The sequence below is a fragment of the Nonomuraea sp. JJY05 genome (assembly GCF_043496855.1).
GTDB lineage: Bacteria > Actinomycetota > Actinomycetes > Streptosporangiales > Streptosporangiaceae > Nonomuraea.
The window spans coordinates 265275-322945 of sequence record NZ_JBIEIS010000001.1; the positions used below are offsets into that span (position 1 = coordinate 265275).

Below are 57671 nucleotides of genomic sequence, written 5' to 3' on the forward strand. Positions count from 1 at the left end.
CGACAAGAACGTAGTTCCCCGTTTATGTCCAGGCGGCAGCGGTCTCCGGACCGCTCGTACTCGACCACCCGACAGCGCGGAACCGAACGGACACGACCACCCAACAGCGCAGCACCGGACACACACAACCACCCGCCAGCCCGGAGCCGGGGCGCACAACCACCCGCCAGCCCAGAGCCGGGGCGCACAACCACCCCACAACCCAGAGCCGAGGCGCGCACAACCACCCCACAACCCAGAGCCGAGGCGCGCACAACCACCCCACAACCCAGAGCCGGACAGACAGGACCTCAGCAAGCATGGATGGCGATGCCATGCTCGCTGAGGTTCGTACTACTCCAGGCCTTCAACACGGTCCGCGAGGCGTTCGTGACGCTGCCTGGCGGCTTGCGCGGTGCCGAGCCCGAGCCCGAACGCGATCTCCTGCCAGGTCATACCACGCCCCCGCGCCATCTGTAGCAAGCCGGCCTCCAGTGCGTCCAACTCCCCACGCACCAGCGGGAGAAGGCTCAACGCCGCGGTGATGTCGGCATGATCGACCTCCGGCTCGCCATCATCGAGCCGTGCGGCTCCGCTGAGCAGGAACGCCACAAGCCTGACGGCTTCATGCGGACCGATGGCCGACGCATGGGCCTGCCGGCCGCGCTGCTCATCGGTGGCCGCGTGCCGCTCGGCGATCCGGAACAGGGACGCGTGCACGCGCTGCACACGCGCCTGCTCCGGATGCGGAGGAGTGAAGGGATCGAGCTGGTGCTCAGCATCTGTCGGCATGGGCCCACGATGCCGTAGCACACGAATCGATGTCAACTCATCGTTTTAAACAGAACGTTTAAAACGCTTCCTATGTGGCACTCCATACATCGGCGGAGAAATCGACAATTACTCACGACACACGCCGCTGAGGCCACACCGAATACTCCAGGCTAGTCAACAAAGTCATGCAGACCCGCCCGGACGCCGTCTTCAACACCTGGAACGGCGACAGCAACGTGGCCTCTTCAAGCACCTCACGAGCGCCGACTCATCCACCAATGGCCCGCCGGCACGATGTACAAGCCTTGCCTCACGAGCACGCGCCTCAACCCACCAACCGCATCCAGCACAATCGACAAGCCACGCCTCACAAGCGCCCGCTCAACCACCAACCGCCCCCCAACACAATCGGTAAGCATCGCCGAGAGGAGATCAGATCACCCGCATCACTGACAGCTCCAATATCAACCACGCAACTCGGCGCCGGTGTGCGCAAACTCAACCTGCAGCGGAAACGAGCCCGCTCTCATACGCCGCAATAACAAGCTGCGCCCGGTCTCGGGCCTCCAGTTTGGCCAGCAGTCGGGTGATATGAGTCTTCACCGTAGCCAAGCTCACCTGAAGGTATTCCGCGATCTCCCCATTGGATAAGCCCCGCGCGATCAACATCAGGACCTCACGCTCCCGCTCCGTAACCCCGTCCAACCCCTTCACCCGTGGCAGGACAGGTGTACGCGTGAACTCCTCAATCAACCGGCGCGTGACCGTAGGCGCCAGCAGGGCCTCCCCGCTCGCGACCACGCGGATAGCGGCGAGGAGATCCGCAGGCGGCGTGTCCTTCAGCAGGAATCCACTAGCCCCGGCCCGCAGTGCATCATAAACGTAAGAATCGAGGTCGAACATCGTCACGACAAGCACTCGCGAAACATCCCGGAGGCGCCGAGCCGCCTCGATCCCATCCATTTCCGGCATTCGAACGTCCATAAGCACGACATCCGGCCGCTGCTCCAAAGCAACGGTAACGGCCTCCACCCCGGTGGCCGCCTCTCCGACAACGGCCAGATCCGGCTCGGAGTCCACCAGCACTCGAAAACTTCCTCTGAGCAATGCCTGATCATCGGCGATAACCACCCGGATCACGAGACCTCCTCATAAGGCAGTTCGGCGAAAACACGAAACCCTCGCCCAGAAAGGCGCCCGGCTTCAAACGTCCCGCCGTACATCATGACCCGCTCCCGCATCCCGATCAGACCATGCCCGGTGCCGGCAGCAGACGGCGTGCGACTGCCGGCCCCGTCGTCCACCACCTCGATCCGCACTTTCTTGCCATCGGCGACCACGGACACCCGGCAGCGAGCGCGCGCGGCATGTTTGATGACATTCGTCAGCGCTTCCTGCACGATGCGATAGACCGACAGTCCCACGCCCTCAGGCATCCGCCCTCGCCTCTCGGGCGCCCCTTCGCCGTTCCCGATCCGTACCTCGAGTCTGACCTCGACCCCCGCCAGCCGAGCCTGCGCCACCAGCCCTTCGATCCCCGACAGGCCAGGTGCGGGAACAAGGTCGGGCTTGGACGAAGATCGAAGCACGCCGAGTAAATAGCGCATCTCAACCAGCGCGCTCCGACTGGCCGTCTCGATCACGCGTAGCGCGTCATGCGCCTCGTCCGGCCTGGTCGCCATCACGTGATTGGCCACTCCGGCCTTGACCGCGATCAATCCCACGCTGTGCGTGACCACATCGTGCAACTCGCGAGCAATCCGTAAACGCTCCTCCGTCACCGCCTGCTCCGCCAACCGCTCAGCGTCACGGGCCGCGTAGAGTCTGCGCTCCCGCACAGCCCGGCCGACCGTCCAAGCGCCACCCAGCGCTGCGATCCCCATGAGTGGCTGGTCGAGATGCAACAGCCATCCCGGAGCGGTGTCACGCGGCGCACCTGCTACAGCCAGGCCGAGAACGGTGACCAGGCTCAACCCGCCGATGGCCGACGTCGGGACCACGGCCCCGAACCTGTCGGAGAGGGCGACTATATAAAGCACGTACGCGGGCGCGAGGTAGGCGAACCCCACCGCGTCGATCAGCGCGGCGAAGATGGCGATCACAAGCGTGACGCAGAAGACGGGCAGGGGCCACAGTCTTCGCAGAGCCAGCGGCAACCCCAGCCAGCAAGGGATGGCGATTCTCATCCAGGGCGGCAGCGCGATGGCGTTCACCGCCACTGTGAAAGAAACAAAGGCAAAGCACATCCCCGCCGCCAGATCGAGCATGATCAGCTGGACACGGCTCAATCGCCTGGCGAAGAAGGGATGGGTGTCGTCCACGCGTTGAACGGTAGCCGCTGCGCCGGCCTCCTCACGTCAACCCAGGGTCTGACCTTGAGATTCGAACCGTGGTCCGACGCGCGGGCGACCCGCCGTCCCGCATTCTTTACGGCGTGATCGAACTCCAGCACCTCACGAAGCACTACGGCGACACCCTCGCTGTGGACGACCTGTCGTTCAAGGTCGAGCCGGGTCACGTGACCGGCTTCCTCGGCCCGAACGGCGCGGGCAAGTCCACTACGATGCGTCTGATCCTCGGCCTCGACGCCCCGACCTCCGGCCAAGCGCTGGTCAACGGCCGCCGATACCCGTCCATCGCCAAGCCGATGCACGAGGTGGGTGCCCTCCTCGACGCGGGCGCCGTCCACGGCGGCCGCAGCGCCTACAACCACCTGCTGTCTCTGGCCCGCACCAATGACATAGGCCCCAGGCGGGTGGCCGAGGTGCTCGACCAGGTCGGCCTGACAGGCGTGGCCCGAAAACGGGTGGGCGGGTTCTCGCTCGGCATGAAACAGCGGCTCGGCATAGCCTCGGCGCTGCTCGGCGATCCGACCGTGTTGATGTTCGACGAGCCGGTGAACGGCCTGGACCCAGATGGCGTGCGCTGGATCCGCGACCTCATGCGTTCCCTGGCCGCCGAAGGTCGCACGATCCTGCTCTCCAGCCATCTGATGAGTGAGATGGCCCTCACTGCCGAGCGCATCATCATCGTGGGCCGCGGCAAGCTGATCGCCGAGGCCACCGTGGCGGAGCTGACAGCACGCTATCCCTCACTCGAAGACGCCTACATGGCCCTGACCGCCGGCAGCGTGCAGTACGGAGCGTCCCGATGAAAGCGGTCCTCTCTGCCGAATGGCTGAAGCTGCGGTCAGTGACCTCCACTTACCAGGCGCTGGGGACGGCGGCCCTCACGGTGCTCCTGGGCGTGGCGTGGACCCTCTACGCGAGCGGCCTGGCCGACGAACGGGGCGAGCTCCGGGCAGCGGCCCCTGAGCAGGGCTTTCTTCCGCTCGTCCAGATCAGCCTGGCGGTGCTGGGCGTGCTCACGATCACCTCCGAGTACGCCACGGGAACGATTCGCACCAGTCTGATCGCCGTCCCCAATCGCGGCACATTACTTCTGGCCAAGGCCGGCATCGTCGGCCTGGTCACGTTGACAGCTGCCAACGCCGTCCTTCTGGTCACCTATTCGGCGAGCCGCTTGATAGCGAGCGGTCACGAGCTGGGCTTCAACACCACCTCGATCATCGATGACCTGCCGATGCTGCTCGCCGCCGGCTTGTCGGTGACCGCGCTGGCATTGGTAGGCCTCGGCCTCGGCACCGCGATCCGTTCAACAGCGGGAGCAATCGTCTCGATCGTGGCACTGCTGTTCGTGCTACCAGGCGTCATCAACTACCTACCCCCACCCTGGAACACCCGCATGGCCACACTCCTCCTACCGAACCTCGTCCCTCAGATAGCCGGCCAGCGCCTCTCCTCTCGCTTGGGCGACGGGCTCCTGCCTCCCTGGGCCGCACTAGCCGTTCTCCTCGCCTACCCCCTTGTCGCCCTCGCCATCGGCTACCACCGACTCAACCGGAGAGACGTCTGACCCCTCCTCTCCCTCTCCAGGAGGGACACCCACAGACGCCACCGCACAAACGCGACAACCTCTCGTGGAGCGCCTTCAGCCTCGAAACGAACACCCCACGCAGCCGTCTTCATGAGAGCCGAAATGCCCGCAGAAGCATCCGGCGCCAGGAGTGACACGAGCATCCCACCCACGATCGAGCGGCCACAGACGCACTCTCCCTACAGAAGCGCCGGCAGGAACTCCCCACTGGAGTGGGGCAGCGAAGTCCCCCGCTGGAGCACGAACAGCGAAGTCGCTGTAGCCGCCGGAGCCCGGACAGCGAAGCTGCTCCTTACGAACGGACCCACCCCACATGAACACACTCATCCGAAGCATGGGTACCCGCATGGGCATCCTCAGCTTGAAGCGGACAGAAGCATGAACGTTCTTACCTCGGAATGGCTGAAGGTCCGTTCCCTCCGCTCAACGCACCTGATTCTCGGCCTCAGTCTCGGCACGGTCCTCTTGGGGTTCGGGCTTGCCGTGATGGCCGCCAATATGTACGACACCGCTCCCGCCGCCCGGCGACCCGCCGCCCGGATCGCGGACCTGGAGGAAGTGATCGTGATCGTGCCCCAACTGTGCATGGGCATCCTGGGGACGCTTGCCATCACCTCCGAATACGTGACCGGCTTGATCAGAACGAGCTTGACCATCGTCCCCCGCCGTTGGCCCGTCCTCGTCGCCAAATCCGCCATTGTCGGCGCGATAGGCCTGATCATCGGCTTGGTGACGGTCTTCGGCACCTACTTCGTCACCCGATGGGTGCTAGGCGACCGCTTCTCCGGCGCGTACGCCGACCCTTTCACGGACCGGCTGCCGCTCCTCATCGCCATCAGCCTCACGGTGCCGACGTTCGCGCTGCTCGGCTTGGGCTTGGGCGCGCTCTTCCGCTCAACGGCCGCCTCGATCGCCACCTTGGCCGGCCTCGTCTACGTGATCCCCATGATTATCGGCAACATCCCGGAGCCATGGAGTGAACGCCTCGGGTCGGTGATGATCGGCGCACTTCCCCGCGAGATCACTGGCGACCTCATCACCACGTCGGTATACGGCTCTCTCCTGCCTCCATCAGCGGCTGCTGCGGTGCTGGTCGCATACGCGGCGTTCCCGTTGGCAGTGGCCATGTGGCTGGTAGGCCGGAGGGACGTCTGAGATGTCCGACTCGGAGTCTTTGATACGACCCCTCCATCACCGCACCAGGCCGATGGCCACTTCCTGGGCTCACGTGCACCTGGCACGTCATCCGCCGCATCATCGGACTCCCACAGGGACGCCGCAACACCGTCGTAGTGGCACCCCCAGGACAAGCAAACGTGCCCGTTCACCAGACGCGGAGGCGCCAGCCAGCAGGATCCATGGGTTCACCGTTTCCGGCAAATCGAAAAGGACCAGTCGTTCAAACCGCGACAGCTCCTTCCATAGACCGCCCAAAGGAGCACGCAACGGGGTCGGATACCCTCCCACGACCGCTCCTTCCGTACACCACCCAAAGGAGCACGCAACGCGGTCGGATACCCACCCCACGGCTGCTCCCCCATGGGTACGGCAGACGAACGCGCCTGCCGTACCGTGGGGAAGCTCAGACCTCGAGGATTACAGGGATGATCATGGGGCGGCGGCGGTAGGTGTCGCTTACCCAGCGTCCCACCGTACGGCGGACCACCCGCCGGATCTCCTGCATGTCGACCACCCCGTCTGCGGCCTTCTCCTCGAGAGCTCGCTCGATCTGCGGGATGAACACCTCGAACTGGGCGGGGTCGATGCCGGAACCACGCGCGTGGATCTCGGGGCCGGCGGTGAGCTTGCCCGTGTTGGAGTCGACCACGACGACCACCGAGATGAACCCCTCATCGCCGAGGATCCTGCGGTCCTTCAGCGAGGTGTCGGTGATCTCGCCCACCGACGAGCCGTCGACGTAGACGTACCCGGCGTGAACCGCACCGACGATCTTCGCTCGGCCGTCGACCAGGTCCACCACGACGCCGTCCTCGGCGATCACGATGTGGTCCTCAGGCACGCCCGTGAGGGCGGCCAGCTTGGCGTGCGCACGCAGATGACGCCACTCACCGTGAACGGGCATGAAGTTCGACGGGCGAGTCAGGTTGAGCACGTACAGGAGCTCGCCGGCGGCCGCGTGGCCGGAGACGTGCACCTTGGCGTTGCCCTTGTGCACGACGCGGGCACCCCACCTGCTCAGTCCGTTGATCACCTTGTTGACGGCGGTCTCGTTCCCCGGAACCAGCGACGAGGCCAGGAGTACGGTGTCGCCCTCGGCGATGCGGATCGGGTGATCACGGTTGGCCATCCTGGACAGCGCGGCCATGGGCTCGCCTTGAGAGCCGGTGCAGATGAGCACCACGTCCTTCGGCGGCCACTCCTCGATGTCGCGCGAGTCGACGATCAGCTCCGGCGGCACCTTGAGATATCCAAGGTCGCGGGCCACGCCCATGTTGCGCACCATCGAACGGCCGACCAGGGCCACCTTGCGGCCGTGCTTGGCGGCGGCGTCCATCACCTGCTGAATGCGGTGCACGTGCGAGGCGAAGCTGGCCACGATGACCCGCTGTTCGGAGGTGCGGATCACCTCGTCGATGACCGGCCCGATCTCGCGCTCGCTGGTGACGAACCCCGGTACTTCGGCGTTGGTCGAGTCGGACATCAGCAGGTCGACGCCCTCGGTGCCAAGCCTGGCGAAGCCGCCCAGGTCGGTGAGACGACCGTCGCTCGGCAACTGGTCCATACGGAAGTCGCCGGTGTGCAGGACTATGCCCGCAGGCGTCCTGATGGCGACGGCCAGCGCGTCGGGGATCGAGTGGTTGACCGCGAGGAACTCGCAGTCGAACGGCCCGAAGACATGCCGTTCGCCCTCGACCACCTGGAGCTTGGTCGGCTGGATCCTGTGCTCAGTGAGCTTGGCCTCGATCAGGGCAAGCGTGAGCTTCGATCCGATGAGCGGGATATCGCGCCGCTCGCGCAGCAGGTACGGCACCGCCCCGATGTGGTCTTCGTGGGCGTGCGTGAGCACCACGGCTTCGACGTCGTCGAGCCGGTCTCTGATGTATTCGAAGTCGGGCAGGATGAGGTCGACACCCGGCTGATCGGGCTCGGGGAAAAGCACCCCGCAGTCGACGATCAGCAGGCGGCCCTCGTATTCGAAGACGGCCATGTTCCTGCCGATCTCCCCCAACCCGCCGAGTGCGACAATGCGCAAGCCGCCGTCAGGCAGCACCGGCGGGGGACCAAGCTCAGGATGCGGATGGCTCATGCCTGGCCCCCACGGTCAGATCGTGTTCTCAAAACTCCCAGTTCCTCCCCGTTCCTATGCGTCTGTCAACTTCACCCCGCCGGCTACCAGGCAAGCACGCAGCTCGGCGATTTGCGTCTCTGTCGCGTCCACGAGCGGCAGCCGTACCGGCCCAACCGGTACGCCCACCATGCTCAGTGCCGCCTTTGCCATGATCGCGCCACCCGCGCGCAGCATGATCCCGTCTACCACGGGGGTCACCTGACTGTGCACGGCCAGCGCCTGGGCGACCTCGCCGTTCTTGTGCAGGTGGATCATGCGCGCCAACTCGGCGCCCACCACATGCCCGACGACGCTGACGAACCCGGCCGCCCCCAGGGAGAGCCAGGCCAGGTTGAGCAGATCGTCACCGGAGTAGAAGGCGAGATCGGTCGCGCTCATCACCTGGCTGGCGGCAAACAGATCGCCCTTGGCGTCCTTGACGGCCACGATGCGTTCGTGCTGCGCCAGCCTAAGCAGAGTCTCGGTCTTGATCGGCACGCCACTGCGTCCCGGAATGTCGTACAGCATCACCGGAAGGTCAGTCGCGTCGGCGACGGCGGTGAAGTGCTGATACAGCCCCTCCTGAGGGGGCTTGTTGTAGTAAGGCGTCACCACCAGCAGACCGTGCGCGCCCGCACGTGCCGCCTGCTTCGCCAGCTCGACACTGTGACGGGTGTCGTTTGTGCCTGCCCCTGCTACCACAGTCGCGCGATCGCCAACCGCATCGAGAACGGCGCTGACGATGCGGTGCTTCTCCTCGTCCGAGGTGGTGGGCGACTCACCGGTCGTCCCATTGACGATCAAGCCGTCGTTGCGCTGCTCGTCCACCAGGTAGGTGGCAAGACGTCGCACGGCCACATAATCGACCTCGCCGTCAGGAGTGAACGGCGTGACCATGGCGGTCAGCATGCGGCCGAAGGGCGCGTCTGTGGTTCCAGTTGGCGATGCCATAGTGCGAACGCTACCTGGATTCACAAATCCATTGGACGCCGCCACCCCGCTTTGCCTGCCTGGAGCCGCTTTTTGCCCCCTTTCGCGGGCATCTCAGAGGCTTCCCTCACGACGACAACCATCTCACCTAGCGCCGGAACCCGCTCAACTGATCGCCAGATCACGACGACCGCACCTGCCAAGCCGCGCAGGGCACCATGCCTGTCCACCACGCCCGTATGGCGGCCTGGCGTGGTGCCAGACCTGGCCGTAGCATCCCAGGCACTCGTTAGGTCACAAAGAGCGCCACGTCTGACCGTCGCAGCCGAAATACGTTTGGACTACCAAATCCTCCCCGTCCCGCCGTCAGAGTTACGTTTCCGTCACTCTGATCAACTTCGTCATGGGGTTACCACCCTCACCATCGGGTGCCCTGACCCGCCGCCGCCTTCGTAACCCGGGCGTACACCGTCTGCCAGCCCGAGGGCGACGGGCGAGCGCAGCGCCGGCCTCGGCCGCAGCTGTCACGAAATGACAGCCGTCACCGAGTGACCAATCAGCATCCACGTTTTCCAGTGGTCACCCGTGATCAGCTGGTACCCCGACTACGGGCGGTCACCAGGCGACCAACCAGAACCCCGGCTACCACCGGTCACCATGACCAGCCAGTACCCCACCGCCGGCCATCCACAGGCCAGCCGGGGCCCCCTCTACCAGCGGTCCCCCTTGATCAGCCGGTAACCCGACTACGGGCGGTCACCCGGCGACCAACCAGAACCCGGCTACCACCGGTCACCATGACCAGCCAGTACCCCACCCACAGGCCGGCCGGGACCCCCTCTACCAGCGGTCCCCCTTGATCAGCCGGTACCCCGCCCACTGCGTCACGCCGTGAGCGCCATGGCCGCGCTCGTTACCCCTGCCACCACCGTCACCGCCGTCGGCGCGCATAGCGTGCGGTATCGGACTGCCGCGCCCGATAGCAGTACCGGCTGCCAGATCATGCCCTCCGCGCCCAAAGCGCCCGTCAGGCCGCACAGCCATCAGGCCGCACAGCCATCAGGCCGCACAGCGTGCCGCATTCTGCCGTCACACCGCCGCAGGCCGCGACGGGCCACCGCAGATGGTCGTTACGTCCGCAGCACCCGGTCCCGTCCCAGTGGCCGCCCGCTTCGGAGCCCTGGCGCGCATCCCGGCCGGCCCGGCCCTCGTCCGGAGGGGGACCGCAGGCCGGCAGTCGTGACGGGCTTCCCACCCTTACGGACGCCCAAAGGGACGTAGCAGCCGTTACGCTTCCCAACTTCCAAGGGCGAGCCGGCTGCGATGCCACGGTCGCGGCGGGAAGCTCCTACTGCGACAGTTCGATCTGGTATCTGATGAAACCTCGGTTCTCAGCGACCTTGTCGTACAAGCTGCGTGCTGTCGCGTTCGACTCATGCGTGTTCCAGTACACGCGGGAGCAGCCGCGTTCCCGGGCCCAATCGGTCACGGCTTCGATCAACGCGCGAGCCACGCCTTTGCCGCGGGCGTCTGAAGCGGTGAACAAGTCCTGCAGGTAGCAGACGTCTGTGTCGGGCGCCGAGGTGTTCGCGTGGGTGAAGAAGTGTGTGATGCCGACGAGCCTGCCGTCCAGCCGCGCGCCGAAGGCGTGCAGACGGGTGTCCGCCTGGAACTCCTGCCATGCGCGGTCGTACATCTTGTCCGGTTCGACCCGCCGATAGAAGTCGATGTACGCGCGGAACAAGTCCTCCCAGACACCCCGATCGGATGGAAGGAGCTTGCCTATGTCGATCATAAAGGTCCCTCTTGCTTGGACATCTCCCAGGAGCACAGGTCAGCTGTGGATCGGTGCGGCATGCGGGATCTGCCCGGGAGCGTGATTTGTCGGAGTCGGTGCCACCAACTTAGGGAAAAGTGGCCCAGTGAGGTACGGCCACTCGGCAGTGATATCAGAAGACCACTTGCGCTCGGCGGTTGGCCGCCACGTGCGCTGACGTGGACGGCGGTGCGCGGCGGCATATCGGACGATCGTGCGTCCCCTCGCACGCCGGGAGCAGCAACGTACCCGCCGCACACCTGGAACGGCAGCGTGCCCATCACACGCGGCGAAAGGCTGCAGCCCACTACACAACTCGAACAAGGCTGTAGCCCACTACACGACTCGAACGGGGAGGCGCCTACTGTGCGCCCCGGACGGCAACGCGTCTATGCACGCCCCGGACGGCAACGCGTCTATGCGCAACTTGGACGGCAACGTGTCTATGCACCTCCGACGGCAACGTGTCTAGGCACGCCCCGAACGGCAACCGAATCCAACCGCATTTCGAAGGCCAGGCCGCTATCAGCCCCCTCAAGGCAGCGTCGCAGGCCAGGCGCCGCAGCAGCCATTCCGCCTCAACCAGGCAACACAGCCATCGCGCCGGCAAAGCCCACCCCGACCACGAGCCTTGCATGGCGGCTCGCCGACCAGATTGCTCACCACCCACCAGCTATCCAGCAAAGCCGCCTCAACCAGACACCGTGACCACCACGGGCCTCGACAGCCCACTGATCAGGTCTCACCAACAGCCCGCCCAGCATCGCCCCAGCCACGCCTCACCAGCCACGCAGCCTCAACAGGCACCGTGACCACCAGCGGCCTCGACAGCCGACTGATCGCGTTTCACCCAAGCAGCCCGCCCAGCATCGCCCCAGCCACGCCTCACTAGCCACGCAGCCTCAACCAGACACGGTGCCCACCAGCGGCCTCGACAGCCGCTGATCGCGCGTCTCCACGGCAGCCGACCAGCCAGCATCGGCCCAGCCATCGCCTCACCAGCCAGGCCGCCCTCAACCAGACACCACAGCCGCCACAGCCCTCAAGCCCGATCCACGCGACTCAACCGGCTGCGCGTCCCGAGCGACAGCGCACCCGCCGCCCCTTCGAAGTCCCGGGCCATCGTGCGCCTCACGAGGTACCGTGCGAGGAAGCGTCTCACCGGTCAGGACCGTTCGAGGGGCAGGGCACTCACTGTGCTTCTGAGGTCTACGCCCATCGCAGCGCCTCGACTGGCGGGGCGTCGGCCGGATGGTGCGGATGCGTCCAAGGACCAGGTCGGCAGCCGCGTTCGGCGAGGTCACGCGCTGGTCAGAGCACCGCCGAAGCCCCAGGTGCGCAAATTGGAAGAGGTCGCCGATATGTGCTCGGGGGTACACACATCGACGACCTCTACCGGAGAATCGGACCGTCTTACACCGGCGTTACAGGGTTTCTCCGATAATTTTCTGCCATCGCAAAGTTGGGGCTCCAACGACCATCGATGACGGTCGGTTACCTGCCGAATACGGCAACATGGGGCAACGCCTCACACGAACCCCCAGGGATGGACTAGTGGCCACCTCAGATCCGGTCTACCTGCGTGTCGTCGAAGACATTCGGCGGCAGATCACCGACGGCACCCTTCCCCCCGGCGCGCCGATCCCGTCACGTGCGCAGCTGACCCGTAAATATCAGGTCGGAGAGACCGCCGCCCGGCACGCGCTGCGCGTGCTCGCAGCCGAAGGCCTCATCATCGGCCGCGTGGGCTCGGGCCATTACGTCAGGGAACGCCCCGACCTGACCCCGCTCTACCGATGGCGCTTTCTCGATCACCCCGCCCCGTTCGCGGCCGACCTGCAGTCACAGGGCAGACGGGTGACATGGGACTGGCACAGCGAACCCACCGAAGCAGGGCCCGACATCGCCAGACGCCTGCGCCTCAGCGAGTCGACCACGCTGACCAGAACCCACTACATCTTTCGCGGCGAGGGCAGACCGCTGCAACTGGCCACGTCGTACGAGCCGCTGGAGTTCACGCCCCACTCCGAGGAGGAGCGGCGGAGCCTGGTCGCGAGGATGTACGCGCACGGCATAAAGATCACCGAAGTCGTCGAGAGCGTGCACACGCGGGTTCCGCGCCCCGCGGAGAGCGACGCGCTCGATCTGGCGGCGGGCGTCCACGTGTTGCACGTCGAACGCACCCACTGGGCCGGTGACCGTCCCGTCGAGACAAGCGACATCGTCGTTCCAGGCGACCGGTTCAGAGTCACGTACAGCATGCCCGTCTGATCTCTCGGACGCGGACGTCTCCGGGCGAAGCCCCTTCTCGCCCGGAGCCCCTCAGCCGGATATGGCGGCGATCGCCTCTTTTCTACGGTGGGCCCGGTTTCAAGGGCGCGCCGCGACTCCCTACTCGCGGGATCGGCCTGACCAGCGCAGTGAGACTCTGCGCACCCCTCCAGCGGGTCAATCCAGTCCGCGGTCGGGCGTGTCTTCCCCTGATCTCAGAATCCTTGGCAGGGGCGATGACGACGAGCGGCCCCCGATCGAGCACTAGGCCGCATTATTAGAACATGTCGCCGAATATCAGGATTTGTACGGCGCATTGCTCGGCAAAAGGGCGGCCCATGGTTCTCGGCAAAGAGGCGGTCCTTGCTCTCGAACATGGTCGCCCAGCACCTGGCCCCGCTCCCCACGTCGAACGGCCTGGTGGCGACGCTGACGGGCGCGACGTTCGCACCGGATGCTGACGCCGACTCACACCACGCCACGGGGTCCTCACCCCGCGACGTTCGTACAGGATGCCGACGGGCGCGACGTTCCTACAGGACGCTGACCGGCGCGATGTTCGCACAGGACCGGCGCGACGTTCGTGCAGGATCACGTGGCGTGTGGAGGACGGGCGGCCGATGTCACCGTACGAGATGACCACGCAGACGGGGCGGCTCGCCTCCGCCTTGATCATCGAGGCACACCGCACGCCGGGCTGACGCACCTCCCCCATTCGGCGACGAACGCTGGGATTCCCGGCAAAAGTGCAGGTCAGAGATTGTCGGTGCGCGCTGATACAACGGTCGCGGAGGTTGCCGATGCGAGTCAAAGACCTGTCCAAGAGCGACCGGCCACGCGAACGGCTCATGTCCAGCGGCGCCGCCGCCCTGGCGGACCGCGAGCTGCTGGCCGTGCTGCTCGGCTCGGGATTTCGCGGGTCGAGTGCCCTGGACCTGGCGAGCCAGGTGATCAAGCACTGCGGAGATCTCGATGGCCTCCGCCGTTCGGACCCGCATCGGTTACTCGCCGTGCCCGGCGTGGGCCCCGCCAAGGCCGCGCGGATCGCCGCGGCCTTCCATCTCGTACGCCGTGCGGATGCGTGGCCGGAGCGCCAACGGATCACCAGCACCTCTGACCTCGCCAACCACTGCGCCCCGCTGCTCCGCGGCCGCAAGCAGGAGCGGCTCGTCCTGGTGGTGTGCGACACGCGTGGCAGGGTGCTGAAGCATTCGATCCTGACCGAAGGCGCCTCCGACCACACGGTGGTGCCGATCCGGGAGGTGATCACGGAGGTGCTCACCGCGAGCGGGGCCATGTTCGGCCTGGCCCACAACCACCCGGCCGGCTCCCTCGACCCGAGCGCGTCCGACCTCGAGGCCACGGCCCAGCTCGTCCAAGCCGCCGAGACGGTGGGGCTACGGCTCCTCGACCACCTGATCATCACGGACGCCGCCTGGCGGCGAATCCCTACATAAATCGATTCCTCTAGGGACCATGAACCCACCGAACACCAAAGGGAATCATCCTGTGTATAGCGCCGAACTGCGGTTTTCCAAGTGACGGCCATGAGAATCTAATACCGCGGGTAGGCCGTTACGGACGTCAGCCGGCCATTACTCGCCGTGGCATGGTCCCTTGCCTCCGGAGGGCTCGGGGCCATGCCTGTCACTCGCACCGATCCCAGGCGAAGCCCGGGCGCTCTTCGGCGGGCGTTCGGGCAGGCGCGTCGCCTGTGATCGCAAGGTGCGCCCCCGATGGTACCTGCGTGTGCCATCACCTAGGGTGTCCGGTTCGCGCGCTCGGCGGCCAATAGCGCGAACCGGACACCTGTCCATCCCCTTCGCTCCACGCCCCTGGCAAGGTGAGGTCCGGGCGGAGGTTGACGAGGATCGGGCCGGCCGCGATGGCCACCGCCTCCTTGGCGGCGATCAGCGGGTGGATGACATACCTCACGACGCCGCTGCTGGAGCCGCGCAGCCACATCTGCTCGAAGGCTCCCCGAGCAGGACCACAGAGTCACACCCATGAGAGCCCTGTCCGTAGGGCATCCCGTACGGCGGTGGATCTCTGGCGGATGGCCCGGTCGGTGGTTGTGAGCGTGGCCTTTGACGTCGATGACACGGTGTAAACGTGATCCTCCACCTCGCCCACCAACTCTCCTGTACGTCTACGCCATCACCACCCGGCGCCGTGCTCGTCATCTGCAAGCCCTCAAAGGGCTGCGATCAACGAGCCGTCCCGTCCAGCAAGCTCTTCCAAGTAGCCAGAACCGTTGCGTAACTGGTCCAGATACTTTCGTCGATCATCACCTTCTGACGACTGCGACGGGTCCTGCGGATGAAGTACTGGCCGCCGCTCTGGCACAGCTCGTAGAACGTCGGCCTACAAGCGCACGTGTAGTCCCGGACCCGCACACGTGCGGGGTGCGGCCACGCGGGATCCCATCTGATGACCGCGTGGCCGGGCTGTGGGTCCGCAACGTGAACCGCAATCTCACAGCAGGGCCAGTCGAGAGGCTTGGGCACGGTGGAACCATACGTCTGGTCGTCTCCTCTTGTCTAGCGGGGAGTGATGCTCTGTCTAAATAGACAGAACGATATGGGAGGGCTTGCACCTGTTGGTCTAAGTTGCAGGCGTGCTCGACTATGACGGGGACACCCACATCTACCTCCAGATCGCCGAGATCCTTCGGCACCGAGTCTCCGGTCTCGCGTCCGGACACCCGGTGCCGAGCGAGGCGGACATTCAGCAGGAGTTCGGCGTCGCCAGGACCACTGCCAGGCGGGCGGTGCACGTACTTCGCGAAGAAGGGCTCATCTACACCGTTCAGGGCGAAGGGACTTTTGTCGGCGGACCAGATGAAGCGCCTCGTAAGCAGCGGAAAGTCCCTCTCTACCAACAGATCGCGACGGATATCGCCGAGCAGATCAAGGAGGGACATTTCTTGCCGCGGCGCCCCATACCGGGCGAGTCAGCGCTGGTGGAGCAGTACGACGTGGCCCGGGAGACAGTGCGGCGCGCCATGGCGCTCCTGCGGGAGCAAGGGTGGATCTACACGGTCGCGCAGCGCGGCAGTTACGTGTCGCCGAAGGAGTCGTGGCCTCAGGCCTGACTGTGCTCGCCTGCTTGTATCCAGACGTCTACGCTGTGGGCATGCTCGACCGCGGCGGGCCGGTCCCGATCTACGTACAGATTGCCGACGCGATCCAGGAGCAGATCGTCTCCGGGAGGTTGCGGGCCGGCGAGGCCGTGCCGAGCGAGGCGGCGTTGGAGGCGAGGTTCGGCATCGCGCGATCGACCGCACGTAACGTGGTTCGGGAGCTGCGCGAGCGTCGCCTCGTCCACACCGTTCAAGGCGAAGGCACTTTTGTCGGACTTATCGGCATTCCTCGGATAAGGCCGAAGAGGGCCCTCTATCTGGACATCGCTCATGAGATCGCCGCGCAAATCAGGCGCGGCAAGCTCCGGCCGAACTGCTCGATATCGAGCGATACGACCTTGATGCTGCGGCATGGGGTTGCCAAGGTCACGGTCCGGAAGGCCATTGCTCATCTCAGGGAGCAGGGCTGGGTGTTCACCGTCCCTTACAGAGGGACTTATGTGAATGAGCCAGGAAAGTGGCCTACGCACGAGAGCTCTCGATAGCCCCCACCGTGCCGCATGTACCCAAATGACCCTTGCGCCCCAGTGCGGAGTCTCACTGGGCGAGGTAGGTCTCGTGGGTGAGTTGTGGGCGAAAGGAGGTGGGTCGCGATTGCGGCCGGGTCCAGCGAGCGATGCGGGGACGGGCTTATGCGACGGCGGACGACGAAAGGAGCTTCACCGCAGTTGCCCAGCTAGCCAGCGGGTTCCCTCTGCCAACGCATCGGGGGTGGCCGGGCGAGGCGCAAGGCGGTCCGGGTCGCCGGATGACAACGTGGCGCTGGGCGCCACTACGGACGGTACGCCGATGTGACTCCCGGATAGCCCTCGGTTCTCGCGTCATGCCGGGTCCATATGTTTGGAGCACGTATCCACCCTTCCACTAGACGTTTTCCTTGTGCAGGTCTGTACGGTTTCGTCTACGATCCGTACCGTGTTAGATCGCGAAGGGCCCGTGCCTATCTACAAGCAGGTCGCTGACCTCGTGCGCGATCAGATCGAGCGGGGTGAACTCAAAGCCGGCGACCCGGTGCCCAGCGAGGCGACGCTCGAGAAGGATTACGACATCGCACGCACCACGGCCCGGCGGGTGGCTCGCGAACTGCGGGAGCAGGGGCTGGCGCACACCATTCAGGGTGAGGGCACGTTCGTCGGCCGACCGGGGACGCCGCGGTCACCGAGAAAGGTGCCGTTGTATCAGCAGATCTCCACGGAGGTCTCCCTGCGTATCATCAGTGGCGAGATCTCGCCGAACCGTGCTATCCCCGGTGAGAAAGTGATGATGCGGCAATACGGCGTCGCCAAGGTGACGGTGCGGCAGGCGGTCGCGCATCTCAGGGAGCAGGGATGGGTGTTCACCGTCCCTTATAGGGGCACTTTTGTGAATGAGCCGGAAAAGTGGCCCAGGAATAGGGATTCTTAATCGCCCTTCTGTCTCGGGCTGCTTGTATATCATTGAGACGTGCTGGATCGCTCGGGTGACACGTACCTCTATCTTCAGATCAGCGAAGTCCTCAAGTCACGCATAACCAGCGAGCTTTCCCCGGGCGATCTCTTGATCAGCGAGGCGGGGATCCAGCGGGAGTTCCGGGTGGCCCGGACCACGGCGCGCCGGGCGATCCGGGTGCTGCGCAATCAGGGGCTGGTCCACACCCGCCAGGGCGAGGGCACGTTCGTCAGCTGCCCCGGCGAAGGCGTCGAGCAGGTTCCGCTCTACCGGCAGATCGCCGAGGAGATCGCGAACCGCATCAAGGCAGGCGAGCTGGCCGCGCACCGCCCGCTGCCGCGCGAGGTGGCGCTGGTGCGCCAGTACGGCGCCGCGCGCGAGACCGTACGGCGTGCCATGGCGCTGCTGCGGGAGCAGGGATGGGTGTTCACCATCCCGCACCGCGGCAGTTACGTATCGCCCGAGGAGCGCCGGCCCACTTCCTGATCCACGACGCGAAACCACAGGCACACCACCGTGCTCGAGTCGTCCACCTCGTACCCCTCGCCCTTCCAGTAGCGGCGGTGAGCCTCGCGCCAGTGCTCCACCGAGCGGAAGCCCTCGCCTTCAGCCTGGGCGAACTCCCAGGTGACTGCCGCGAACGGGCTCAGCTCCACCCGCGTTATCTCTATCTCGGCCACTCGCTCGCCCGAGTCGCCCACGAGCACCAGGCGCTCGCCGACGTGCTCCACCTCCTCGCCCTCGGCGTGGTAGTCGAGAGGCAGCAGGCCGGCCGTGGCCGTTTTCTCGCCCGCCAGGGTCAGGTCGGTCAGCCTGGTGCGGAGCGCGCCGGGCGTGCCCAACTCCAGCACTCTGAGTCCGTCGATGCGTGGCCACATGGAGCGCATCTTAGAAGACCGGGATGATGTCCTCCGGATCGATGAAGGCCACCTCCACGCCTTCCAGGTCCAGCTCGGGAATGGCGGGGAAGGCGATGCCCCAGCGTTCCACGATCGCGCGGATCCTGGCCATGGCCACGCGCCAGTTCTCCGCCTGTTCCTCGTACGACAGCACGCCCAGGCCCGCCTGCCTGGCGTGGTCCATGAGAACGCGGTGGTTGGGCAGGAAGTACGGCGGCAGCTCCCAGAAACCTCCGGGCGGCTCCCAGAGAATCATGCTGAGGAACACGAAGCCCGCTCTGAGCTGGCGGGTGATGAGGGTGCGGGTCTCGTCGGTGAGCCCCGGCCATTCGTTCTCCAGAATGGTCATGCAGATTTGGAGATGGCGGGACTCGTCCCTGCCTATTCGCTGGAACATCTCGCTGAAGACCGGATGCCGCGTGCCCGACGACATTCCCCTGAACAGCGTCGAGGCGGCCATTTCCCCCATCATGAAACTGGTGAACAGAACCGGGAGCGAATATTTGCCGACGGCGGAGGTGTAGCCGTTCCAGTAACGACCGCCGTTGTGGTAGAGCCAGCCGATGTTGTTGTGGGCGGCCCTTTCGAGGTCGTCCGACGGGGTCCAGTCGAGCGGGCCGCCGGGCCACAGTCTGGCGATGGTGCGCTGACAGCATTCCTCGTGGTTCATCTCGTCACGGGTGATCGAGAAGAAGCACTTCCTGACCGGGTCCTCTTCGTGCTTTTCGAAGGCCTGGATCGTGGCGCGGGCGAACACCGCCGGCCCCGACGCGTCGAAGTTCGCCAGGACCGCGAACCAGTACATGATTCCCAGCCGCTGCTCCCGGGTGAAGTCGTCCGGGTCCAGGCCGTCCCAGGGCAGGTCGGCCGGATTCCAGACCACCCGCTTGGACTTCTCGTAGATCGCGGCGAGTTTCTCGGTCTCCACCCGCCATTCCATGGGATAGATGTTGGGCTGCGGGATCTCCGGCGCGGGCCAGAAGCCGCCCTCTGGGATCGTGAGGTCCGCCATTGTTGTGACACCTCCTCTCCCATCCTGCGGGGCGGCGTCACGCCTTTCAAGTACGGGCACGCTGAGTGATGGCCACGCACACGAGCACGGCCAGCGCGGCGGCCACCGTGGCCGGGCCGAACCGCTCCCCCATCAGGAACCAGGCCCAGACCAGGGTGAGGAGAGGCTGGGTGAGCTGGGTCTGCCCGGCCCTGGCGATGCCGCCCCTCGCCAGGCCCGCGTACCAGGGGATGAAGCCGAGGAACATCGAGATCAGCGACACGTACGCGAAGCCCGCTATCGCGTTGGGGGTCGGGGTGACGGGGGTGAGGAGGGCCAGCGCGACGGTCGCTGGGACGGTGAGAGGCAGGGAGAGGACGAGGGTATGGGAGATGACCTGCCAGCCTGGGGTCCGCCTCGACAGCCGGCCGCCCTCCGTGTAGCCGATCGCGGCCGACAGCAGCGCGCCCACCAGGAGCAGGTCTGGCCAGGTGGGCGTGCCCTGGTTCTGGGTAAGAGTGAAGGCCGTGATGGCCAGGGCGCCCGCCGCGCAGGCGGCCCAGAAGAGCGGGCGGGGGCGTTCGCCCGCCCTGAGGACGGCGCAGGCGGCGGTGGCGGCCGGGAGGAGGGCTATCACGACGGCGGCGTGCGACGTGCTGGCTCCGAGGGCGAGGGCCAGGCCGCTGAAAACGGGGAAGCCGAAGACCACGCCCAGCGAGATGAGGGCGTACGACGGCCAATCACGCTTATGCGGAATTATGGGGATTTTTGAAAATTTCAGGCAGGCCAGCGCGATAAATCCGGCTATGCCTGCTCGGCCGATCGCCACCAGCCACGGATGGAAGCCCTCCATGGCGTACACGGTGGCGGGGAAGGAGCCGGAGAAGGCCAGAACGCCCAGGAAGGCCAGAGAGGTGCCCTGCGCGGCGCGGTCCAGAACCGGAGGGAGTGCTACTCCACCAGGAGCAGTAGCGCTATTCTGTCTCTTCATGGACAACGATAGCAGTATCGCCCAGATCGCCGCGATACTGCGCGAAGAGGCCGGCCGGGTGGGACCCGGGGCGCGACTCCCGTCCAGCCGGGAGATCATGCGGCGGCACAACGTCTCCCCCGTCACCGTGTCCAGGGCCATCGGACAGCTGGCCGCCGAGGGCAGGGTGGTCGCGCGGCCCGGCAGCGGGGTGTTCGTGACCCCGCAGGTGACCGCCGCGCAGGAGGCCGTCGATCTCTCGTGGCAGACCGTGGCGCTCGGAGACCGGGTGGTCGACGAGGAGCCCGTGGCGACGCTGCTGGGGGCCGCGGCCGAAGGCGTGGTGCCCCTCACCGGCGGGTATCTGCCGGCGGGCCTGCGACCGGACAAGCAGCTGGCGGCCGCGGCGGCGCGAGCGGTGCGCAGGCCGGACGCGTGGGCCATGCCGCCCCTGGCGGGACTTCAGGAGCTGCGCGGGTGGTTCGCGAGGCAGACCGGGGGCGACCTGACCGCGGCCGACGCGCTGATCGTGAGCGGGGGGCAGGCGGCGCTCACCCATGCGTTTCGGGCGCTGGCGGCTCCGGGCACGCCGGTGCTGGTCGAGACGCCCAGCTACCCGGGCGCGCTCGCGGCGGCCAGGGCGGCCGGGCTGCGGCCCACGGCCGTGCCCGTCGACCGGGACGGTGTACGTCCTGAGCTGCTGGCCGAGGCGTTCGCTGTCACGGGGGCAAGGGTCTTCTTCTGCCAGCCCACCCTGCAGAACCCGACGGGGGCCACCCTGCCGGTGGAGCGCAGGGAGCAGGTGTTGCAGGTGGCCAGGGCGGCGGGGGCGTTCGTGGTCGAGGACGACTTCGCGCGATACCTGACCGAGCAGGCGCCCGCTTCGCTGGCCTCCATGGACCAGCACGGCACCGTCGTCCACGTGAGATCGCTGACGAAGGTCCTGTCGCCGAGCCTGCGGGTGGCAGCCGTGATCGCCAGGGGGCCCGCCGCGCACCGGCTGCGGGCGAGCCAGCTCGTGGAGTCGTTCTTCGTGGCCAGGCCGCTGCAGGAGACGGCGCTGGAGTTCGTGGGGTCGCCGGCCTGGCCGCGGCATCTGGCGGCCGTACACAGCGAGATCAGGACCAGGCGCGACGCCCTCGCGGCCGCGCTCGCCACCCACATGCCGCGGGCGGAGGTGCATCTGCTGCCCATCGGCGGGATGCACCTGTGGGTGCGCCTGCCCGCCGAGGTCGACGAGAACGCGCTGGTCGAGGCCGCCAGGCGGAACGGCGCGCTGGTGAGTCCCGGCAGGCTCTACTACCCGTCCGAGCCGCCGGGACCCAGGATCCGGGTCACGCACATCGCCGCCGCCCATCTGGCCGAGTTGCACGAGGGGGTCCGGCGACTCGCCCGGGCGTTGGCAGAGGTGACAACAACCGGCTGAGGAAGCTCTGGGCGAGATCGGCGGCGAAGAGGGGTTCGCGTCGTCTCCAAGGGTCAAACACCGATACGGTGTAACTCGTGCCTTGTGGCATGGACGGCAGGCGAAGGAGCGGGCCGAGATGGCAGACGTAGGCGTCCGGGCGGCCCGGCGCGAGGATGTGCTCCAGGTTGCGAATACTCAGATCCGCGCCTGGCGCTATGGCTATCGGGATTTCCTCCCCGAGGGCCCACTCGAGCAGATGACAGGCGCGGCGGCCGAGAAGATGTGGCTGCGCCAGTGGGACGAGGCGATCGTGGCCCCGCCCACCCCAAGGCACCGGGTGCTGGTGGCGGTGGAGACCATCCTCGACACCGAGGGCTTCCCCGCCCTGGGCGCGGGCGGCAGCGCCGCGCTGAGCACCCCGCGCGGTGGCGAGCGCGTGGTCGGGCTGGCCTCCCACGCTCCCGCGGAGGACCCCGACCTCGACCCCACTGTGGTGGCCGAGATGCTGACGCTGCTGGTCGACCCCGATTTCGTACGCCGGGGCCACGGCAGCCGGCTGCTCAACGCGACCGTCGACTACCTGCGTGAGGACGGCTTCCGGCAGATCGTCACCTGGGTGTTCGCCGACAACTACGCGGTGCTGGGCTTCCTGGAGTCGGCCGGCTGGGGCGAGGACATGGCCGAACGCGTGCTCGACATGGGCCGCCCGATCCGGATGATCAGGCTCACGACGGACATCAGCTAGAGGACGAACGACAGACATGGCAACCCCTGCCCAGTGGATCGCGGGCGCCCGTCCGCGCACTCTCCCGAACGCCGTCGTGCCCGTCATGGTGGGCACGGGCGTGGCGATCGGCGAGGGCGGCTTCGTGTGGTGGCGGGCGGTCCTGGCGCTGTTCGTGGCGCTGTCGCTGCAGATCGGCGTCAACTACGCCAACGACTACAGCGACGGTGTCCGCGGCACCGACGACCAGCGGGTCGGCCCGATGCGGCTGGTCGGCTCGCGGGCGGCGAGCCCCCGTGACGTGCTGGTCGCCGCGCTGGGCTGCTTCGCGGTCGCGGCGGTGCTGGGGCTGGTCCTGGTGGTCGTCACGGCGGCGTGGTGGATCCTGCTGGTGGGAGCGGCGTGCATCGCCGCCGCCTGGTTCTACACCGGCGGCAAGCGCCCGTACGGCTACCGCGGGCTGGGCGAGATAGCCGTGTTCGTGTTCTTCGGGATCGTCCCCGTGGTGGGCACGGCATATGTGCAGACGGAGTCGCTGAGCTGGCCGGCGTTCTTCGCCTCGATCCCGGTGGGTCTGCTCTCGTGCTCGATGCTCGTGGTCAACAACCTGCGCGACGTCGGGACGGACGGCCAGACCGGCAAGCGCACGCTGGCCGTGGTGCTGGGGGCCGAGCGCACCCGCGCGCTCTATGTGGCCTGCCAGGTGCTGCCGTTCGTGGTGGCGCTGGCGATGGTCCCGGTGACGCCGTGGGCCGCGCTCGTGCTGCTGGCCGCGCCGCTGGCGATCACCCCGATCAGGACCGTGCTGGGCAAGGCCGTGGGCCCCGCGCTGATCGCGGTGCTGCAGCAGACGGGCAAGCTGCAGATGGCCTACGGGCTCCTGTTCGCCGTGGGGCTGGCGATCGTCTTCTAAGCTTGGGCGTGTGAAGGACTTCATCGCGGGGCTGCCCAAGTGCGAGTTGCATCTGCACATCGAGGGCACGCTGGAGCCCGAGCTCAAGTTCGAGCTGGCCGGGCGCAACGGTCTGGAGCTGCCGTACTCCTCCGTCGAGGAGATGCGGGCCGCCTACGCCTTCGACAGCCTGTCGTCCTTCCTCAAGGTCTACTACGAGGGCATGCAGGTCCTGCGCACCGAGCCCGACTTCTACGACCTGGCCATGGCCTACCTGCGCAAGGCCGCCGAGCAGAACGTCCGCTACGCCGAGATCTTCTTCGATCCGCAGGCCCACACCTCGCGGGGTGTGCCGTTCGACGTGGTGATCCGCGGGCTGCGGCGGGCGCTGATGGACGCGGAGACGCAGCTCGGGGTGCGGGCGCAGCTCATCATGTGCTTCCTGCGTGACTTCCAGGCCGAATACGCGATGGCGACGCTGCTGGAGTCGCTGCCGTACAAGGAGTGGATCGCGGGCGTGGGGCTCGACTCCGACGAGAGGGGCAACCCGCCGGCCAAGTTCGCGGCGGTCTACGAGCGCGCCAGGCAGGAGGGCTACCTCCTGACCATGCACTGCGACGTCGACCAGGAAAACTCGATCGAGCACATCCGCCAGGCCGTCGAGGACATCGGCGTCAACCGCATCGACCACGGCGTCAACATCCTGGAGGACCAGCGGCTCGTGGAGGTCGTCCTGGAGCGGGGCATGGGGCTGACCTGCTGCCCGATCTCCAACGGCTACGTCACCGACTCGATGAAGGCCGAGGGCATCCGCAAGCTGATGGACCTGGGCGTGCGCGTGACGGTCAACTCCGACGATCCCGCCTATTTCTCGGGTTACGTGGCCGAAAACCTCGAGGCGCTGCAGGGCGCGCTCCAGCTCACCCGCGAGGAGCTGGCCCAGCTCGAACGGAACGCCTTCGAGATCACCTGGCTCCCCCGCCACCTCAAGGACGCCTATCTGGCCGAGGTGGACGCCTACCTCGCCTCGACCGCCATTCGATAAGGGCGAACGGAAGTCAAGCCGGCGCGAGGCTCTGGGCGTCGAGCCGGGGGTCGCGCACCCGCAGACTCCCTTCGCCGCAGTGGGCCCGCGGGCGGCAGCGCTACCGCCCTGACCACGGCGCCCCCGAGCATGGCGCCTGTGACCTCTCGCTCTAGTGGCGCATCACCACGCGGGGCGCGATCTCGATGCCCAGCTCCCGCTCGTGCTCCACCAGCGCGCGCAGCTGCGGGCCCCACTCCTCCGCGGGCATCACCGAGAAGCCGTGCCGCGTGTACCACGGCGCGTTCCAGGGCACGTCGCGATAGGTCGTCAGCGTCACGGCCGGCGCCCCGGCGGCGCGCGCGTGGTCGAGCACCGCCGCGACCAGCCGCCCGCCGATGCCCTGGCGCATGTGGCCGGGATGCACCGCCAGCTGATCGAGGTGCAGGTTGCCGTCCACCCAGCCGATCAGCGCGAACCCCCTGGGAGGCGTCCCCTCGACCAGGACCGTGAGGGGGTCGTCCACCTCTTCGATCATGGTGGTGCCGGGCGGGAAGACGATGTCCACCTGCTCGAAAAGCTTGTCCGCCGCCAGCTCGATCGCGGTCAGCCCGGAGAGCTCACCTGCCTCGGCCCATCTCACCATGCCGACACGATCTCATGGTGGAGCCGGATCCCGCCGCTCATATTTTAATGTTGATGATCGTAAGGCCCGGCTGTGCGGAGCCGGGGCCCTCTCCTCACGACGTGCCCACGACCGTACGGTTGTGGGCACGTCGTGTGCGGCCCTATCGAGCTCCCCTACCGAGGTCAGGAAGGTCAGAGGTCGAGGAGCGGCTCGAGGCCCACGGTGAGGCCTGGGAGCTCGCGTACGCGGCGCACCCCGAGCAGCACGCCCGGCGTGAACGACGCCCTGGTCATCGTGTCGTGCCGGATCGTGAGGATCTCGCCCTCACCGCCCAGCAGCACCTCCTGGTGCGCGATGAGGCCGGACAGCCGCACGGCGTGCACGTGGACGCCTCCGACGTCGGCCCCGCGGGCGCCGTCGAGCGCGGTGCTCGTGGCGTCGGGCATCTGGCCGACCCCCGCCTTGGCGCGCGCCTCGGAGACCAGCTCCGCCGTGCGGCGGGCGGTGCCGGACGGCGCGTCGGCCTTGTTGGGGTGGTGCAGCTCGACGATCTCGACCGACTCGAAGTAGCGGGCGGCCTGCTGCGCGAAGTGCATCATGAGCACGGCCGCGATGCCGAAGTTGGGCGCGATCAGGCAGTGGGTGCCCGGCGACTCGGCCAGCCAGCCGCGCACGGTCTCCAGCCGCCCCTCGTCGAACCCGGTCGTGCCCACCACCGGGTGGATGCCGTGCCGGATCGCCCATTCGAGGTTGCCCATGACGACGTCGGGATGGGTGAAGTCGACCACCACCTCGGCGCCTTGGAGCCCCTCGATGGAGTCGTCCTTGTCGATCGCGGCCACCAGCTCCAGGTCGGAGGCCGCCTCGACCGCCTTGCACACTTCGACGCCGACGCGCCCGCGGGCGCCCAGCACACCTACCCTGATCACAGGCCAACCCTATACCAGCGGGAAAACCCGCCCATGGGACCGCCGGCCCACTGTCGTGGCCGATCAGGACCCATGTGACGGGTTTGTCCTTAGGGGCGGACGGCTTCGGTGAAGTCCTTGTCGCCGTACGGGCCGATCACGGCGAGCGTGAGCGGCCGCTTGAGCACGTCCCGCGCCACCTCGTCGATCTCGTCGGGAGTGACCGCCTCGATGCGTGCCAGCACCTCGTCGACCGACATCAGCTCGTCGTAGACGAGCTCGTTCTTGCCGATGCGCGACATGCGCGAGCCGGTGTCCTCCAGGCCGAGCACGAGCCCGCCGCGCATCTGGCCCTTGCCGCGCATGATCTCGTCGGCGCTCAGGCCCTCGGCCACCAGCCTGGACACCTCGTCCCGGCAGATCTTGAGCACGTCGTCGATCTTCGACGGCAGGCAGCCCACGTAGATCCCGAACTGGCCGGTGTCGGCGTAGGCCGAGGTGTAGCTGTAGGCGGAGTAGGCCAGGCCGCGCTTCTCCCTGATCTCCTGGAAGAGCCGGGACGACATGCCGCCGCCCAGCGCCGCGTTGAGCACGCCCAGCGCGAACCTGCGGTCGTCCGTACGGGACAGGCCGGTGGTGCCGAGCACCAGGTTGGCCTGCTCGGTCGGCCGGTCGAGCACCCGCACGCCGGAACGCAGCTCGGCCCCGGGACCGCTGGTGCGCGGGGGCGCGAACTCGGCCGGGCCGCCCAGCGCGCCCGCCCGCTCGTACGCCCTGGTGACCAGCTCGACGACCTCTTCGTGCCGGATGTTGCCCGCCACGGACACGACCGTGCGGCGGGGCCGGTAGTAGCGGTGGTAGTACTCGGCGATCCGCTCGCGCCCGAGGGCGTTGATCGACTCGACCGTGCCGAGGATGGGCCGGCCGATGGCCGAGTCGCCGTAGAGCGCCGCGGCGAACTGCTCGTGCACCACGTCAGAAGGGTCGTCGTCGTGCATGGCGATCTCTTCGAGGATCACGCCGCGCTCGGACTCGACGTCCTCCTCGGTCACCAGCGAGCTGGTCACCACGTCGGCCAGCACGTCGACCGCGATCGGCAGGTCCTCGTCGAGCACGCGTGCGTAGTAGCACGTGTACTCCTTGGCGGTGAAGGCGTTGATCTCACCGCCGATGCCCTCGATGGAGGCTGAGATCTCCATGGCGTCGCGCGTCGGGGTGCCCTTGAACAGCAGGTGTTCGAGGAAGTGGGTGGCCCCCATGTGCTCGGGAGCCTCGTCACGCGAGCCGATGCCGACCCACATGCCGACCGCGACGCTACGCACGGTCGGCATGGTCTCGGTCACCACGCGCAGCCCACCTGGGAGGACGGTGCGCCTGACCACCCCGGCTCCGTCCCGGCCGGGGTGCAGCGTGGTCGTGATCACGAGTTTCGGTCGTCCCCGTCGGCGCTGCCGCGCGTGCGCACGCGGGTGCGGGTGCGGCGGGGCCGCTCCGGCTTGTCCTCGGCGGGCGCCGCGGCGGCCTCCTCGGCCTGCGGGGCCTCGGCGCCCTCGCCACCTTCGGCGGGGGCCGCGGCGGCCTTCGCCTCCTTCTCGGCGGCCTCCTTCTCGATGACCTCGACGGGCACCAGCGAGAGCTTGCCCCGGGCGTCGATCTCGGCGATCTCGACCTGGATCTTCTCGCCGACGCTCATGACGTCCTCGACGTTCTCGATGCGCTTGCCGCCGTGCAGCTTGCGGATCTGGGAGACGTGCAGCAGGCCGTCCTTGCCGGGCAGGAGCGAGATGAACGCGCCGAAGGCCGCGATCTTGACGACCGTGCCGATGTAGCGCTCACCGACCTCCGGCATGTGCGGGTTGGCGATGGCGTTGATCGCCGAACGGGCCGCCTCGGCCGACGGGCCGTCGGTGGCGCCGATGTAGATCGTGCCGTCGTCCTCGATGGTGATCTCGGCGCCCGTGTCGTCCTGGATCTGGTTGATCATCTTGCCCTTGGGGCCGATGACCTCGCCGATCTTGTCGACCGGGACCTTGATGGTGATGATGCGCGGCGCGGTCGGGTTCATCTCCGCCGGGGAGTCGATCGCCTCCTGCATCACGTCGAGGATCGCCAGGCGCGCGCCCTTGGCCTGCTTGAGGGCGCCCGCGAGCACGCTCGCGGGGATGCCGTCGAGCTTGGTGTCGAGCTGCAGGGCGGTGATGACGTCCTTGGTGCCGGCGACCTTGAAGTCCATGTCGCCCATGGCGTCCTCGGCGCCGAGGATGTCGGTCAGCGTGACGTACGTGTCACCCTCGCCGATCAGGCCCATCGCGATGCCCGCGACCATCTCCTTGAGCGGCACACCCGCGTCCAGCAGCGCCATCGTGGAGGCGCAGACCGAGCCCATCGAGGTGGAGCCGTTGGAGCCGAGCGCCTCGGAGACCTGGCGGATGGCGTACGGGAACTCCTCGCGGGTCGGGAGCACCGGGATCAGCGCCCGCTCGGCCAGCGCGCCGTGACCGATCTCGCGGCGCTTGGGCGAGCCCACCCGGCCGGTCTCACCGGTGGAGTAGGGCGGGAAGTTGTAGTTGTGCATGTAGCGCTTGGTCCGCTCAGGGTTGAGCGTGTCGATGACCTGCTCCATGCGCAGCATGTTGAGCGTGGTGATGCCCAGGATCTGGGTCTCGCCGCGCTCGAACAGCGCCGAACCGTGCACCCGGGGCACCACGTGGACCTCGGCCGAAAGGGCGCGGATGTCCTTGGTGCCGCGGCCGTCGATGCGGACGCCCTCCTTGATGACCCGCTCGCGCATGAGCTTCTTCATCACCGAGCGGAACGCGGCGGAGATCTCCTTCTCGCGCCCCTCGAACTCGGGCAGGAGCTTCTCGGCGGCCAGCGCCTTGACCTTCTCCAGCTCGTTCTCGCGCTCCTGCTTGCCCGCGATGGTCAGCGCGGCGGCCAGCTCGGTCTTCACCGCGGCCTCGACCGCGGCGTAGACGTCCTCCTGGTAGTCGAGGAAGACCGGGTATTCGGCCGTCTCCTTGGCCGCGACCTGCGCGATGCGCGACTGGGCCTCGCACAGCACCTTGATGAACGGCTTGGCGGCGTCCAGGCCCTGCGCGACGGTCTCCTCGGTGGGCGCGACGGCCCCGTCGGCGACCAGCTTCAGCGTGTCCTTGGTGGACTCGGCCTCGACCATCATGATCGCGACGTCGCCGTCCTCGAGCACGCGGCCCGCGACGACCATGTCGAACGTGGCCCGCTCCAGCTCGTGGTGCGTCGGGAACGCCACCCACTGGCCGTCGATCAGGGCGACGCGCACGCCGCCGATCGGGCCGGAGAACGGCAGCCCGGCGAGCTGGGTGGACAGCGACGCGGCGTTGATCGCCACCACGTCGTAGAGGTGGTCGGGGTTGAGCGCCATCACCGTGGCGACGACCTGGATCTCGTTGCGCAGGCCCTTCACGAACGACGGGCGCAGCGGCCGGTCGATCAGGCGGCAGGTGAGGATCGCGTCCTCGGAGGGACGGCCCTCACGCCGGAAGAACGAGCCGGGGATGCGGCCCGCGGCGTACATGCGCTCTTCGACGTCGACGGTGAGCGGGAAGAAGTCGAAGTTCTCCTTCGGGGACTTCGACGCGGTGGTGGCCGAAAGCACCATCGTGTCGTTGTCGAGGTAGGCGACGGCGGAGCCAGCCGCCTGGCGCGCGAGACGACCGGTTTCGAACCGGATCGTACGCGTGCCGAATGCGCCGTTGTCTATGACGGCTTCAGCGGTGTGGACACCCTCCACGGGGGACCTCCTTGTGGTCGGTCTCCCGCGCCCTTTTTCTCACCGGCACCCTCGTTAGGTGCAGCGCCGGTCTTCGATCGAAGCGCCCGGTCTCATTTCACTGTCAAATTCCTACCGGAAGCCACTACCGAGGACCGGCCCGCAGGCGTCGCGGGTCGCATGGTGCTGAACGGACGCGGGGGCTGTGTGTCTCGGATCTTCAGTTGTAGGTCAGATGTGACAACGTATCCACATCGCCACATATCCGACCATATGGCTTTACCCATATGAGAAGGGAGCGGCGCGTTCGCCGCTCCCTTTCATGCTATCGGCGCAGGCCGAGCCGCTCGATGAGCGAGCGGTAGCGCTGGATGTCGACCTTCTGCAGGTACTTCAGCAGGCGACGCCGGCGACCGACGAGCAGAAGCAGGCCACGACGGCTGTGGTGGTCGTGCTTGTGCGTCTTCAGGTGCTCGGTGAGCTCGCTGATGCGCTTGCTCAGCAGCGCGATCTGCACCTCGGGCGACCCGGTGTCGCCTTCGGCCGTCGCGTATTCGCCGATGATGGACTTCTTGGCAGCGGTGTCGAGGGACACGGCTCTCCTTTGAGCTACGGGCACGCGCGAACGATGATGAAAGATGCGAACGACCGTGCGTGCCTACAGTCGCCGCGTGAAGGCCGTCATGGGCAGCGCGCAGCGGCGCCGCTACTGAGCCGACATGCAAGGTTACCACTTCACGCGGAGTGCCCGGGTGCTCCTTTTCCCGGCTTCATCCGCGTCGCGATTTCGCGGGTTTCAGCTCGTGAGGCGACGGGCGGCGTCGACATCGGCGTGAATCTGCTCGATCAGCGCCTCGATGGAGTCGAATCGCGTGTTGCCGCGCAGGCGGGCGTGGAATTCGACCGCGACGTGCACTCCGTAAAGCTCTAGATCATCCCGGTCCAGCGCATAGGCCTCGACCGTCCGCGGCACTCCCTCGAACGTCGGATTGGTGCCGACCGAGATCGCCGCCGGCCACCGCTCCCCCTGGTAGAGCGCGGGCAGGTTGGCCATCGGCACGCACTCCAGCCACCCCGCGTAGACGCCGTCGGCCGGGATGGCGGTGTGCTGGGCGGTCTCGACGTTCGCGGTCGGGAAGCCGAGCTGGCGTCCGCGCTGGTAGCCGCGGACGACCACGCCCTCCACCCGGTGCGGCCGCCCGAGCTGCTCACCGGCGCCCTCGACGTCGCCCGCGACGATCCGCTCGCGGATCGAGGCGGAGGAGACGGCGTCGAGCAGGGGCACGGCCTCCACCTCGAAGTCGTACTTGTCGCCCAGCGTCCGCAAAGTCTCGACGTCTCCGCTGGCCTCGTGGCCGAACAGGAAGTCCTCGCCCACCACGACGACGGCCGCCCCCAGCCGCTCGGCCAGGACGGCCTGGACGAAGTCGTCTGGGCTCGTCCGCGACAGGTCGAGCGTGAACTCCACCACGTCGATCTCGTCCACCCCGAGTCCGGCCAGCAGCTCGGCCCTGCGCCGCGGGCCGGTGAGCCGCAGCGGGTGCGTCCCGGGCCGCACGACCTCGTCGGGGTGCGGCTCGAACGTGACGGCCACGCTGCGCAGCCCCCGCTCGCGGGCGATGGCGACAGCGCGCTCGACCACCCGCCGGTGCCCGCGGTGGACCCCGTCGTACACGCCGATGGTGACGACAGACCTTCCCGAACCCTGCACGCTAGGCCCCATTCGCTCGTGGCGGATCAATCCCACCCAAGCCTGCCACGCGCGTCACCGTTCGCTCCAATCGAGGGCGATAGGATCGGGCATCATGCCTCGTTACGCGCTTCTGATCCTGCCTGCCTTCAACCGGGTCTACGGGGAGAGCTCCATCCGGCTGACCAGGAGTGAGCTGGTGGTCTTCAGTACGTACGGCCTGGGCGGCAAGGTCACGGCCAGCGAGGAGACCGCCATCGGCGGTGTGCCGTATGTGACCTTCGAGACATCCGAGCCGCTGACGCAGCCGGACATTTCTCTTTTGTCAAACCTTTCCTCTGTTTATGCGATTTTCGGGATGGAAGGTGAGCTGCTCCGGCCGCTCTCCATGTCGTCGCGCGACCGGCTGAGCAGCGACCTGATCACCATCCAGAAATACGCCGGCAAGACCAACGAGCACTTCACCAAGCTGCTGCTCAACGTCACCCTGCTGGCCGGCGCCAAGGGGCTCGGCGAGCGGCTGTCGGTCTTCGACCCGCTGTGCGGGCGCGGAACGACGCTCAACCAGGCCCTCATGTACGGCTACGACGCCTACGGGCTCGACGTCGACGGCAAGGACTTCGAGGCCTACACCGGGTTCATCAAGACCTGGCTGCGCAACAAGCGGCTCAAGCACACCGCCGAGACCGTGCCGGTGCGGCGCGAGCGGGCCCTGGTCGGGCGGCGGCTCAACGTCACGTTCGGGCTGTCGAAGGAGGCGGTCAAGGCCGGTGACGTGCAGCACCTGGCCGTGGTCAACGCCGACACCCTCAAGAGCAGAGACTTCTTCAAGCCGCGTTCGTTCGACGCCCTGGTGACCGACACACCCTACGGGGTCCAGCACGGCAGCAAGGGCGGCGGCGGGCTGTCCCGCAGCCCCATGGAGCTGCTCCGGCAGGCCGTCCCCGGCTGGGCCGAGCTGCTGCGCCCCGGCGGGGCCATGGGGATCTCGTGGAACACCTACGGCGGCAAGAGCTCGGAGCTGGCCCAGATCCTCGAAGGTGCGGGGCTCCAGGTGATGGAGGACTACCCCGACTTCGAGCACTGGGTCGACCAGGCGATCGTCCGCGACATCATCGTCGCCCGCAAGCCCTCCTGACCACGTGTGAGGCCCTGAGAGGGGTCTAGGAGACGAAGACGGCGAGGGGTTTGGCCACTCGGCCGTGCTCCTCCACCAGGGCCAGCAGCTCGCCCTCAGGCCCGAACACGCCGATCGGTCCCTTGCCCAGCCCGGCGGCCGGCAGCCGCCCCCCGTGCCCGATGACGCGTGCCTCCTCGGCCGTCACGTCGCGGCGCGGGAACGCCGCCGCCACCGCCTCCCCGATGGGCAGGATCACGCACTCCTCGGCGAGCTGGTCGATGGTCCTGGCCAGGGACAGGCCGTAAGGCCCCACGCGGGTGCGCCGCAGCGCCGTCAGATGCCCGCCGACGCCGAGCGCCGCGCCCAGATCGCGGGCCAGCGCCCGGATGTAGGTGCCGCTGGAGCAGGTCACGACCGCGTCCACGTCGACGACGTCGTCGTGCGCCCGGATGTCGAGCACCTCGAACGACCGCACGGTGACGGGCCGGGCCCGCAGCTCGACCTCCTCGCCCGCGCGGGCCATCTTGTAGGCGCGCTGCCCGTTGACCTTGATGGCGCTCACCTGCGGCGGGATCTGCATGATCTCCCCGGTCAGCACCGCGACGCCCTTGTGGATCTCGGCCGCCGTGACGCCCGACGCCGAAGCCGTGGCGGTCACCTCGCCCTCGGCGTCGTCGGTGTTCGTGCTCACGCCGAGCCTGATCGTGGCCTCGTACACCTTCTCGGTCAGCGTCAGGTGGCCGAGCAGCCTGGTGGCCTTCTCCACGCCGACCACCAGCACGCCCGTCGCCATCGGGTCGAGCGTGCCCGCGTGCCCCACGCGGCGGGTGCCCGCGATGCGCCGCATCTTGGCCACCACGTCGTGCGAGGTCCACTCGCCCGGCTTGTCGACGATGATCAGCCCGCTCTCGACCATCCAACCTTCCCAAGTTCGCGCCGGAAGGCGTCCATGGTCGCCTCCACGGTCTCGTGCGAGGTGTAACCGGCCGCGTTGTGGTGCCCGCCGCCGCCCAGGGCCGCGCACACGGCCCCGACGTCGGCCTTGCCCTTGGAACGGGTGGACACCTGCCAGTCGCCCTGGTCGTCCTCCTTGAGCACGACCGCGACCTCGGCCTCGTCCGTGCGCCGGACGATGTCGATGATGCCTTCGAGCTCCGCGTACGGGAGCCCGTGCGCGGCCCGGTCGACCCGGGTCACGTACGTCCAGACCAGCCCGTTCTCCAGCGCCGCCCGATCGAGGGCGGCGGCCAGCACCTTGAGGTAGCCGAACGGGGAACGGTCCCACAGCTCGCGGGCGATCTCGTCGGTGCGCAGCCCGGTCGCCACGAGCCTGGCCGCCATCTGGTGCACGGCGGGCGTGGTCGAGGAGTGCCGGAAGGACCCCGTGTCGGTCACCAGCCCGGTGTAGAGACAGACGGCGATGTCACGGTCGAGCCGCCCGCCGAGCCGGTACATCAGCTGCTCGGCCAGCATCGCCGTCGCGGCGGCCGTGGAGTCGATGAGGCTGAGCGTGCCGAACCCCTCGTTGGAGGGGTGGTGGTCGACGACGATGACCTCACGGGCCCTGGCGGTGTTCTCGCGCAGGAGCCCGAGGCGTTCGAACGTCGAGGCGTCGAAGGTGATCATCAGCTCCGGCGCCGCCGGGTAGTCCTCCGGCGGCACCAGCATGTCCTGGCCGGGCAGGAAGCGCAGCAGCCGCGGCACCACGAAGTGGTGGTCGCCGAACGACGCGACGACCCGCTTGCCCATCGACCGCAGCACGAACCCCACGGCCAGCATCGACCCGAGGGCGTCGCCGTCGGGCGTCACGTGGCAGGCCAGCGCGATCTCGTCGGCCCGGCCGATCAGCCGCAGGGCCCGGTCCCATGCGGCCTCGGGGATCGCGCCGCCGGTGACCGTACGGGGGTCCGCACGGAACGGGCGATCCGCTCTGTCGCGCACGTTGGGCGTCACGCTTGGTCGTCCCCGCTCAGGTCCCCCTCGCCCTCGTCGGGCTTGCGGTAGGGGTCGGCCTCGCCGGCGTAGGAGGCGCTCTCGGCCCGGCGCGCCACCTCGGCGTCCCGGGACCGGGCGGCGGTGATCAGGTCGTCGAGGTGACGGGCGGAGTCGGGCAGCGGGTCGTGCTTGAACGTCAGCGTCGGGGCGAAGCGCACGCCGGTCTGGCGGCCCACCTCGGAGCGGATGATCCCCTTGGCGCTCTCGAGGGCGGCCGCGCTGTCGGACCGCTCGGCCTCGGAGCCGTACACCGTGTAGAACACGGTCGCCTCGCGCAGGTCGGCGGTGACACGCGTGTCGGTCACGGTGACGAAGCCCAGGCGCGGGTCCTTGATCCGGCGCTCCAGCATCTCGGCGACGATCTGCTGGATGCGGTCGGCGAGCTTCCGCGCTCGTGCGGCATCCACCATGTTCGCTCCCCCTCACGCACGACCTGGCCGTGCAGTCGTTCAATCTTCGTCGTTGTAGAGCCGGTGCCTGGCCGACAGCAGCTCGATCTCCGGGCGGAAGGCCACCATCCGCTCGCAGGCGTCCATGATCTCGTTGCAGTTACCCGCGGAGGAGGAGACCACCGCGACGCCGACCTCGGCCCTGCGGTGCAGGTCGAGATGGCCGGTCTCGGCCACCGCGATGCTGGGATAACGGCGCTGCAGCTCGGCGATCAGCGGCCGCACGACAGAGCGCTTCTGCTTCAGCGACCTGACGTCGCCGAGCAGGATGTCCAGGGTCAGAGCACCCACATACATCGTTGGTCACCACCGCTTGGCCTGGTGTGGTGAGCGCACGCCCGGCCTGCTGCGGTGGGGACCAGGCCAGGGCGTGCGAGAGGCGCCCGGTGGATGTCCCGCCGGGCGCCGAGCCGCGCGTCAGTCTCGCGGCTTCTCCCGCATCTCGAAGGTTTCGATGACGTCGCCTTCCTTGAGATCGTTGTAGCCGATGCCGATACCGCACTCGAAGCCCTCGCGGACCTCGGTGACATCGTCCTTCTCCCGCCGCAGCGAGGAGACGGTGAGGTTGTCGGTCACGACGACACCGTCGCGGATGAGGCGCGCCTTGCTGTTGCGCACGATCCGGCCCGAGCGGACCAGCGAACCGGCGATGTTGCCGATCTTCGGCACCTTGAAGATCGCGCGGATCTCCGCCGTGCCCAGCTGGACCTCTTCGAACTCGGGCTTGAGCATGCCCTTGAGCGCCGCTTCGATCTCCTCGATCGCCTGGTAGATGACCGAGTAGTAGCGGATGTCGACGCCCTCGCGCTCGGCCAGGTCGCGCGCCCGAGGCTCGGGGCGGACGTTGAAGCCGATGATGACCGCGTTGTCGTCGGCCACGGCCAGGTTGACGTCGTACTCGGTGATCGCGCCGACCGCGCGGTGCAGGACACGGAGCCTGACCTCGTCGCCGACGTCGATCTTGAGCAGGGCGTCTTCCAGGGCCTCGACCGAACCGGACACGTCACCCTTGATGATGAGCTTGAGCTCGTCGACGCTGCCCTTCTCGAGGTCCTTGAAGATGTCCTCGAGGCTGCGGCGACGGCTCGACTTCGCCATGTCGGCGCTGCGCTTGCGCGCCGCGCGCTGCTGGGCGATCTGGCGGGCCATCCGGTCGTCGGTGACGACGATGAAGTTGTCACCGGCGCTCGGCACGGCCGTCAGACCCATCACCAGGACAGGACGGGACGGCGTGGCCTCGTCGACCGGCTCGCCGTTGTCGTCGAGCAGCGCCCGGACGCGGCCGAAGGCCTCGCCACAGACGATCGAGTCGCCGACGCGCAGCGTGCCGCGCTGGACCAGGACGGTCGCGACGGGGCCGCGACCACGGTCGAGGTGAGCCTCGATCGCGATGCCCTGGGCGTCCATCGTCGGGTTGGCCCGCAGGTCGAGCTCGGCGTCCGCGGTCAGCAGGATGGCCTCGAGGAGGTCGTCGATGCCCGTGCCGTTCTTCGCCGAGATGTCGACGAACAGCGTGGAACCGCCGTACTCCTCCGCCACCAGACCGTACTCGGTGAGCTGGGCCCGGACCTTGTTGGGGTCGGCGCCCTCCTTGTCGATCTTGTTGACCGCGACCACGATCGGCACGTCGGCCGCCTGGGCGTGGTTGAGAGCCTCGATCGTCTGCGGCTTCACACCGTCGTCGGCCGCGACCACCAGCACCGCGATGTCGGTGGACTTGGCGCCTCGGGCTCGCATGGCGGTGAACGCCTCGTGACCCGGGGTGTCGATGAAGGTGATCTTCCGGTCCTGGCCCTCGTGCTCGGCGGCGACCTGGTAAGCACCGATGTGCTGGGTGATGCCACCCGCCTCGCGCGCCACCACGTTGGTCTTGCGGATGGCGTCGAGCAGCTTGGTCTTACCGTGGTCGACGTGACCCATGACGGTCACGACCGGCGGGCGCGCGGCCAGGTCGGCCTCGTCGCCCTCGTCCTCGCCGAACTCGATGTCGAAGGCCTCGAGAAGCTCGCGGTCCTCCTCCTCCGGGCTGACGACCTGGATGTTGTAGTCGAGCTCGGTGCCGAGGATCTGCAGCGTGTCCTCGCTCACCGACTGCGTCGCGGTCACCATCTCGCCGAGGTGCAGCATGATCTGCACGAGCGAGGCGGGGTTCGCGCCGATGCGGTCGGCGAAGTCGGACAGCGACGCGCCGCGCGGAAGGCGGATCGTCGCGCCGTTGCCGCGAGCGACCTGCACGCCGCCGATCGCCGGCGCCGACATGTTGTCGAACTCCTGGCGCCTCTGGCGCTTCGACTTGCGCCCGCGGGCCGGACGGCCGCCGGGACGCCCGAAGGCGCCTGCGGTGCCGCCACCGCGACCGCGACCGCCGCCACCGGGACGACCGCCGAAGCCACCGCCGCCGCCACCGGGACCACCGGTGCCGGTGCGCTGACCGGTGCCGCCGCCACCGCCGGGACGACCGGCGAAGCCGCCGCCACCACCGGGACGACCGCCGCCGCCACCACCGCCGGGACGGCCACCGCCGCCACCACCGGGACGACCGCCACCGCCGCCACCGCCGCCAGGACGGCCTGCGCCGCCACCGGGACCGGCAGGGCGACCCTGCGGCATCATCATCGGGTTGGGACGCGGACCGCCGGGACGGGGACCACCCGCACCGGGACCAGGACGCGGACCGCCCGCACCGGGCGGGCCCGGACGCGGCCCGGGACGGGGACCGGCGTCACCGGTGCCGCCACGACCCTGCGGCGGACGCGGCATCGCACCGTCGCGCGGCGGGCCGTCGCGACGCTCGCGGCGGTCGGGACCGCCGCCGTCACGCGGGCCGCCGGGACGCGGCGGGCGGGACTGGCCCATGCCGCTGGCGGTCGAGGAGAACGGGTTGTTACCCGGACGCGGACCACGCGGGCCCGGCTTGGGGCCCGGACCGGGGCGGGGACCGCCACCGTCACGCTGGCCGCCGGGACGCGGCGCCTGCCGGTCGCCCCGGTCGCCGCCGCCGTCCCTGGGACCCGGACGGGGCGCGGGACCCGGCTTGGGGCCGGGACGGCCACCGCCAGGGCCGGCACCAGGGCCGGGACGCGGACCCGGAGTCGGGCGCGCGGGCGCGCCGCTCTCGAACCGTGCCTGAGGAGCCCCGGACGTCTCACCGCGAGCAGCCTCGGGCTGCTGCGGCGGCTGGTGGGGCATGGGCACCGGCGGGCGCGGCTGACCGCCGCCCGCGGGGCCCGGACGCGGACCCGGACCGGGCCTGGGGCCCGGCCCCGGACGCGGGGCTGATGGGGTCGGCGCCTGCGCGGCGCCATTACCGGCCTGGCCTTCTGCCGGCCGGGGAGCAGCCTTGGGCGGCTGCGGCCTGTTGGACGGCTGTCCGCCGCCTCTGGAGGGCCCACCCTTCGATGCGCCCAGAGCTTCGGTGAGCCTGCGGACCACCGGCGCCTCGATGGTCGAGGACGCCGAGCGGACGAACTCTCCCATCTCCTGGAGCTTGGCCATGACGACCTTGCTCTCTACGCCGAACTCCTTAGCGAGCTCGTATACCCGGACCTTCGCCACTGCACTCCCTTACTCGGCCCGGGAGGCTGGCTATGCCGTCCGGACCGTCGCTAACTTGACGTCTTCATCGCCGCGTGCTCATCAGGCGCTCATAGCAATCTGACTCCGCCCATCAACTCGGCGTCCTACATGACATTTGCGTGGTCTCCCTCCAGTTGCGCCCGCACGCGCGAGACGTCAAGCGGCCCCGCTACGCGGAAAGCGCGCGGAAACGCTCGGCGACGCTCGGCAAGCTCCAGACAGCTCAAGGACGGATGCAGCGATGCACCGCGGCCAGGAAGCCGTCCTCGCAGGTCAGGGACCACATGGTCCTCGACCCGCACCAGACGGAGCAGCTCGGACTTAGCCGTACGAACCCTGCAGCCCACACAGGTGCGCTGTGGGGTCGCTTGGCCACCATATTCCAGCTTACCGTGTTGACGCATCTACGGAACCGGCGGCATCTTCGGCCTGAGTATCCGGCCGGATGTCGATCCGCCATCCGGTGAGTCTCGCGGCAAGCCGGGCGTTCTGGCCCTCTTTCCCGATGGCCAGCGAGAGCTGGTAGTCGGGCACGATCACCCGTGCGACGCGACCCTCGAGATCGAGCACCTCGACATGGGAAACACGCGCAGGTGACAGGGCATTCCCCACGAACTCCGCCGGGTCTTCCGACCAGTCGATGATGTCGATCTTCTCGCCGTGCAGCTCGGTCATCACGTTGCGCACCCGCGAGCCCATCGGCCCGATGCAGGCGCCCTTGGCGTTGACGCCGGGCTTGCGGGAGCGGACCGCGATCTTCGTACGGTGGCCCGCCTCGCGCGCCACCGCGGCGATCTCCACGGTGCCGTCGGCGATCTCGGGCACCTCCAGCGCGAACAGCTTCTTCACCAGCCCGGGATGCGTGCGCGACAAGGTGACGGAGGGGCCCTTGTGGCCCTTCTTCACCTGCACGACGTAGGCGCGGATGCGCTCTCCGTGCACGTATTCCTCGCCGGGGACCTGCTCGGCGTGCGGCAGCACGGCCTCGATCTTGCCGAGGTCGACCAGCACCACCCGCGGGTCCTTGCCCTGCTGGATGACGCCGGAGACCAGCTCGCCCTCGCGGCTGGCGAACTCACCGAAGTTGATCTCGTCCTCGGCGTCGCGCAGCTGCTGCAGGATGACCTGCTTGGCGGTGGTGGCGGCGATCCGGCTGAAGTTGTTGGGCGTGTCGTCGTACTCCCTGACGACCTCGCCGTCCTCGTCGAGCTCGGCGGCCCAGATCGTGACGTGACCGCTGCTGCGGTCGAGCTCGGCGCGCGCCTTGGAGGCGGCGCCGTCGGTGCGGAAGTAGGCGATCAGCAGCGCGTCCTCGATCGCCTTGACGACCAGGTCGAAGGAGATGTCCTTTTCTCGCTCGAGGCTGCGCAGGACGCTCATGTCGATGTCCACGACGGCTCCCCCTTAGCCTTCGTCGCCGTCGACGTCGTCGATCCGGCGGAACTCCACCTGTACCCGTCCCCGGGTCAGGTCCTCGTAATCAAGCCTGCGTGCGGCGCCCGCGACGTCGAGGTCGACACCGGCCTCGTCCGCGGCCAGGATGCGGCCCTCCACCACGCTGCCGTCTCTCATCTCGGCCTTCACCAGGCGTTTCGCGGCGCGGCGCCAGTGGCGTGGCTCGGTGAGCGGGCGGTCGACGCCCGGCGAGGAGACTTCCAGCGTGTAGGCCGACTGGCCCATCGAGTCGTCGTCGTCGAGGGCCGCGGAGACGGCCTGGCTCACGTCGGCCACGTCGTCGAGGCTCACGCCGCCGTCGCGATCGACGATCACGCGCAGCAGCCGTCTCTTGCCGGCCTGGGTGACCGTGATGTCCTCAAGATCGAGGCCCTCCGCGCTGACCACAGGCTCAAGGAGCTTCATCAGGTGGTCGCGGGGTGATGCGCTGCCCATATCGACCTCCCCTATTGTCATGTCTCAGCCGGGCGGACCTCGCCTCTGGCTCTCCGCCGTCTGGCCGCTCAGCCAGCGACGACAGTTGACACCCTATCTGTATGGGGGCACGGAAAGAGCGCCACTCGTCGTGGTCGAATGGCGGAGCGTCGCCTGACAGCGATCGCGGGCACCAGCCCGTACGATGCTACCGACGAGAAAGCCCCCGAAGGGCCCGCCGCCACGGCGTCGATCGGGCGCGCCTGCCCATGGGCGGCTTTCCCGTCGGTCGGCTCCACCGTCACTGGAGGTCCTAGCCCGTGCGCCCGCGTCACCTCTCCCGGCGAGTCCTGCTGGCGGGCGGAGCGGCCGCTCTCACCGCCTGCAGCACCACCGTCCCGCCGCAGCCGTCCGTCCAGGCCTCCGACTCGCCCGAGACCACGCTGCTGAAGGACCTGATCGCGGAGAAGGAGCGGACGATCGCGCTCTATTCGTCGCTGATCTCGGGCGGGGCGCAGAAACTGGTGCCGTTCCGTGACCGCCATCAGGCTCACGTGAACGAGCTACGCAAATACGTCACCGCGGCCTCGGCGCCGCCCGCCACCTCCGCCTCCACCCCGACTCCCGCTCCCAAGCCGTCCCTGTCCCGCCTGCGCGACCTGGAGCGCAAGGCGGCGGCCCTGCGGATCCACCAGCTCGACGGCGTCTCACCGGGCGTGGCTCAGCTCATCGCCAGCATCGGGGCCTGCGAGGCGGCCCACGCACTCGCCCTGCCGAGGTCGCTGTGAACCCCGACGACGTCGAGAAACTCCGCAAGGCGCTGGCCGCCGAGCACGCCGTGCTGTTCGCGTACGGGCTGCTGGGGGCGCGGACGTCGGGGTCGCTGCGGGCCAGGATGAGCGCGGCCTTCGACGCCCACCGGGCGCGCCGCGACCAGCTCCGCACGTTGATCACGGCACGGGGCGGGCGGCCGGCCGAGCCCGACGCGTCCTACGCGCTGCCCTTCTTCCCCTCCGGGCCGGCGCTGGCGGCCAAGCTGGCGGTGCACCTGGAGACCGGCGTCACGGCCGCCTACCTGGAGCTGGCCGCCGCGCAGGACGTCTCGCTGCGTCGCTACGCCGCGCAGGCCATGCAGGAGGCGACGACCCGCTCGTACGCCTTCCGCCCCGCCCAGCCCCCAGCCTTTCCCGGCATGCCCGCGGCGGCGCCGCCTCCCTCCCCGCCCTCGTCGCCCTCGGCGTCGCAGGAGGGCGGCTGACCCCCTGCGGTACGCGGGCTCTTCACCGGTACAGGACGGAGAGCAGGTCGGGGCCCAGGCGTTCGACGGCGTCGGCGTCGAGCTGGTAGTAGACGACCGAGCCGCGCCGGTGGGTGTGCACGAGCTGGGCTTCCCTGAGCCTGCGCAGGTGCCTGGAGACCTGGGGCGCGGTCATGCCGAGCTGGATGGCCAGCTCGGAGGTGGCGACGGGGTTGCGCAGGATCGCGTACGCCAGCCGCAGCCTGGTCGGGTCCTGCAGCGCGGCGAGCCGGCGCCTGGCCGTCTCCAGCGTCGGCGTGGCCGCGCCGTCGGCACTGTACTGGATGACGACCGGGTAGCCGGGGTAGTGCTTGATCACGAAGTGCGGCCGGCCGTGGACGGTCGGGACGAGCAGGCAGGGCCGCCCCTCGTCCACGCGGGCGGTGGCGTTGTAGAGCTTGTCGAACACGATCCGCAGCGGCCCTCGCGCGCCGGACGACGTGGAGGCGGTGGGGAGGTCGGCCAGGGCCAGGGGGCCGCGCCGGTGTAGATCGCGTACGCGTTCGGCACGGTCGCGGTCGAGGGCCGGGCGCAGCGACGGCCATTCGGCGTCGAAGGCCGCGGCGGCGAAGTCGGCGAGGAAGCCGAGCAGCTCACCGCGGAACGCCTCGGGGTCGGCGCGCAGCCGGGCGCCGATCTCCATGCGGCTGGAGGAGATCAGCCGCAGCCGGTGCAGCACCTCGTCGCTGAGCCTGGGCGCCAGCTCGGTGTCGTTCTTGCCGATGAGGGCCTGCACGGTCATCGCCACGAAGTCGCCGATGGGCAGCCCGGCCACCTCCCGCAGCTCGCCGGCCAGCGTGCGCGCCGGCCCCGCCGACAACGGCAGCAGGTAGCGGGCGCGGAAGGCGCTCCAGAGCGGCGCCCAGGCGGCGGCCGTGGCCAGCACCTCGCTGCCCAGCCCGGCGTGCGCCCTGGCCACCCAGCTCGCGCTGCCGGGGTGGTGGCCGGGCTCGTCGAGGGCGTGGAGGCAGGCGCACAGCTCGGCCAGCGGCGACCGCTGGACGGCGACGGATCCGGTGCCGGGGGAGTCGAGGAGGAGCGTGACGGCCACCCTGCACATTACCGCGTTGACGTCAATCTGCTTGAGAGTCACCGAGTGTTTGCCCAGGCTGTGGCGTCATGGCTGAGGAACTGCACGTGGTCAAGCACCCGACCGGCTTCTATTCGGCGGGTGCGACGACCGTATTCGCGTCGAGGTACGACCAGAGGCTCTCCTACTGCTTGTACGTGCCCTCCGCGCACGACCCGGACGGCGCTCCCCTACCTCTGGCGGTTCTCCAGCACGGCACGGGACGGCGCGGACCGCAGTACCGGGACAACTTCGCCGAGTGGGCCGAGAAGCACGGCTGCGTCGTCCTGGCCCCGCTCTTCCCCGCCGGCATCGGCGACGACCCCCACGACCTGCACAGCTTCAAGTTCCTCAAATACGGCGACATCCGCTTCGACCACGCGCTGCTGGCCATGGTCGAGGAGATCGGCGCGCGCTTCAACGTACGGACCGAGCGGTTCCTCCTGCACGGGTTCTCCGGCGGCGGCCAGTTCGTGCACCGCTTCGCCTACCTGCACCCCGACCGGCTCACCGGATTGTCAATCGGTGCACCAGGGCGGATAACGTACATCGATCGCGGCAGCCCGTGGTGGACCGGGCTGAAGGGGTTCGAGGAGGAGTTCGGCAGCGCTCCCAGATTCGAGGAGCTTCGTGACGTGCCGGTGCAGATGGTCGTGGGCAGTGCGGACGTGGAGACCTGGGAGATCAACAACCAGGGCGACTCCAACTGGATGGACGGCGCCGACGCCCACGGGGTCACCCGCGTCGAACGGCTCAAGGCGCTGCGCGACAACTTCGAGGCCCATGGCATCGGAGTGCGGTTCGACGTCGTGCCGGGCGTGGGTCACGACCCGATGCTGGTGCTCGAGCCGGTCAAGGACTTCTTCGCATCGATCCTCACCCCCCGGGAGTCATCATGAAGATCAAGCTGTTGGCCGCCGCCGCGGTGGCCGTGACGCTCAGCGGCTGCGCCGTGGGCGAGGCCGCCGAATCGGGCGGCGGCTATCCGAGCAAGCCCCTGTCGATCATGGCGCCGGGCAGCCCCGGCGGCGGCTGGGACACGCGGGCGCGCGGCATCGCCGGCACGCTCAGCGAGTGCAAGGTGGCCGACGTTGACACCACGGTCACGAACGTGCCCGGCGCGGGCGGCACCATCGGGCTGGCCCAGTTCGCCAAGAAGAAGGGCGACCCGTACCAGCTCATGGTCATGGACAGCGTGACCATGCTGGGCGGCATCGTGAACAACAAGTCGCCGGTCGACCTGTCCACCCTCACCCCCGTGGCCGGGCTGAGCCGGGGGCCGACCGCGATCGTGGTGGCGGAGAAGTCGCCGTACAAGGACCTGAAGTCGCTGCTTGACGCCATGGAGGCCAAGCCCCACAGCGTCAAGTGGACGGGCGGCTCGCTCGGCGGGCCGGGTCAGATGACGGTGGCGGGACTGGCCAAGGAGCGGAATGTCGCCGCCAAGGACGTCAACTTCGTGCCCACGGCGGGCGGCGGCGAGTCCCTGAACCTGCTGCTCAGCGGCGCCGCCACGGCCGGCATCGACACCGTCGCCGAGCTGCGCCCGCAGATCTCCGCGGGCGAGCTGCGGGTGCTGTCGGTGGACTCGGAGCAGCGGGTGGCGGGCATCGACGCGCCCACGATGAAGGAGCTCGGCCTGGCCAACGCGGCGATCTCCACGCTCGCCGGCGTGCTGGCGCCCGCGGGGCTGACCAAGGAGCAGCAGCAGGACATCATCGGCCTGCTGGACAAGGTGCGCCAGACGTCGTGCTGGAAGAAGGTGCTCGAGCGCAACAACTGGGTCGAGGACTGGCGGCCGGGCGACCAGTTCGGCCAGGTGCTGGCCCAGCAGCGCACTCAAGTGACTGCCATCCTGGGCGAACTGGGGCTCGGCAAGTGACGCAGCGGATCGTCTCGCTCGGATTCCTGGCGGCGGCCGTGGTGGTGCTGGCCCAGGCGTTCGCGATCCCGCAGGGCGAGGGCTACCAGGCGGTGGGACCGCGCGCGTTCCCGCTGCTGGTGGGGGCCGGGCTGGCGGTGGTGTCGGTCATCGGGGTCGTCCAGGCCTTCAGACCTGGTACGCCGGAGCCGGACGTGACACCCTCGGCCCCCGCCTTCAGACCTGGTATGCCGGAGCCGGACCTGACACCCCCGGCCCCCGCCACCACCGACGTCGGCGGTGAGGCGGCGGAGAAGCCGCACTGGCCCTCCGTCCTCCTCCTGATCGCCGCCCTGGCCGCCTACGCGCTCCTCCTGGTCCCGGCCGGCTACTGGCAGGCGACCACCGCCTTCTTCGTCGCCGTCGCCAGGGTGCTGGGCAGCAGGAGGCTCATGCGCGACGTGCTCGTGGGGCTGGCGCTGGCGCTGGCCACGTACTTCCTGTTCGACCGGCTCCTCGGCATCTCGCTGCCGCCGGGCCTGGTCAGATTGGCGATCTGAGATGGACGTGCTCGGCAACCTGCTGGACGGCTTCGGCCACGCGCTGAGCCTGCAGAACCTGCTGCTCGCCATGCTCGGCGTCACCGTCGGCACGCTGGTCGGCGTGCTTCCCGGGCTCGGGCCGGCCACGACGATCGCGTTGCTGCTGCCGCTGACGTTCGTGTTCGATCCGGTAGGGGCGTTCGTGATGTTCGCCGGCATCTACTACGGCGGCATGTACGGCGGCTCGACGACCGCCATCCTGCTCAACATCCCGGGCGAGACGGCCTCGATCCCCACGACGCTCGAGGGTTATCCGATGGCCAGGCGCGGCCGGGCGGGGGCGGCCCTGGCCACGGCGGCGATCGGGTCGTTCGTGGCGGGCACGATCTCCACGGTCGTCATCACGTTCCTCGCCCCCGGCATGTCGAACATCGCCAAGCTGATCCAGCCGGCCGAGTACTTCTCGATCATGGTGCTCGCGTTCGTGACGGTGACCTCGCTCATGGGGGACTCGATCGTACGGGGGCTGTCGAGCCTGTTCCTCGGCCTGACGATCGGGATGGTGGGGATCGACCAGATGACCGGGCAGCCGCGGTTCGCGTTCGGCGTGCCGGATCTCTACGAGGGGTTGTCGGTGGTGGCGGTCGCGGTGGGGCTGTTCGCGGTGGCGGAGGCCATCTCCACGGCCGCCTCCCGGCACCAGCCGGCGCAGCCTCCGGTCACGGTCGCCGGGAAGGTGGGGATGACCCGCGAGGACTGGCGCAGGTCGTGGAAGCCCTGGCTGCGCGGGACCCTGTTCGGCCTGCCGATCGGGTCGCTGCCCGCCGGAGGCGCCGAGCTTCCCACGTTCCTGAGCTACAACGTCGAGAAACGGCTGTCCAAGCACAAGGAGGAGTTCGGCCAGGGCGCGATCGAGGGCGTGGCCGGTCCCGAGGCGGCCAACAACGCGGCCTTCTCCGGGGTCCTGGTGCCGTTGCTGACGCTGGGCATCCCGACGTCGGCCACGGCGAGCATGCTGCTGATCGCGTTCCAGATCTACAACGTGCAACCTGGGCCGCAGCTCTTCGACCAGCAACCGGTGCTGGTGTGGACGCTGATCGCCAGCCTCTACATCGGGAACGTGATGCTGCTGGTGCTCAACCTGCCGCTGATCCGGGTCTGGGTGAAGCTCCTCACCGTCCCCGCCGCCCTCCTCACCGCCGCCATCCTGACCTTCGCCACGCTGGGGGTCTACTCGATCTCCCAGAGCGTCTTCGAGGTGCTGGTGGCGTACGGGTTCGGGCTGCTGGGCTGGGTCCTGCACCGGGCCCGGTACCCGGTGGCGCCGCTGATCCTGGGAGCGGTGCTGGGGCCGCTGATGGAGGTCCAGTTCCGCCGCGCCCTGGCCTTCAGCGAGGGCGACCCCTCGATCTTCGTCACCCGCCCGGTCTCCCTGGCCATCCTGCTCATCGCAGCCGCCTGCCTGATCGCCCCGCCCCTCCTTCGCCGCCGTACCAGAACCCCCGTCCCCACTGCCTGAACACCTCCGCCCGTCACCCGCGTGCCCTCCCCCACGCCGCCCCGCCGGAACGGCACGCGACGCAGGCCGACCGCAGCGACGTTCAACGGCAGCGGCAACACAGCGGCAGCGGCGCAGCGGGCCCGACAGCGGCGCGATACAGCGGCGACGCCCCCAAACGCGCCGCGTCGGCGAGACGGCGTACGGCGGAGTCCGGCGCACGTGCACGGCGGCCAGCCACCCGAGCGGTGCTCGCCTTGCGGCACCCGGCACGACGTGGTGGCGGGAGCTGGGCCCGAAGCCCGACGTGGTGGCGGGAGCTGGGTGCGAAGCCCGAAGCCCCCTTAAGCGCATCACCACCCAGGGGGCATCCGCTCCCGAGGGCGCAGCGCCTCCAGGGGTGCGTTATCCCTGGAGGCGGGCCGAAGGACGGCGCGCCAGGCCCTCGTGGAAGGGCCCGGCGCAAAGGGTCGGGCGCGAAGGGTCAGGCGCGAAGGGTCAGGCGAGGGCGGCGATGATGCGGTCGGCGGCCTCGGACAGGGGGATCTCCGACTTCTCCCCGGAGACCCGGTCCCGAAGCTCCACGACCCCCTGCGACAGCCCGCGCCCGACCACCACGATGGTCGGCAGGCCCAGCAGCTCGGCGTCCTTGAACTTCACGCCCGGCGAAACCGAAGGCCGGTCGTCCACGAGGACCCGCACCCCCCGCGACTCCAGCTCGGCCCCCAGCTCCAGGGCCGCCTCCACCTGGTTTTCCTTGCCGGTCCCGACGATGTGCACGTCCGCGGGAGCGACCTCGCGGGGCCACACGAGCCCGAGCGCGTCGTGGGCCTGCTCGGCGATTACCGCCACGGCCCGGGAGACGCCGATGCCGTAGGAGCCCATCGTGATGCGGATCGGCTTGCCGTCGGGGCCCAGGGCGTCGAGGCCGGCGGCGTCGGCGTATTTGCGGCCGAGCTGGAAGATGTGGCCGATCTCGATGCCGCGGTCGATGGACAGGCCGGAGCCGCACCGGGGGCAGGGGTCGCCGGCGCGCACCTCGGCGGCCTCGATCGTGCCGTCGGGGGTGAAGTCGCGCCCGGCCACCACGTTGGCGGCGTGCTTGCCCGGCTCGTTGGCGCCCGTCACCCAGGACGTGCCGGTGACGACCCGGGGGTCGACGAGGTAGCGGATGCCGAGCGAGCTGAGGACCTGCGGGCCGATGTAGCCGCGTACGAGCCCGGGGTGCTTGGCGAAGTCGGCGGCCTCGAAGATGGCGGGCTCGCCGGGCGCCAGCGCCGCCTCCAGGCGCTTGAAGTCGACCTCGCGGTCTCCGGGCACGCCGATGATCAGCGTCTCGACCTTGTCGGAGCCCGGCGTGGTGACCTTGACCACGACGTTCTTGAGCGTGTCTGCGGCGGTGACGGACAGGCCGTGGTGCTCGTTGACGTACGACACCAGCGTCTCGATGGTCGGGGTGTCGGGCGTGTCCATGACCTGCAGCGGCGCCGCGTCCTCGATCGAGCGGGCGGCGGGCGCGGGCGTGACGACGGCCTCGGCGTTGGCCGCGTAGCCGCACGGGTGGCAGGCCACGAACGTGTCCTCACCGGTGGGCGTGGGCGCCAGGAACTCCTCCGACGCCGACCCGCCCATCGCCCCCGACTGGGCGAACACGATCTTGTAGTCGATGCCGAGCCGGTCGAAGGTGCGGATGTAGGTGTCGCGGTGCTGCTCGTAGGAGTGCTTGAGCCCGTCGTCGTCGAGGTCGAACGAGTACGAGTCCTTCATCAGGAACTCGCGCCCGCGCAGGATGCCCGCCCTGGGCCGGGCCTCGTCGCGGTATTTGGTCTGGATCTGGTAGAGGGTGACCGGATAGTCCTTGTACGAGGAGTATTCGCCCTTGACCATGTCGGTGAAGAGCTCCTCGTGCGTGGGGCCGAGGAGGTAGTCGGCGCCCTTGCGGTCCTGGAGCCGGAAGAGCGTGTCACCGTATTCGGTCCAGCGGCCGGTGGCCTCGTAGTATTCGCGGGGCAGCAGGGCGGGGAAGAGCACCTCCTGACCGCCCATCCGGTTCATCTCCTCGCGGACGATCCTGGTGACGTTCTCCAGCACCATCTTGCCGAGAGGCAGCCAGGAGTAGATGCCGGGGGCCACCCGGCGAACGTAGCCGGCGCGGACCAGGAGCTTGTGGCTCGGCACTTCCGCGTCTGCCGGGTCGTCCCGCAGGGTGCGAAGAAACAACGACGACATGCGCAGCAACACGGCTACTCCTTGCTCGAACCTGGATGTGAAGGATTACAGGCTATCGACTCCGGGTGGCGCCGCGCGCGAGCTTATCCAGCAGGTCCCGCAGGACTCAGACCGTCAAAGGGATCCAGCCGGACACGAAAGCGGCCAGAAACGCCGTGAACAACCCGGCGAACACCGCCGACAGCGCGAGCGCGCGTACCCGGCCCCAGCCGTTCCTGCGCAGCACGAGCACCAGCACGACGGACAGCAACCCGATCGACAGCGCCGGCACCGGCCAGAACGACCGCTCGCTGTCGATGAACCCCGGCGTCGCCCGGTCCACCACGTCCGCGATCAGCGCCGCGCCGACCGCGCCCGCCGCGAGGTCGCCCCAGACGTCCTCCCTGCGGGTGGCGAACGCCAGCAGCCCCAGGCCGACGAGCAGGGCGAGCGTCCAGTTGAGCCCGGCGGCGCTGCCTCCGACGACGTCGAAGGCCACGTCACCCTTCAGCGCGCTCGCGCCCAGGGCCGCGACCAGCGTGGAGGCCACTGCCAGGAACGTCGTCAGCAACGCCCACCCGAACCCCGACGCCGTGGCGCCCACGGCCAGCGACAGGCCGAGGTAGACGTACGGGTCGTAGATCTGGCCGACCCATGCGGGGCCCTTGCCGGCGAGGAGCATGCCGACGAGCCCGACGGCGAGTCCTCCGAAGAAAGCCGACAGAAGGTGACGTTCGATGCCGCGCTGCCGCCGGTCGTATTCGGCGAGGTCGGCATAGTCGATGCTGGTGTCGTTCATATCCATTTCCCTGGTCAACCCTCCCCCGGGTAACCCTTGGGATGACCAGTGCCAGATTATGTGACCGTACAAAAAAGGCAAATTTCGGTCACCCGGATGCCAAACAAGCAATCGCTTGGTTAATATTGCTCCGTGGCACTCCCCGATGAGCTCCGCGCCGTCGTCCGCGACTACCTCGCCGACCGGCCGGACGCACCGTGGCAGGCTTTCGCGCGAGACGTGGGGATCGCGGGGCTGCTCGTCCCCGAGGAACACGGAGGGGCGGGATGCGGTCCGGCCGAAATGGCCGCCGTGAGCGAGGAACTGGGCCGGGCGCTGTCTCCCCACCCGTTCCTGCAGACGGCGGTGATGGCCGTCGAGGCACTCAAGGCGAGCGGGGCGCACGACCTCCTCCCGGCGCTGGCCGACGGCGCAACGACCGCGACCGTGGTGGCGCCGGGCGAGGGCACCCTCCGGCTGGAGTCGGGCCTGCTCACGGGCGTGGCGCCGTACGTGCCGGCGGGCGAGCTGGCGCTGGTCTACGTGGACGGCCTGCTGGTGGCGGCCGTGCCCGCCCGGCGCAGGACGTACCGGACCATGGACGAGAGCCGGCCGCTGCAGGAGCTCTCCTTCCAGGACACCCCGGTACGGCGGCTCGGTGACGGCTCGTCGTGGACCCGCGTGCGCGACCTCGGGATCGCCGCCCTGGCCGCCGAGCAGGTGGGCGGGGCGCAGCGGTGCCTGGAGATGGCGGTGGAGCACGCGAAGCGGCGGCGGCAGTTCGGGCGGCCGATCGGGTCGTTCCAGGCGATCAAGCACAAGCTCGCCGATCTGCTGCTGGTGGTGGAGTCGGCCAGGTCGGCCGCCGGGGTGGCGGCGGTCGACGAGGTGTACGCGGCGATCGCGGGGTCGTACTGCACGGAGGCGTATCTGGCGGCGGCGGGTGAGAACATCCAGGTCCACGGCGGGATCGGGATCACCTGGGAGCATCCCGCGCATCGCTACCTCAAGCGTGCCACCTCGGACGCGCAGCTCTTCGGGCCGCCACAGGCCCATCGCGCCCGCCTGGCGGCCCACGCCCTCGGCTAGCGTTCCGGGCCCACACCTGCAGCCCGCCGCGCTTCGATGGAGGTCCCTTCACGGAGGAGGGAAGCGGCGGTGCCGGGCAGAAGTCCCCAGGAGGCAAGCTGGGCGGCGGGCCGAGGTCCAGAGGGGGAAGCAGCGGTGGTGGCCGGTGGAGGTCCCTCCGGGGGTGCGGATGGGGGGTGCCTTCGAGGGGGTTCCGATGGGAGTGCCTTCGAGGGGAAGGAGCGGAGGTTGCGGCGGGAATGGGAGCGGGTCAGCCGCCGAGGAGTTCCTCCCAGGGGTGGCGGGTGTTGGTGCGGCGGGTGGTGTCGAGGGCTTCGGCCAGGCGCCAGAAGCCGGGCCGCTCCCGTACGGTGGCCCGCCCGATCGGGTCGATGGCGCGCAGCTCGAACCGCACCCCCATCACGTCGAGCACGGCCGAACCGCTGCTCCCCGGCCCGGCCTCGGTGACGAGCGGGCCGTCGTAGTCGGGGTCGCGCACCTGCTGGGCCAGCAGTGAGGCCACCTCGGACGCGTACGGCCCGTCGCGCCACTCGACGTGCCAGCTGTGATCGGCCCCGCGCCACCACGTCAGGTCGCGGCACGACTCGATGAAGTCGGCCTCGGTCGCCAGCGCGGCCATCACCCGGCCGAACGCCTCATACCTGCGGGCGCTGGTGAGCGAGAGGTCGTCGTCGGCGAAATCGGGGAACAGGCCGTCCTTAGGCCGCCGCAGCGCGTGCTTTCGCTTCACAGGCATCCACTCTGATCGGGTCCGCGCCCTTCCCGCAAGTGTTCGCTGCTGATACGCTCTACCAAGCGAGCGCTTGGTTCACTACTTCGGAGGCGCGATGACGTCCCTAAGGATCAGCCTGGGGTATGAGCTGGAGGTCCGCGGTCGCACCCGCGAAGTGGAGCAGCAGACGTTCCGGAACGTGGTCGACCAGGTCGTGCTGGGCGACCGCCTCGGGTTCGACACGGCCTGGTTCGTGGAGCACCACTTCACCAGGGGCTTCTCCCACTCCTCCGCGCCCGACCTGGTCCTGGCCGCCATTTCGCAGCGCACCGAGCGCATCCACCTGGGGCTCGGCGTCGTGCTGCTGCCGTTCCAGTCCCCGATCCGTACGGCGGAGCGCGTCGCCACGCTGGACGTGCTGAGCGGCGGCCGGGTGGAGTTCGGCACGGGGCGGGGAGCCTCGCCCCTGGAGTACCAGGCGTTCCAGCGGCCGTTCGAGAAGTCGCGGCAGATCTGGGAGGACTCGCTGGAGGCGACGCTGGCCATCTGGCAGGCCGACGGCGAGCCGGTCAGCCGCTCGAACGAGTTCTTCGAGATCCCCGACGTGGCCGTCTACCCGCGCCCGGCCCAGCGGCCGCACCCGCCCGTGTGGGTGGCGTCGACCTCGCTGGAGGGCTATCTGGCGGCGGCCAAGCACGGGTACAACCTGCTCGGCATGACGATGCTCAAGGGCATCGACGACGTGGCCTCCGACATCACGAAATATCGGGAATGTCTGGCGGAGCACGGCTTCGACCCCGCGAGCCGTCGCGTCGCCCTGATGATCCCGTGGTACGTCGCCCCCACCCGCGACGAGGCGACCGCCTCGGCCGCCGACGCGGTCCTGTGGTACATCCGCCGCCAGGTCAACCTCGTCACCCCGCCCGACTACTACGACGCCCGCCACGCCACCCACCGGGTGCTGGGCCAGCTCGCGGCCGGGATGCCGCCGGAGGAGTCTATGGCCACGCTGCGGGAGCACCTGATGGTGGTGGTCGACGACGTGGAGGGCTCACGCAAGGCCCTGGCCAGGATCGCCGAGGCGGGCGCGACGGATCTCATCATCCAGGCGCAGGTGGGCGGGCTGGCGCATGAGCGGGTGTGCGACTCGATGACGCTGTTCATGACCGAGGTGGCACGTTGACGGCCCGCCCTCACGCGATGCCCCGGACGCTCGACCGTACGGAGATGGTGCTTTGATGGCCCGCTGGCTCACTCGTGACGACCTCGGTGCCGCCGCGCGCTCCGCCACCGGGCTCCTGCTCGTCTCCCCCGACCTGTCGAGCGCCGTCCCGCTGGACCCCCGCGACCACGTGCTGACCGCCAAGGCCCTGCGCGAATGCGGGGTCGGCGAGCGCGAGCGCGTCGTGGTGGCCCTCGCCGAACCCGCCGGGGCGCTCTGGACGGCCGCCGCGGCCGACGTGGCCGAGACCGCCGCCGACGTGGGCCCGCGCGGCCGGATGCGCCTGCACCACGCGCTGACCGCCCTCAAAGCCTCCACCCTGGTCAGCACGCCGACGGGCGCGATGGACTTCCTGGCCCGCCTGCACCTGGAGTTCCTGCTGGACCCGCTGGACCTCGGGCTCAGGAACATCGTCCTCACCGGCGAGATCGCCTCCAAGCGGACGATCGCCCATCTGGCGGGAGAGTTCGAGGCCAGGGTGACGGAGGTGTTCGCGAGCCCGTTCACCGGCGGCGCCCTGGCGTGGCGGGCGTCGGAGGACGACCCGCTCACCCCGCTCGCCGACGACGTGCTGGGCCTGGCGGCGCTGACCAAGGACGACTCCCCCGACCCCGCGGCCGAGCTCGCCGAGCTGGTCATCACCCCCGCGGCCGGTGACACCGTGCTCAGGACCGGCCAGGTCGCCCGGCTCGGCGGCGCGGGCATCCCCGCACCGGTCCACACGGTGGGCGACCACGTGCTGGTCAGGGGCGTGTGGCTGGCGCTGCCGCGCATCGAGAAGGCGCTGTCCAAGATCGACGGCGTGTCCGGCTGGGACCTGTCGATCAGCCGCCAGGGGACGCTGGACGCGGCCGTGCTCACGGTCACGTTCGGCCGGGCGAGCCTGGTCCGCAACCCCATGTGGAAGTCGCGGATCCAGCAGGCCGTCCGGGCGCTGACGCCCATCTCGATCGACGTGGAGATCGCCCAGGACGTCTCCGAGACCCCGGCACCGGGCACGGTGAACGACCTGCGCGGCCACCACCTCGGAAGGGACCGCGCTCTCATCACCTAGGGGCAACCGATGGCACCGATGCCGGGCTGGGGAACGCTCCCCCGCATGCTTCGCGACCAGGCAGAAAACCACCCCGGCGCCGTCGTGGTCGCCGAGGGCGGCACGCGGATGACGCTGTCCGACCTGCGGGCCTCGGCGGCCGAGATCGCCCGCGGCCTCATCGCCCTCGGCGTCGGGCCCGGTGACCGGGTGGCGCTGTGGGGGGTGAACTCGGCGTTCTGGGTGCGGCACGCGTTCGGCATCTGGGACGCGGGGGCCGTCATCGTGCCGCTCTCGTCCCGTTTCAAGGGCATCGAGGCCGCCCAGCTGATCGAGAAGACCGGCGCCAAGGTGCTCATCACCGGAGCGGGCCCGTCGGCCGCCCCTCTCGCCGGCCTGCTGCCGCCCCTTTCCGGTCTGCGCCGCCCGGACGACTTACCCGCCCTGGGCAGGCGGGTCTCCGCGCAGGAGGCCGAGGGACGGGCGCTCGCCGTGCGCCCTGACGACCTGTGCGAGATCATGTCCACGTCGGGCACCACCGGCGTGCCCAAGGGCGTCATGATCGACCACGCCCAGGTCCTGCGCGGCTACTGGGACTGGTCCGAGATCGTCACCCTCGACGACCGCGACCGCTATCCGATCATCGCCCCGTTCAGCCACGGGTTCGGGCTGAACGCGGGGCTCGTCGCCTCCGTCCTGCGCCGGGCCACGATGCTGCCGATCCCCGTCTTCGCCCCCGACGCCCTGATGTCGCTGATCTCCTCCGAGCGGATCACGGTGCTCGCGGGGCCGCCGACGCTCTTCCACCGGATACTGGACGAGCTGGACCGCCGGTCCTGGGACGTGTCCTCGCTGCGCGTGGCCATCTGCGGCGCCGCCGCCGTTCCCGCCAACCTGATCACGCGGCTGGTGGAACGGGTCGGGCTGGAGCGGATGATCAACGCGTACGGGCTGATGGAGGGCACGGTCGTCTCCATGACCCGCGCCGGGGACCCCGTCGACGTCATCGCCGGCACCACCGGCCGGACCGTGCCCGGGATCGAGGTGCGGATCGTGGACGACGACGGCAAGGAGGTCGCCGCCGGGGAGCGCGGGGAGATCCTGCAGCGGGGTTACGGGGTGATGCGGGGGTACTGGGGCGAGCCCGCGCGGACGGCGGAGGTCGTCGACGGCGACGGGTGGCTGCACACGGGCGACGTGGGGGTGCTGGACCGGTCGGGCAACCTCGCCATCGTGGATCGCAAGAAGGAGCTCTTCATCGTCAACGGGTTCAACGTGTCGCCGGCCGAGGTGGAGTCGCTGCTGCTGCGGGAGGGCTCGCTGGCGCAGGTGGCGGTCGTGGGCGTGCCTGACCCGGTCAGGGGGGAGGCGGGGGTGGCGTACGTCGTCCCGCGGCCCGGGGTCACCGTCGATCCGGCGGGGCTGACCGCCTGGGCCAAGGACAACATGTCCACCTACAAGGTGCCCAGGCGGGTCGTGGTGGTGGACGCGCTGCCGGTGAACGTGAACGGCAAGGTGGACAAGCTGGCGCTCCGTACTTCGGCCGAGGCTCTTTTGCGGGAGTGAGCTCCATGTCCCGCAAGGTGAGAACGGGGGCACGAAGCCGTCTGGCGAGGCTCCAAGGCGGGTAGGGTCAAATTAGCGCCATCTGCCCCAGGAGCTGCCATGTTGCGCCTGTTGGCCGGGGAGGCCGCACGTAGATTCGGGGGGCGCGCCGCTGTCGTCGCCGGCTCCACCGTGCTGACCTTCGCCGACCTGGATCGGCTCTCCGATCAGGTGGCCGCCGGGCTGGCCCATCGAGGTACGCGCATCGGCGACGTCGTGGCGCTGGCGCTCCCCGACGGGCCCGAGTTCGTGATCTGCTACGTGGCGGCCGCGAAGATCGACGCGGTGACGGCCGGCATCGGGACCGAACGCCCGGAACTGCTGGCCCGGCTGGACCCGGCCCTCGTCCTGTCCGCCGGCGCGCCCGCCCCGCCCGAGCTGATCAGGGCGTTGCGGGACAGATACCGCGTGCCTGTGTGCAACCGCTACATCTGCTCCGAAGCCGGGCTGGGGCTCGGCACCCGGCCCGACGACCCGCCCGAGGACGCCGAGGTCTGTGTCGGCAGGCCACGGGACGGCGTGGACGTATCGATCAGGAACGCCGACGGACGCGTACTGTCAGATGAGGACGAAGGCGAGGTGCTCCTCCGCTCCGAGGCGGTGATGAGCGGCTACGTTGGCAAGAGCATCGATCATGCGGTGTTCGCGAGAGACGGGTTCATCCGGACCGGGGATCGGGGATACCTGGATCACACCGGCCGGTTACATCTGGTGGGACGCGTGTAACCGAGTCTTAGGAGGCAGCGTGGCGTTGCACGTGGCGGTCATCGGGTCGGGCCCCGCCGGGATCTACACGGCCGAGGCTCTGGTGAAGCAGTCGGCCGAGCCCGTCGAGGTCGATGTCCTCGAACGCCTGCCGACCCCGTACGGGCTGGTCAGATACGGCGTCGCGCCCGACCACACGTCGATCAAGTCGATCGCCAACTACCTGCGCAAGGTGCTCGAGCTGCCCGAGGTCCGCTTCCTCGGCGGCGTGACGCTGGGCGAGCACGTCTCCGTCGAGGACCTGCTGGGCGCCTACGACGCGGTCGTCTACTGCACGGGCGCGATGGTCGACAGGAAGCTCGGCATCCCCGGCGAGGACCTGCCCGGCAGCGTGGCGGCGACCGACTTCGTCAACTGGTACTGCGGGCACCCCGACGTCGATCCGGGGCGGTTCACGCTCGACAGCTCCGAGGTCGCGGTGATCGGCGTCGGCAACGTGGCGGTCGACGTCGTACGCGTCCTGGCCAAGACCCACGAGGAGCTGCGGTCCACGGACGTGCCGCACGACGTGCTCGAACGCCTCGAGGCCAGCCAGGTCAAGGCCATCCACATGATCGGCCGCCGCGGCCCCGAGCACGCCAAGTTCACCCTGAAGGAGCTGCGCGAGCTGGGCGAGCTGGCCAACGCCGACGTCTGCGTGCGCCCCGACGAGGCCGTCGTCCTGGGGGGCGACTTCCCGCGCCAGGTCCAGGGCAACATCAAGGTCCTGCAGTCGTGGGCCGCCCGCAACCCGGTGGGCCGCCCGCGCCGCCTCGACGTGCGCTTCTGGCTGCGGCCCGTGGAGATCCTCGGCACCGAGCGGGTGGAGGGCCTCAAGCTCGAACGCACCCGCCTGTCGGAGGAGGGGCGCGTGGTCGGCACGGGCGAGTTCGAGACGCTGCCGGTCGGCATGGTGCTGCGTTCGGTGGGCTACCAGAGCGTGCCGCTGCCCGGAGTGCCGTTCTCGGAGAAGACCATGACCGTGCCGAACGAGGCCGGGCGGGTGCGCGACCGCGAATACGTGGCAGGCTGGCTCAAACGCGGCCCCACCGGGGTGATCGGCACCAACAAGTCCGACGCGGCGGAAACGGTTCGCACGCTCCTCTCCGACCTCTCGGACGGCCCGCGGGTGAGCGGCGGGGCCATCGACGCGCTGCTGGCCGCGCGCGGGGTGCGTCCCGTGACGTACGAGGAGTGGCTGGCGATCGAGGCGGCCGAGGGCGAGCTGGCCAGGTCCCTGGGCCGGGGCGAACGCGTCAAGCTGGTCGGCCTGGAGGCAATGCTCCGTGCGTGCCGTTCCTGAGGGGTTCGACGAGGCCTACCGGCTCCAGCAGGCCCGGTTCCCCTCCACCGCCCCGGACTGGCAGCCGGTCCACACCGTCTACGTCCCGGCCGACCGGTTCTCGATCCGCACCCTGTCCGAGTGGCGCGATCAGGCCTTGTCGCTGGTCAAGACGCATCTGCCCGACCCCGCCGCGCTGGCGGAGGTCTTCGGGGTGCCCGGCGGGCCGGCCGCCGCCGCGCACCCCAAGATGATCCAGAAGCTCTCCTCGG

General features: G+C 69.0%; 53 protein-coding genes and 1 pseudogene (1 of these 54 only partly in view). 27 read left to right on the plus strand and 27 right to left on the minus strand.

Annotated elements, in window-relative coordinates; all coding sequences use genetic code 11:
* Positions 1-333 precede the first annotated feature (333 nt).
* The 3 genes from ACFKCF_RS01205 to ACFKCF_RS01215 form a co-directional block, all read right to left on the minus strand.
* Positions 334-771 carry a DNA-binding protein gene (locus ACFKCF_RS01205; RefSeq protein ID WP_394489664.1) on the minus strand — a complete coding sequence of 146 codons (438 nt, stop codon included), beginning with the start codon at positions 769-771 and terminating at the stop codon, positions 334-336.
* 480 nt (positions 772-1251) lie between these two features.
* Positions 1252-1893, minus strand: coding sequence for a response regulator transcription factor (locus ACFKCF_RS01210; RefSeq protein WP_350724704.1), 642 nt, complete (start codon positions 1891-1893; stop codon positions 1252-1254).
* The gene (locus ACFKCF_RS01215) at positions 1890-3074 is read right to left on the minus strand and encodes a sensor histidine kinase (protein WP_394489666.1); all 1185 of its coding nucleotides are present in this window, start codon (positions 3072-3074) and stop codon (positions 1890-1892) included. The genes ACFKCF_RS01210 and ACFKCF_RS01215 overlap by 4 nt, the downstream gene beginning before the upstream one ends.
* A 113-nt stretch (positions 3075-3187) precedes the next feature.
* Here ACFKCF_RS01215 and ACFKCF_RS01220 point away from each other — a divergent pair.
* The 3 genes and pseudogenes from ACFKCF_RS01220 to ACFKCF_RS01230 all read left to right on the plus strand — a co-directional run.
* A pseudogene (locus tag ACFKCF_RS01220) lies at positions 3188-3841 on the plus strand (ABC transporter ATP-binding protein); the annotation flags it as partial.
* A gap of 62 nt (positions 3842-3903) precedes the next feature.
* Positions 3904-4668: an ABC transporter permease subunit gene (locus ACFKCF_RS01225; RefSeq protein ID WP_394489668.1), complete on the plus strand. Its 765-nt coding sequence runs from the start codon at positions 3904-3906 to the stop codon at positions 4666-4668.
* Positions 4669-5067: 399 nt separating this feature from the next.
* Positions 5068-5844: an ABC transporter permease subunit gene (locus tag ACFKCF_RS01230; protein ID WP_394489670.1), complete on the plus strand. Its 777-nt coding sequence runs from the start codon at positions 5068-5070 to the stop codon at positions 5842-5844.
* Positions 5845-6271: 427 nt separating this feature from the next.
* Here the strand turns inward: ACFKCF_RS01230 and ACFKCF_RS01235 are convergent, their stop codons facing one another.
* The 3 genes from ACFKCF_RS01235 to ACFKCF_RS01245 form a co-directional block, all read right to left on the minus strand.
* Complete coding sequence (locus ACFKCF_RS01235; protein WP_394489672.1) at positions 6272-7957, minus strand: ribonuclease J; 1686 nt, start codon at positions 7955-7957, stop codon at positions 6272-6274.
* Positions 7958-8011: 54 nt separating this feature from the next.
* Positions 8012-8929 (minus strand): 4-hydroxy-tetrahydrodipicolinate synthase, encoded by a 918-nt coding sequence (gene dapA / locus ACFKCF_RS01240; RefSeq protein ID WP_394489674.1) that lies wholly within the window; start codon positions 8927-8929, stop codon positions 8012-8014.
* Positions 8930-10256: 1327 nt separating this feature from the next.
* Positions 10257-10703 (minus strand): GNAT family N-acetyltransferase, encoded by a 447-nt coding sequence (locus ACFKCF_RS01245; protein ID WP_394489676.1) that lies wholly within the window; start codon positions 10701-10703, stop codon positions 10257-10259.
* A gap of 1575 nt (positions 10704-12278) precedes the next feature.
* Between ACFKCF_RS01245 and ACFKCF_RS01250 the strand changes: the two genes are divergently transcribed.
* The 6 genes from ACFKCF_RS01250 (at position 12279) to ACFKCF_RS01275 (ending at position 18051) form a co-directional block, all read left to right on the plus strand.
* The gene (locus tag ACFKCF_RS01250) at positions 12279-12995 is read left to right on the plus strand and encodes a GntR family transcriptional regulator (RefSeq protein ID WP_394489678.1); all 717 of its coding nucleotides are present in this window, start codon (positions 12279-12281) and stop codon (positions 12993-12995) included.
* 800 nt (positions 12996-13795) lie between these two features.
* The gene (gene radC / locus ACFKCF_RS01255) at positions 13796-14452 is read left to right on the plus strand and encodes a DNA repair protein RadC (RefSeq protein ID WP_394489680.1); all 657 of its coding nucleotides are present in this window, start codon (positions 13796-13798) and stop codon (positions 14450-14452) included.
* A 1160-nt stretch (positions 14453-15612) separates the two neighbouring features.
* Entirely contained in the window at positions 15613-16089 is a 477-nt protein-coding gene (locus tag ACFKCF_RS01260; protein ID WP_394489682.1) for a GntR family transcriptional regulator, read from the plus strand.
* Between the two features lie 41 nt (positions 16090-16130).
* Complete coding sequence (locus ACFKCF_RS01265) at positions 16131-16622, plus strand: GntR family transcriptional regulator (protein WP_394489684.1); 492 nt, start codon at positions 16131-16133, stop codon at positions 16620-16622.
* Positions 16623-17052: 430 nt separating this feature from the next.
* Entirely contained in the window at positions 17053-17541 is a 489-nt protein-coding gene (locus tag ACFKCF_RS01270) for a GntR family transcriptional regulator (RefSeq protein ID WP_394489686.1), read from the plus strand.
* A 39-nt stretch (positions 17542-17580) separates the two neighbouring features.
* On the plus strand, positions 17581-18051 hold the full coding sequence (locus tag ACFKCF_RS01275; RefSeq protein ID WP_394489688.1) for a GntR family transcriptional regulator: 471 nt from the start codon (positions 17581-17583) through the stop codon (positions 18049-18051).
* Here ACFKCF_RS01275 and ACFKCF_RS01280 read toward each other — a convergent pair.
* The 3 genes from ACFKCF_RS01280 to ACFKCF_RS01290 are packed head-to-tail and all read right to left on the minus strand — an operon-like array spanning position 18015 to position 20446.
* Entirely contained in the window at positions 18015-18443 is a 429-nt protein-coding gene (locus ACFKCF_RS01280; RefSeq protein ID WP_394489690.1) for an ASCH domain-containing protein, read from the minus strand. The two genes, ACFKCF_RS01275 and ACFKCF_RS01280, sit on opposite strands and share 37 nt — an antisense overlap.
* Before the next feature lie 10 nt (positions 18444-18453).
* On the minus strand, positions 18454-19476 hold the full coding sequence (locus ACFKCF_RS01285; RefSeq protein ID WP_394489692.1) for a hypothetical protein: 1023 nt from the start codon (positions 19474-19476) through the stop codon (positions 18454-18456).
* A 46-nt stretch (positions 19477-19522) separates the two neighbouring features.
* A complete protein-coding gene (locus ACFKCF_RS01290; protein ID WP_394489694.1) occupies positions 19523-20446 on the minus strand; it encodes a DMT family transporter in 924 nt (307 codons plus the stop codon).
* On the opposite strand from ACFKCF_RS01290, the gene ACFKCF_RS01295 reads away from it, so the two are divergent.
* From ACFKCF_RS01295 to ACFKCF_RS01310, 4 genes are all read left to right on the plus strand, one after another.
* Positions 20445-21851: a PLP-dependent aminotransferase family protein gene (locus ACFKCF_RS01295; protein WP_394489696.1), complete on the plus strand. Its 1407-nt coding sequence runs from the start codon at positions 20445-20447 to the stop codon at positions 21849-21851. The genes ACFKCF_RS01290 and ACFKCF_RS01295 overlap by 2 nt on opposite strands.
* A gap of 118 nt (positions 21852-21969) precedes the next feature.
* Positions 21970-22578, plus strand: a complete 609-nt coding sequence (locus tag ACFKCF_RS01300) for a GNAT family N-acetyltransferase (protein ID WP_394489698.1) — start codon at positions 21970-21972, stop codon at positions 22576-22578.
* 16 nt (positions 22579-22594) lie between these two features.
* Positions 22595-23470 carry a 1,4-dihydroxy-2-naphthoate polyprenyltransferase gene (locus ACFKCF_RS01305; RefSeq protein WP_394489700.1) on the plus strand — a complete coding sequence of 292 codons (876 nt, stop codon included), beginning with the start codon at positions 22595-22597 and terminating at the stop codon, positions 23468-23470.
* 10 nt (positions 23471-23480) lie between these two features.
* Positions 23481-24494 carry an adenosine deaminase gene (locus ACFKCF_RS01310; protein ID WP_394489702.1) on the plus strand — a complete coding sequence of 338 codons (1014 nt, stop codon included), beginning with the start codon at positions 23481-23483 and terminating at the stop codon, positions 24492-24494.
* 151 nt (positions 24495-24645) lie between these two features.
* On the opposite strand, the gene ACFKCF_RS01315 is transcribed toward ACFKCF_RS01310, so the two are convergent.
* The 6 genes from ACFKCF_RS01315 to ACFKCF_RS01340 all read right to left on the minus strand — a co-directional run bounded on the left by ACFKCF_RS01315 (position 24646) and on the right by ACFKCF_RS01340 (position 31483).
* Positions 24646-25119 (minus strand): GNAT family N-acetyltransferase, encoded by a 474-nt coding sequence (locus tag ACFKCF_RS01315; RefSeq protein WP_394489704.1) that lies wholly within the window; start codon positions 25117-25119, stop codon positions 24646-24648.
* A gap of 173 nt (positions 25120-25292) precedes the next feature.
* Positions 25293-26030, minus strand: coding sequence for a 4-hydroxy-tetrahydrodipicolinate reductase (gene dapB, locus ACFKCF_RS01320; RefSeq protein WP_394489706.1), 738 nt, complete (start codon positions 26028-26030; stop codon positions 25293-25295).
* An 89-nt stretch (positions 26031-26119) separates the two neighbouring features.
* Positions 26120-27430 carry a M16 family metallopeptidase gene (locus ACFKCF_RS01325; RefSeq protein ID WP_394490022.1) on the minus strand — a complete coding sequence of 437 codons (1311 nt, stop codon included), beginning with the start codon at positions 27428-27430 and terminating at the stop codon, positions 26120-26122.
* Positions 27430-29781, minus strand: a complete 2352-nt coding sequence (locus ACFKCF_RS01330) for a polyribonucleotide nucleotidyltransferase (protein WP_394489708.1) — start codon at positions 29779-29781, stop codon at positions 27430-27432. Before ACFKCF_RS01330 ends, ACFKCF_RS01325 begins: the two co-directional genes overlap by 1 nt.
* Before the next feature lie 304 nt (positions 29782-30085).
* On the minus strand, positions 30086-30355 hold the full coding sequence (gene rpsO / locus ACFKCF_RS01335; protein WP_185071789.1) for a 30S ribosomal protein S15: 270 nt from the start codon (positions 30353-30355) through the stop codon (positions 30086-30088).
* A gap of 201 nt (positions 30356-30556) precedes the next feature.
* Positions 30557-31483 (minus strand): bifunctional riboflavin kinase/FAD synthetase, encoded by a 927-nt coding sequence (locus tag ACFKCF_RS01340; RefSeq protein WP_394489709.1) that lies wholly within the window; start codon positions 31481-31483, stop codon positions 30557-30559.
* Between the two features lie 82 nt (positions 31484-31565).
* Between ACFKCF_RS01340 and ACFKCF_RS01345 the strand changes: the two genes are divergently transcribed.
* On the plus strand, positions 31566-32588 hold the full coding sequence (locus ACFKCF_RS01345; RefSeq protein ID WP_394489711.1) for a TRM11 family SAM-dependent methyltransferase: 1023 nt from the start codon (positions 31566-31568) through the stop codon (positions 32586-32588).
* Positions 32589-32613: 25 nt separating this feature from the next.
* Here ACFKCF_RS01345 and truB read toward each other — a convergent pair whose 3' ends face one another.
* From truB to rimP, 8 genes are all read right to left on the minus strand, one after another.
* On the minus strand, positions 32614-33486 hold the full coding sequence (gene truB / locus ACFKCF_RS01350) for a tRNA pseudouridine(55) synthase TruB (protein ID WP_394489713.1): 873 nt from the start codon (positions 33484-33486) through the stop codon (positions 32614-32616).
* On the minus strand, positions 33468-34523 hold the full coding sequence (locus ACFKCF_RS01355; RefSeq protein WP_394489715.1) for a bifunctional oligoribonuclease/PAP phosphatase NrnA: 1056 nt from the start codon (positions 34521-34523) through the stop codon (positions 33468-33470). The genes truB and ACFKCF_RS01355 overlap by 19 nt, the downstream gene beginning before the upstream one ends.
* Positions 34520-34975, minus strand: coding sequence for a 30S ribosome-binding factor RbfA (rbfA, locus tag ACFKCF_RS01360; RefSeq protein WP_394489717.1), 456 nt, complete (start codon positions 34973-34975; stop codon positions 34520-34522). Before rbfA ends, ACFKCF_RS01355 begins: the two co-directional genes overlap by 4 nt.
* Positions 34976-35014: 39 nt before the next feature.
* A complete protein-coding gene (locus tag ACFKCF_RS01365; protein ID WP_192790972.1) occupies positions 35015-35311 on the minus strand; it encodes a DUF503 domain-containing protein in 297 nt (98 codons plus the stop codon).
* Positions 35312-35431: 120 nt separating this feature from the next.
* A complete protein-coding gene (gene infB, locus ACFKCF_RS01370; RefSeq protein ID WP_394489719.1) occupies positions 35432-38569 on the minus strand; it encodes a translation initiation factor IF-2 in 3138 nt (1045 codons plus the stop codon).
* A gap of 125 nt (positions 38570-38694) precedes the next feature.
* Positions 38695-38994, minus strand: a complete 300-nt coding sequence (locus ACFKCF_RS01375; RefSeq protein ID WP_185071781.1) for a YlxR family protein — start codon at positions 38992-38994, stop codon at positions 38695-38697.
* Positions 38978-39982, minus strand: a complete 1005-nt coding sequence (gene nusA, locus ACFKCF_RS01380; protein WP_394489721.1) for a transcription termination factor NusA — start codon at positions 39980-39982, stop codon at positions 38978-38980. Before nusA ends, ACFKCF_RS01375 begins: the two co-directional genes overlap by 17 nt.
* A 12-nt stretch (positions 39983-39994) precedes the next feature.
* Positions 39995-40480, minus strand: a complete 486-nt coding sequence (rimP, locus tag ACFKCF_RS01385; protein WP_394489723.1) for a ribosome maturation factor RimP — start codon at positions 40478-40480, stop codon at positions 39995-39997.
* Between the two features lie 299 nt (positions 40481-40779).
* On the opposite strand from rimP, the gene ACFKCF_RS01390 reads away from it, so the two are divergent.
* Positions 40780-41247 (plus strand): hypothetical protein, encoded by a 468-nt coding sequence (locus ACFKCF_RS01390; protein ID WP_394489724.1) that lies wholly within the window; start codon positions 40780-40782, stop codon positions 41245-41247.
* Complete coding sequence (locus ACFKCF_RS01395) at positions 41244-41717, plus strand: ferritin-like domain-containing protein (RefSeq protein WP_394489725.1); 474 nt, start codon at positions 41244-41246, stop codon at positions 41715-41717. Before ACFKCF_RS01390 ends, ACFKCF_RS01395 begins: the two co-directional genes overlap by 4 nt.
* Positions 41718-41739: 22 nt before the next feature.
* On the opposite strand, the gene ACFKCF_RS01400 is transcribed toward ACFKCF_RS01395, so the two are convergent.
* Entirely contained in the window at positions 41740-42807 is a 1068-nt protein-coding gene (locus ACFKCF_RS01400) for a DUF5937 family protein (RefSeq protein ID WP_394489727.1), read from the minus strand.
* Between the two features lie 68 nt (positions 42808-42875).
* Here ACFKCF_RS01400 and ACFKCF_RS01405 point away from each other — a divergent pair, with 68 nt between their 5' ends.
* From ACFKCF_RS01405 to ACFKCF_RS01420, 4 genes are read left to right on the plus strand one after another with little or no spacing between them, the layout of a single operon-like run.
* The gene (locus tag ACFKCF_RS01405) at positions 42876-43724 is read left to right on the plus strand and encodes a hypothetical protein (protein ID WP_394489729.1); all 849 of its coding nucleotides are present in this window, start codon (positions 42876-42878) and stop codon (positions 43722-43724) included.
* Positions 43721-44707 (plus strand): Bug family tripartite tricarboxylate transporter substrate binding protein, encoded by a 987-nt coding sequence (locus ACFKCF_RS01410; protein WP_394489731.1) that lies wholly within the window; start codon positions 43721-43723, stop codon positions 44705-44707. The genes ACFKCF_RS01405 and ACFKCF_RS01410 overlap by 4 nt, the downstream gene beginning before the upstream one ends.
* On the plus strand, positions 44704-45246 hold the full coding sequence (locus ACFKCF_RS01415) for a tripartite tricarboxylate transporter TctB family protein (protein WP_394489733.1): 543 nt from the start codon (positions 44704-44706) through the stop codon (positions 45244-45246). Before ACFKCF_RS01410 ends, ACFKCF_RS01415 begins: the two co-directional genes overlap by 4 nt.
* Position 45247: 1 nt before the next feature.
* The gene (locus ACFKCF_RS01420) at positions 45248-46747 is read left to right on the plus strand and encodes a tripartite tricarboxylate transporter permease (RefSeq protein WP_394489735.1); all 1500 of its coding nucleotides are present in this window, start codon (positions 45248-45250) and stop codon (positions 46745-46747) included.
* A gap of 477 nt (positions 46748-47224) precedes the next feature.
* On the opposite strand, the gene ACFKCF_RS01425 is transcribed toward ACFKCF_RS01420, so the two are convergent.
* Together ACFKCF_RS01425 and ACFKCF_RS01430 are read right to left on the minus strand one after the other, a co-directional pair.
* A complete protein-coding gene (locus ACFKCF_RS01425; RefSeq protein ID WP_394489737.1) occupies positions 47225-48967 on the minus strand; it encodes a proline--tRNA ligase in 1743 nt (580 codons plus the stop codon).
* Positions 48968-49061: 94 nt separating this feature from the next.
* A complete protein-coding gene (locus ACFKCF_RS01430; protein WP_394489739.1) occupies positions 49062-49733 on the minus strand; it encodes a hypothetical protein in 672 nt (223 codons plus the stop codon).
* Positions 49734-49865: 132 nt separating this feature from the next.
* Here ACFKCF_RS01430 and ACFKCF_RS01435 point away from each other — a divergent pair, with 132 nt between their 5' ends.
* Positions 49866-50801: an acyl-CoA dehydrogenase family protein gene (locus ACFKCF_RS01435; RefSeq protein WP_394489741.1), complete on the plus strand. Its 936-nt coding sequence runs from the start codon at positions 49866-49868 to the stop codon at positions 50799-50801.
* Positions 50802-51051: 250 nt separating this feature from the next.
* Here the strand turns inward: ACFKCF_RS01435 and ACFKCF_RS01440 are convergent, their stop codons facing one another.
* The gene (locus ACFKCF_RS01440) at positions 51052-51537 is read right to left on the minus strand and encodes a hypothetical protein (RefSeq protein ID WP_394489743.1); all 486 of its coding nucleotides are present in this window, start codon (positions 51535-51537) and stop codon (positions 51052-51054) included.
* 91 nt (positions 51538-51628) lie between these two features.
* Here ACFKCF_RS01440 and ACFKCF_RS01445 point away from each other — a divergent pair, with 91 nt between their 5' ends.
* From ACFKCF_RS01445 to ACFKCF_RS01470, 6 genes are all read left to right on the plus strand, one after another.
* Entirely contained in the window at positions 51629-52696 is a 1068-nt protein-coding gene (locus ACFKCF_RS01445; RefSeq protein WP_394489745.1) for an LLM class flavin-dependent oxidoreductase, read from the plus strand.
* A 55-nt stretch (positions 52697-52751) separates the two neighbouring features.
* Positions 52752-53789: a hypothetical protein gene (locus ACFKCF_RS01450; protein WP_394489747.1), complete on the plus strand. Its 1038-nt coding sequence runs from the start codon at positions 52752-52754 to the stop codon at positions 53787-53789.
* 45 nt (positions 53790-53834) lie between these two features.
* Complete coding sequence (locus ACFKCF_RS01455; RefSeq protein WP_394489749.1) at positions 53835-55334, plus strand: AMP-binding protein; 1500 nt, start codon at positions 53835-53837, stop codon at positions 55332-55334.
* 99 nt (positions 55335-55433) lie between these two features.
* A complete protein-coding gene (locus ACFKCF_RS01460; RefSeq protein ID WP_394489751.1) occupies positions 55434-56099 on the plus strand; it encodes an AMP-binding protein in 666 nt (221 codons plus the stop codon).
* A gap of 19 nt (positions 56100-56118) precedes the next feature.
* A complete protein-coding gene (locus ACFKCF_RS01465) occupies positions 56119-57420 on the plus strand; it encodes an FAD-dependent oxidoreductase (RefSeq protein ID WP_394489753.1) in 1302 nt (433 codons plus the stop codon).
* Positions 57404-57671, plus strand: the 5' end (the start) of a protein-coding gene (locus ACFKCF_RS01470; protein ID WP_394489755.1) for a DUF6986 family protein. It continues 875 nt past the right edge of the window; the window shows 268 of its 1143 coding nt (coding positions 1-268); its start codon is at positions 57404-57406; its stop codon lies off the right edge, out of view. The genes ACFKCF_RS01465 and ACFKCF_RS01470 overlap by 17 nt, the downstream gene beginning before the upstream one ends.

Excerpts from the sequence above, each read along its gene's own strand:
- ACFKCF_RS01225 (WP_394489668.1), top strand. The coding sequence starts at position 3,904 with ATGAAAGCGGTCCTCTCTGCCGAATGGCTGAAGCTGCGGTCAGTGACC.
- ACFKCF_RS01300 (WP_394489698.1), top strand. The coding sequence starts at position 21,970 with ATGGCAGACGTAGGCGTCCGGGCGGCCCGGCGCGAGGATGTGCTCCAG.
- ACFKCF_RS01440 (WP_394489743.1), bottom strand. The coding sequence starts at position 51,537 with ATGCCTGTGAAGCGAAAGCACGCGCTGCGGCGGCCTAAGGACGGCCTG.
- radC (WP_394489680.1), top strand. The coding sequence starts at position 13,796 with ATGCGAGTCAAAGACCTGTCCAAGAGCGACCGGCCACGCGAACGGCTC.
- ACFKCF_RS01265 (WP_394489684.1), top strand. The coding sequence starts at position 16,131 with ATGCTCGACCGCGGCGGGCCGGTCCCGATCTACGTACAGATTGCCGAC.
- ACFKCF_RS01455 (WP_394489749.1), top strand. The coding sequence starts at position 53,835 with ATGCTTCGCGACCAGGCAGAAAACCACCCCGGCGCCGTCGTGGTCGCC.
- ACFKCF_RS01205 (WP_394489664.1), bottom strand. The coding sequence starts at position 771 with ATGCCGACAGATGCTGAGCACCAGCTCGATCCCTTCACTCCTCCGCAT.
- ACFKCF_RS01405 (WP_394489729.1), top strand. The coding sequence starts at position 42,876 with ATGGCTGAGGAACTGCACGTGGTCAAGCACCCGACCGGCTTCTATTCG.
- ACFKCF_RS01340 (WP_394489709.1), bottom strand. The coding sequence starts at position 31,483 with ATGGGGCCTAGCGTGCAGGGTTCGGGAAGGTCTGTCGTCACCATCGGC.
- ACFKCF_RS01295 (WP_394489696.1), top strand. The coding sequence starts at position 20,445 with ATGGACAACGATAGCAGTATCGCCCAGATCGCCGCGATACTGCGCGAA.
- ACFKCF_RS01285 (WP_394489692.1), bottom strand. The coding sequence starts at position 19,476 with ATGGCGGACCTCACGATCCCAGAGGGCGGCTTCTGGCCCGCGCCGGAG.
- ACFKCF_RS01230 (WP_394489670.1), top strand. The coding sequence starts at position 5,068 with ATGAACGTTCTTACCTCGGAATGGCTGAAGGTCCGTTCCCTCCGCTCA.
- ACFKCF_RS01375 (WP_185071781.1), bottom strand. The coding sequence starts at position 38,994 with ATGCGTCAACACGGTAAGCTGGAATATGGTGGCCAAGCGACCCCACAG.
- ACFKCF_RS01460 (WP_394489751.1), top strand. The coding sequence starts at position 55,434 with ATGTTGCGCCTGTTGGCCGGGGAGGCCGCACGTAGATTCGGGGGGCGC.
- ACFKCF_RS01410 (WP_394489731.1), top strand. The coding sequence starts at position 43,721 with ATGAAGATCAAGCTGTTGGCCGCCGCCGCGGTGGCCGTGACGCTCAGC.
- rimP (WP_394489723.1), bottom strand. The coding sequence starts at position 40,480 with ATGGGCAGCGCATCACCCCGCGACCACCTGATGAAGCTCCTTGAGCCT.
- ACFKCF_RS01280 (WP_394489690.1), bottom strand. The coding sequence starts at position 18,443 with ATGTGGCCACGCATCGACGGACTCAGAGTGCTGGAGTTGGGCACGCCC.
- ACFKCF_RS01345 (WP_394489711.1), top strand. The coding sequence starts at position 31,566 with ATGCCTCGTTACGCGCTTCTGATCCTGCCTGCCTTCAACCGGGTCTAC.
- ACFKCF_RS01315 (WP_394489704.1), bottom strand. The coding sequence starts at position 25,119 with ATGGTGAGATGGGCCGAGGCAGGTGAGCTCTCCGGGCTGACCGCGATC.
- ACFKCF_RS01305 (WP_394489700.1), top strand. The coding sequence starts at position 22,595 with ATGGCAACCCCTGCCCAGTGGATCGCGGGCGCCCGTCCGCGCACTCTC.
- ACFKCF_RS01235 (WP_394489672.1), bottom strand. The coding sequence starts at position 7,957 with ATGAGCCATCCGCATCCTGAGCTTGGTCCCCCGCCGGTGCTGCCTGAC.
- ACFKCF_RS01245 (WP_394489676.1), bottom strand. The coding sequence starts at position 10,703 with ATGATCGACATAGGCAAGCTCCTTCCATCCGATCGGGGTGTCTGGGAG.
- ACFKCF_RS01420 (WP_394489735.1), top strand. The coding sequence starts at position 45,248 with ATGGACGTGCTCGGCAACCTGCTGGACGGCTTCGGCCACGCGCTGAGC.
- truB (WP_394489713.1), bottom strand. The coding sequence starts at position 33,486 with ATGGTCGAGAGCGGGCTGATCATCGTCGACAAGCCGGGCGAGTGGACC.
- ACFKCF_RS01290 (WP_394489694.1), bottom strand. The coding sequence starts at position 20,446 with ATGAAGAGACAGAATAGCGCTACTGCTCCTGGTGGAGTAGCACTCCCT.
- dapA (WP_394489674.1), bottom strand. The coding sequence starts at position 8,929 with ATGGCATCGCCAACTGGAACCACAGACGCGCCCTTCGGCCGCATGCTG.
- ACFKCF_RS01365 (WP_192790972.1), bottom strand. The coding sequence starts at position 35,311 with ATGTATGTGGGTGCTCTGACCCTGGACATCCTGCTCGGCGACGTCAGG.
- ACFKCF_RS01445 (WP_394489745.1), top strand. The coding sequence starts at position 51,629 with ATGACGTCCCTAAGGATCAGCCTGGGGTATGAGCTGGAGGTCCGCGGT.
- rbfA (WP_394489717.1), bottom strand. The coding sequence starts at position 34,975 with ATGGTGGATGCCGCACGAGCGCGGAAGCTCGCCGACCGCATCCAGCAG.
- ACFKCF_RS01450 (WP_394489747.1), top strand. The coding sequence starts at position 52,752 with ATGGCCCGCTGGCTCACTCGTGACGACCTCGGTGCCGCCGCGCGCTCC.
- ACFKCF_RS01430 (WP_394489739.1), bottom strand. The coding sequence starts at position 49,733 with ATGAACGACACCAGCATCGACTATGCCGACCTCGCCGAATACGACCGG.